This window comes from Sphingobium sp. L-44, assembly GCF_056859495.1.
Genome location: NZ_JBSXOQ010000040.1, coordinates 1 through 56275, shown reverse-complemented (window position 1 = coordinate 56275; position 56275 = coordinate 1). Strand labels below are relative to the sequence as shown.

The window sequence follows — 56275 nt, the reverse complement described above, 5'->3', positions numbered from 1 at the left end:
GGGCCTGGCGGATCTGGCGCTGGCGCTCCTCGGTCTTCTTCTCTTCGGTCAGGCTCGATTGGGCGAGCTGCTTTTCGAGGCGGGCGGCATATTCGCCGACATATTCATCCTCCGACACCCAGCCATCGCCATTGGCATCGGTCGCCTTGAAGCGGGTGACGCGCACGGCGTCGAACTCGGCGCGGTCGACCTTGCCGTCATGGTTGCTGTCATAGTCGTGGACGAAGGCGCCGCCTTCATGCGGGGCGGCGAAGGCGGGCGTGCCGGCGGCGGCAACGACGGCGGCGATCAGGATGGAACGGGTGTTCATGGTGTGTCTCCGGAATATCAGGCGGCGTCGAACGCCAGCGTGTAGGTGTAGCTGCGATAGGGTGTTTCCGACCCGGCCGGCGCGGCGCCGCGATGGCGGACCAGGATCAGGTAGGTGCCGGCATCGTCCGGCTTCAGGCTGAAGCGGCCCTGTGCGTCGCTCTTGGTCTCGGTCGCGACCTTGCGGCCGTCATGCACGCCGGCGCTGCGGAACAGGGTGACCTGCGTGGCGGGCAGGGGCTTGCCGTCGAACAGCAGCACGAAGCTGGCGTCGCTGCCCGACACGATGGCGTTGGGATGGGTGACCGGCTGGATTTCGAGGCCCGTGCCGACCGGCTTGAGCGCGGCCTGCGTCGTCTGGCCGCGGGTGACATAGGCGTCGGCGAGCGTCATGCTCTGCACCTCGACCTCCTGCGTGCCGGGCTTGGGATCGCCGCCTTCGCCGCGCATCTGCCATGTGTCGCCGACGCGGAACATCTTGCCCTTGCGCCCGGCGCGCTGGCCGGTGGTGATGCGATAGGTGCCGTCCGCCTTCAGATCTGCCTCGAACACCGACAGGTCACGCAGATAGGTGACCGGACCGGTCGTCGCCTGGCTGCCGTCCGGCGCGACCAGGTGGAAGGGGGCGTCGCGCATCGCGACTTCGGGGACGAAGGCGTCCTCGGCAAAGGCCGAGGTGACGGTGACATGATCGGCCTTTCCGGCGTCGAACAGGGTCGGCAGCACATAGGGCATATGCGCCTGGGCAGCGGTGGCGCTGGCCAATAGCAGCACAGGCAAGGCGGCGGCGAACAGGGCGTTCACCGGGCGGCGATGGTTGGACAATGGGGTTCCCCTTGGTTTCGTTACGCTCCTCTATAATATATAGTGAGAATCACTTGCAATAGCATTTAATGCGGGTAGAGAGCGGCCAACCCGGCGCGTGATGCGCCGCAACAATGATACGGGGGCATTTTTCATGACCAAGTCCAAGACCCTGCTGCTGGGCACCGCGCTGATCGCACTGCCGCTGCCGGCAATGGCCCAGGAGCAGAGCGACGACATTGCGGTCGCGAGCGATTCGCAGTTCGCGCTCGACCGGATGATCATCTCCGCAGGTGTCGAGAAGGTCGCGCTGGACACGCCGCAGGCGGTGACCGCGCTGGACCAGGAGGATATCGACCAGCTGCAGGCGACGACGATCGGCGACCTGCTGGAAGGCATGCCGGGCGTCAATGTGCAGGGCGGCGTCGGCCAGCTGGGCCAGGGCTTCAACATTCGCGGCATGGGCACGGCGATCGGCGACAGCGACAACCGCATCCTGATGACGGTCGATGGCGTCACCAAATTCTACGAACAATATCGCATGGGCGCCTTCTTCAGCGAGCCCGAACTCTACAAGCGGGTCGAGGTGCTGCGCGGCCCGGCATCCTCCACCCTCTATGGCGCTGGCGCGCTGGCGGGCGTGATCAACTTCACCACCAAGGATGCGTCGGACTTCCTGCGCGACGGCGACAAGCTGGCCGTGCGGTTGAAGGGCGCGACCGAAACCAATGCGCAGGGCCATACCCTGTCGGGCATCGTCGCGACCGAGCCGGTCGACGGCGTCGAACTGCTGGGCAGCTATAATTATCGCCGCACCGACGATTACAAGAGCGGCAATGGCGACACCGTCGCTGCCTCCGCCACCGAATCCGACAGCTGGCTGGTCAAGGGGCGGGTCGCGATCGGCGGCAACAAGAAGCATGCGATCTGGGCGTCCTACCAGGACTGGATCAGCGACGCGCCGCAGGTCTATGACCAGATTTCGGCCGCCACCGGCAGCTCGCTGATGCGCCGCCGGGTCCACGACAAGACCGCCGTGCTGGGCTATGTGAACGACTTCGACGGCAGCAAATTCTTCAATGTCGAGGCGCAGGTCGCCTATTCGCTGTCCAAGGTCCACCAGACCGAGACCACCTTCCTGGGCGCGAACCTGGAATATTCCGATTTCTCCTATGAAAGCTGGCAGGCCAAGGTCCAGAATACCAGCGAGTTCGCCATGGGCGGCGACTGGACGACCTTCCTGATCCTGGGCGGCCAGTGGAGCACGCAGGAACGGCGCAACCCGCGCGTCAATTTCGACGGTACGGTGACGCCGGGCGCGGGCACCCATCCCGAAGGCGACATGGACCGTTATGGCCTGTTCGGTCAGCTGGAGATCGTCTGGTCCGACAAGCTGACCATCATGCCGGGCGTGCGCGTCGACTGGACCCGACTGACGCCGGGCGACACGGTGGTCGGCGGCACTGTCCTGACCGACAAGGTGAAGGATAGCGGCGTGTCGCCCAAGCTCGCCGCGCTCTACAATTTCACGCCCTGGTTCGGTCTGTTCGGGTCGGTCGCGCGCACCGTGCGCATGCCCAATATCGACGAAATCTTCACCCGCAGCGCAACCCGGCCGAACAATCCGGACCTGAAGCCCGAGAAGTCGGACAATTATGAAGCCGGCTTCACTTTGTCCTTCGACGATATGCTGGGCAAGAATGACCGCTTCCGTGCGAAGACCACCCTGTTCCAGAACGACGTCAAGGATCTGATCGTCAACGTCTCGGCAGCGGCGGGCACGCCCTATTTCCAGAATATCAACCGGTCGCGCTTCAAGGGCATCGAGCTGGAAGCTGAATATGGCATTGGCGGCTTCTATGCGCGCGGCAATGCCAGCTTCATCGATGGCAAGAACCGGCTGACCGGCGATTATCTCAACACCATCCCGGCGAACGACTATCGCCTGACGCTGGGCTATAATGATGTGGCGAGCGGCCTGTCGGGCGGCTGGACCGGCGAATTTGCCGAGCGGCAGGACAAGGTGACGCCGGGCAGCTTTGCCTCGGCCGGGTCGGGCCTGGCGACGCCGGGCTACAGCGTCCACAACCTGTTCTTCGCCTTCAAGCCGCAGGGTGGCGTGGCCAAGGGCTTCGAATTCCGCATCGCCATGGATAATATCTTCGACAAGCAATATCGCCGCCATCTGTCGTCGCTCGCCGCCGAGGGACAGAGCTTCCGCTTCACCGTGGCGAATACCTTCTGACGCCATGACGGGCGTGCGGCGTCCCTTTCGCGTCACGGGGCCGGCGGCGGCCTCGCTCGGGATCAACGCGCTGCTGATCGCGGCGCTGCTGAACCTGGGCATGGGCCGCGCGCCGAAGCGCGAGGAGGGGGCTGCACTGACCGTCATGTCGCTGGCGGCGCTGAAAGGCGTAGAGCAGGGGGCGGAGCAGGCCGAGGCGGCGGAGGCGACGGCGCAGCCCGAAGCCCCGGTGCCGACGCAGGCGCCGCCGCCCACGCCGGTCAGCCCGCCGCAGCCGGTGCCACCGCCGATGGTGGCGATCCCTTCCGCATTGTCGCTGTCCGTCGCGGTGGCGCCGGCTGCTGCGTCCACGCCGGGGGCCGCAGCGGCGCCATCGTCGCAGCCTGCGGCCAGGGCGGCGCCGGTCATGGCCGCCAGCGCCGGCGCGCCGCCGGCCCGGCGCGGCATTGCCGACGGGCTGGACGCCAACGCCCCGGCCGGCAACAGCCGCGCCTATGCCGCGCGGGTGCGTTCCTGGCTCTATGCCCATAAAATTTATCCCCGCCGCGCCAAGATGCGGCATGAGGAAGGGGTGGTGAAGGTCCGCTTCGTGATCGACCGTGCCGGCATGCTGATCGAAGGGCGGGTGATCAGCAGTTCCGGCCGCGCCTCGCTCGACGAGGAAGCCGCCGCCATGCTGCACCGCGCCTCGCCCTATCCCAAGGCCCCGTCCGACATATCCGGCGACCGCATCGAATTCACCGCGCCGGTGGAGTTCGTGCTGCCGGTGTAGCGGGGGGATGGTCTGAAAGCGAGCAGAAGCGGGCCTTGCCTTTTCCCATCCTCACTATTCTTGTCTGCGGCTCCGCGCGAAACGATCCCGTGCAGCGATGCGAAGAGGCGGGCGAAAGCAATGGTCGGAGCTGTCTCGGCATCAATCGCCCACTCATCCCGGCAGCCAATATGACTGATCGATAGCGCCATATTGCGCCCCGACGCACATTTTGCATCAGTTCGTTTCCGAATCGTTGCATTTGCAAATCAATCGCATTAAGGCGCCGCCCCAACATCCAGGGCGCCATGTTCAGGGCATGGCGAAATATGGGGGAAGTGCCTTATGTCCTTTGCATCGAAGAAGAATTTCGTCCGCTACGGCGCGGCGTCGATCGCTGCCTGCTTGCTGCTGGCTACCACCAGCGCCCAGGCCCAGGCGCTCGCGGACGAGCCTGATGCAAACGCGCCCGCCCCGGACTCGATCGTCGTTACCGGCCAGAATGAGACCAACGGCCTCAACCTCACCGCCCGCGAAACGCCCCAGTCGGTCACCAGCCTCGACAGCCTGCGCATGCAGGAACAGGGGCTGACCGACATTTCCGAAGTGATGCAGCAGATCGTCGGCATCCACACCAACCGCTCCAGCGCGCTCGGCACCGACGGCACCAACTATACCGCGCGCGGCTTTGCGGTGCAGAATTATCTGGTCGACGGCGTTGCCCGCCCGTCGAATATCTATGGCTTCACCGAAGATACCGCCGACATGATCGCCTATGACCGGATCGAGGTGATCCGCGGTTCGGCCGGCATGATGACCGGCACCGGCGAGCCGTCGGCGGCGATCAACATGATTCGCAAGCGCCCCGGCGCGGATCTCAGCGCCACGGTCGCGGCAACCATCGGCTCCTGGGACAAGTACCGGCTGGAAGGCGATATCGGCGGCGCGCTGACCGCCAGCGGCCATATCCGCGCCCGCGTCGCCGGTGCCTGGCAGGATAATGACACCTTCATCGACCGCGAACATGCCAAGCGCCAGGCGCTTTATGGCGTGATCGAGGCCGATCTTGGCCCCAGCACCCTGCTGACCGCCGGCATTGAATATCAGAATTTCCGCAACGAAGGTGCCTCGCGCGGCGGCGTGCCGCTCTTCTTCACCGACGGCACGAAGACTGATTTTGCCCGCTCCACCAATGGCGGTGCCAACTGGTCCGACTTCCGCCGCAAGAGCGTCAACATCTTCGCCTCGATCGCCCATGATTTCGACGCCAACTGGCATCTGCAGGTCGATGCCGAGCACAAGTCCGGCTCCTATGACGAGACGATCGGCTATTATTTCGGCACCGCGATCGACAAGGAAACCGGCGATGGCGGCACCTTCTACGCCACCCGCTGGGCGTCGGACCTGACGCTCGACGCGGTCTATGCCAATCTGCGCGGCGCGTTCGAGGCACTGGGCCAGGAACAGCATGTCGCCCTGACCCTGAGCCACACCCGTTTCGACGATGACCAGACGCCCTATCCCGGCTGGTGGGGCGGCAGCGACTATATGTATCCGATCAATGCCTATAGCTATTTCCCGACCGGTGACGTCGCCAAGCCCGACCTGACGCCTTCGGGCGGCACCGCCGGCAACCGGATCGAGACCAGTTCGATTGCCGGCGTCGCCCGGCTGAAGCCGATCGCCCCGCTCTCGATCATCGCCGGCGGCCGCCTCACCTGGTGGAAGCAGGACAGCTATGCGCAGGATGTCACCGGCCCCAAGGTCTGGACCCCCGTGGTCGATGAAAAGGCGGTCTTCACCCCCTATGCCGGGCTGGTGCTGGACTTTACCAAGACCCTCTCGGCCTATGTCAGCTATGCCAGCGTGTTCACGCCGCAAACCGCGCGCACGGTCGATGGCGACGTCATCGCCCCGCTCGAAGGCAATACCTATGAAGCGGGCCTCAAGGCCGACTTCCTCGATGGCCGCCTCAGCGCCACCGCCGCCGTGTTCAAGATGCAGCAGGACAATTATGCCCTGGCCGACGGCCCCGGCATCTTCGCGCCCGATGGCAGCACCGCCTATCATGCGGTGTCGGGCATGAAGTCGTCGGGCTTCGAACTGGAGGTGAAGGGCGAAATTCTGCCCGGCTGGCGCATCGCTGGCGGCTTTGCCAACGCCCGAGCGGAGGATCGCGACGGCGTGCGCCAGATGCCGCAGATCGCCAAGAACAGCTTCAAGATGTTCAGTGCCTATACGCTGCCGGGCCAGTTCAGCGCGCTGACGATCGGTGGCAATGTCGAGTGGCAGGGCAAGACCACGGCCGATGGCGAAGGACCGAACGGCGAAACCTACAGCCAGGGCAGCCTGGCGGTGGTCGACCTGCTCGCGAATTATCGCTTCACCGACCATCTCTCGCTGTCAGTCCATGTCGAGAATATTTTCGACAAGACCTATTATTCCGGCCTCTATCTCGGCAGCGCCCGCTACGGCGAACCCCGCGCGGTGAAGTTCACCCTGCGCGGCACGCTGTAAGGGGCAGGGAGCGCCGCCTTCACCCGGCTTGTCCCCCTGCTGGCGGGACAAGCCGGGTGCTTAAGGCTGGTTCAGCCCTTGGCCTTGGTGGCGGCGATATAGGCCTGGACCTGTTCGCCCAGCACGTCGAGCGGCAGGGCGCCATTGGCCAGCACCACTTCATGGAAGTCGCGAATGTCGAACTTGGGGCCCAGCGCCTGCTCGGTTTCCTTGCGCAACTGGGCGATGCGGATCTGGCCGATCATGTAGCTGGTCGCCTGGCCCGGATTGTTGATGTAGCGATCGACTTCCTTGACGATGTCGCGTTCCGACAGGGGCGCATTGTCGCGGAAATACTGGATCGCCTGTTCGCGCGTCCAGCGCTTGGCGTGCATGCCGGTGTCGGTGACCAGGCGGATCGCGCGCCACATCTGCAGCGAGAGCATGCCGAATTCCGAATAGGGATCCTGATAGGCGCCCATTTCCTTGGCCAGGCGCTCGCTATAGAGGCCCCAGCCTTCGGTATAGGCGCCATAATAGCCGAAGCGGCGGAATTTGGGCAGGTCGGGCAGTTCCTGCGCACGCGCGATCTGGAAATGATGGCCCGGCGCGCCTTCATGATGGGCGATCGCCGCGACCTGCGGCTTCTGCACCTGATTCATGTCGGCGAGGTTGACGTAGAAGATGCCGGGGCGCGATCCGTCCGGCGCGGGCTGGTTGTAGAAGGCGACCGAGGCGGTTTCCTGCCGCCAGGCCTCGACCGCGCGCACCTCCAGCTTCGCCTTGGACAGGACGCGGAAGAAGCGCGGCGCGGCGTCCATGGTCTGGGCGATGGCGGCGCGGGCGTCCGCCAGATAGGCTTCGCGACCGGCGGCATCATTGGGATATTTGAACTTGGGATCGGTGCGCAGCGCCTGGAAGAAATCGGTCAGCGATCCGGCAAAGCCGATCCGCGCCTTCACCGCCTCCATCTCCGCCCGGATCGCCTTCACCTGGTCCAGGCCGATCTGATGGATCTGGTCGGCGTTGAGGCTGGTGGTGGTGTAGAAGGCGAGGCGGGCATTATAATAGGCCTCGCCGCCCGGCAGGCTCCAGGCACCGTCATTGCCCTTGGCCTTGGGCTCGATCGCATCGAGCGCGGCGAACAGGGTCTGAAAGCCCTTGGCGAAGGGGCCGGTCAGCGCGACCTGTGCGTCGGCGATCAGCTTTGCCTTCTCCGCGTCCGATGCCTTGAGCGCGCGGACCTTCTTCTTGAAATCGGCGAATAGGGTCGAGTCCGGCCCCTGATCGAAGGGCGCGCCGCTGATCACTTTCTTGGCGTCGGCGCGGGCAGGGGCGAACACCATCTTGGGCGGGACGATGCCCTGTGCGGCCTGGTCGCGCATCTTGGTCGCGACCTCGTTCATCACCCGCTCGCTGTCGCGCAGGCGGGCGATATAGGCCTGGGCATCGGCGACGCTGTCGACGCGATGCTCGTTGATTAGGAAGACCGGGATGTTGCCCGCGGGGCTGCCATTGGTGGACACGGGGAAGGCATATTTGGCGAAGGGCGCCTGCTGCTTGGCTGTCGCCACCTGTGCCTCGAACAGGCGATAGCTGAGGCGCGCGGAGGGGCCGAGCCGTTCGGGCGAGAAGCGGCGATGCAATTCGGCCAACTGCTGTTCCTGCAGCGCCAGGCTGCGGGCGTCGGCCCGTTCGCTATAATCGTCCAGCTTGCCATAGTCGGTCTTGAGGCCAAGGCTGGTCATCGATTCCGGGCTGAGCGCCAGTTGCTGGTCGAACGCTTGGTCGAGGAAGGCGAGCAGCGCCTTGTCTTCCTGTGCGGTCGCCGATGCGGGCGCCGTGGTTGGGGCTTGGGCCAGGATCGGAGCGGAGGCGCCAAGGGCAAGGAGCAGCGCGAGCGAGATACGGACGGTCATGGCAATTCCTGTCGCGAATAGGGATGCGGAGGAGAGACAGGGGCGCGGGCGCCAAGTCAAGCCGGGCCTTGCGAAAGCGATCGCTTTTCCGGGGCTTGGGCGGCCGTCCTTGAAGCCTCTGGACAGGCCGTGCCTTTCTGCCATCTATTTTGCGCGCGACAATCAAAGGTTGAGCGGGGGGGTAGGGCGATGGCGATCAGTCTCAAGGTCAATGGACAGACGCGCACGGTGGAGGCCGATCCGGCCAAGCCGCTGCTGTGGGCGCTGCGCGAGGATCTGGACATGGTCGGCACCAAGTTCGGCTGTGGCGCGGGGCTGTGCGGCGCCTGCACGGTGCATATCGAGGGCAGCCCGGCGCGCGCCTGCCAGACGCCGATCGGCGAGGCGCAGGGCATGGCGATCACCACCATCGAGGCGGTGGTGCAGAGCGAGGCGGGCAAGCGGATATCGGATGCCTGGGTGAAGCTGGACGTGCCGCAATGCGGCTATTGCCAGGCGGGGCAGATCATGAGCGCGACCGCGCTGCTGGCGACCACGCCCGATCCGAATGACGAGGATATTGACGCGGCGATGATGGGCAATCTCTGCCGTTGCTCCACCTATGTCCGGATCCGCGCCGCGATCAAGGACGCGGCCAGGGCGGGAGCGAAGGCATGAACGCGCCGATCCTGTCGCGCCGCCGCTTCCTCAGCGCCTCGCTGGTCGCGGGCGGTGGCTTGCTGTTCGACCTCAACATCCCACTGGCCGGCGCGGCCGAGAGCGCGCCGCAGATATTGACCGCCTTCGTGCGCATCCTGCCCGACAATCGCGTCATCATCGGCGCGAAAAATGCCGAGATCGGGCAGGGGGCCAAGACGATGCTGCCGATGCTGATCGCCGAGGAGCTGGACGTCGACTGGGCGCAGGTGACGATCGAGCAGACCCATGCCGACCAGAAGATATTCGGCGGGCAGACGGCCGGGGGCAGTCGCACGACGCCGCGCGAATGGCTGCCGACGCGCAAGGCTGGTGCGGCAGCGCGCGCGATGCTGGTCGCGGCGGCGGCGCAGATATGGGGCGTGGCGCCCGCGACGCTGAAGACCGGCAGCGGCAAGGTGAGCGATCCGGCGTCGGGCAGGAGCATCAGCTATGCCGCGCTCGCCGCCGTCGCCGCGCAGCAGCCCGCGCCCGATCCGGCGACATTGACGCTGAAGGATCCCAGGGATTTCCGCATCATCGGCCAGTCGATCGGCGGCGTGGATACGCCCGCGATCGTGGCGGGCAAGCCATTGTTCGGGATCGATTTCAAGCTGCCCGGCATGCTTTACGCGGTGCTGGAAACCTGCCCGGCCTTTGGCGGGACGTTCCAATCGGCCAATCTGGACGAAGTGAAGGCACTGCCCGGCGTGGCCCATGTGCTGACGATCAAGGGCGATGGCACGCCGGAATCCTTGTTCGACGGCGTCGCCATCCTGTCGTCAAGCTGGTGGAGCGCCAATCAGGCGCGCGAGGCGCTGAAGATCGAATGGGACATGAGCGCGGTCAGCGGCTTTTCAACCGAGACCTATGCGGCGCAGGCAGCCGAACGGCTGAAGGGCAAGGCGGATGGCGACATCGTCCGCGCCGGTGATGTGGATGCCGCCTTTGCCGGGGCGGCAAGGATGGTCAGCGCGCAATATGATTATCCCTTCCTGGCGCATGGCACGCTGGAGCCGCAGAATTGCACCGCCCTGTTTAAGGATGGCGCGATCGAGATCTGGGCGCCGACGCAGAATCCGGAAAGCGGGCGCGGGCTGGTGGCCAAGGCGCTGAACCTGCCGCCGGACAAGATCCGCATCAACTTCACCCGCATCGGCGGCGGTTTCGGCCGGCGGCTGATGAACGACTATATGGTGCAGGCGGCGGCGATCGCGGCGCAAGTGCCGGGCGTGCCGGTGAAGCTGCTGTTCAACCGGCAGCAGGATATGCAGCGCGATTTCTATCGCCCGGCGGGCTGGCACGGCTTCCGTGCGGCGCTGGACAAGGCGGGCAAGCTGACCGCCTTCCACGATCATTTCGTGACCTTCGGCAAGGACGGCAAGCCGGTGCGCTCGGCCGAGATGCCGGCGAGCGAAATCCCCGCCGGCCTGATTGATACGGTGCTGCTGGAACAGAGTTTCCTCGCCACCAACATGCCGACTGGCTGGCTGCGCGCGCCCGGCTCCAACGCGCTGGCCTTCGTCACCCAGGCCTTCCTGGACGAAGTGGCGCAGGCGGCGGGCAAGGATCTGCCGACGCTGATGCTGGAATTGCTGGGCGAGCCGCGCGAATTGCCGCGCGGCCCCAATGCGCCGCCCTTCGTCACCGGCCGCGCCAGGGGCGTGATCGAGAAGGTGGTGGCGATGAGCGGCTGGGCCGATCGCGGGAAATTGCCCAAGGGGCGGGGAAAGGGCTTTGCCTTTTATTACAGCCATATGGGCTATTTCGCCGAGGTGCTGGAGGTGGCGCTGGTCGATGGCATGCCAAAGGTCGCAACCGTGTGGGTTGCGGGCGATATCGGCAGCCAGATCATCAACCCGATGAATGCGCTGCACCAGGCGCAGGGATCGGTGATCGAGGGGCTGGGGCAGGCGCTGGCCGGGCAGAAGATCACGCAGGTGGCCGGTGCGGTGGAACAGGCCAATTTCGACACCCATCCGCTGCAGCGCATCCCCGATACGCCGCAGATCATCGTCGAGTTCGTGAAGACCGATTATCCGCCGACCGGCATGGGCGAACCGGCGCTGCCGCCGGTGATCCCGGCGCTGGTCAATGCGCTGCACGCCGCGACCGGCAAGCGCATCCGCACCCTGCCGATCGTGCCGGAGATGTTCGCCTGAACCCTGTTTTCCAACCCCTCTTTACTTGGCCTGAAAAATCTTGATGATCGTCAAGAATCTGATGGCGGATCGACATGGCGTCATCCGTCATGCCGGTCAGAGGGGCAAAAAAGTCCCTGCCTGAGATTGGGTCGCGTCCAGGGCAAAAGACCGGACGCCAAAGGGGGACATCAGGGTGAAGCAGCTTCCGGTGAAGTTCGGTCTGTTGGCGTTGCTCTCTGCGTCGGTCGTGCTCGCGCAGGCCGATGGCGGTCCCGACGGCGCGACGATGAAGGAGACGGAGGAGGGCATCCCCGTCACCGATCCGCTGGTCCGGGAAAAATGCGGTAGCTGTCACGCGCCCGATGCCAAGGGCAACCTGTCCCGCATCAGCTGGGTGCGCACCACGCCGGAGGGCTGGGCGCAGGCGATCAAGCGGATGGTGCGGCTGAACGGTCTGGGGATCACCCCCGAGGAATCGCGCGCGGTCATCAAGTCGCTGTCCGCCTCGCACGGGCTGGCGCCGGAGGAGGCGCGGCCGGTCATGTATCTGCCGGAAAAGCGGATCGTCGACGAAGTGCTGCCTAATGAGACGATGCGCGGCGCCTGCGCCAGTTGTCACGCCTTTGCCCAGCCCTTGTCCTGGCGCCGGTCGAAGCTGGAATGGAAGACGCTGCAGGATCTGCATGTCGCGCTCTATTCGCAGGCCGACGCCCAATATCGCCGCCCGGCCGAGGATAGCGAGCAGCCCGCCGGCCGCGACCCCAAGGACAAGATGACGCGCGGCGAATATGCGCTGACCTATCTGCCCAAGGTGGCGGGGCTGCATACGCCCGAATGGGCCGCCTGGAGCTCGCGCCTGCGCGCGCCGCGGCTGGCGGGCGACTGGCTGGTGGTGGCGTCGGTGCCGGGGCAGGGCCGCTTCGTCGGCACGATGACGGTGGCGCCCGGTGCGGCCGCTGACGAGTTCAAGACCAGTGCGTCGCTCACCTCGCTCACCAACGGCGCGACCATCAGCCGCAGCGGCACGGGCCTTGTCTATTCCGGCTATAGCTGGCGCGGCTCCTCCAAGGGCGGCGCGGCGCCGGGGAAACCCGATGATCTGGGCAGTCCGGCGCGCGAGACGATGTGGTTCGCGCCCGACCAGCAGCGCGCCGAAGGACGCTGGTTCTGGGGCGAATATCAGGAATTCGGCTATGACGTGAAACTGGTCCGCGCGACCGCCGCGCCCGCGATCCTGGCGGTGACGCCGGGCGCGGTGAAGGCCGGGGCGAAGGGCGTCGACGTCACCATCTGGGGCCATAATCTGCCGGCCTCGCTGACGGCGGCGGATGTCGATCTGGGCGCGGGCGTTACCGTCAGCAAGATCGTGTCGGCGACGCCGGGCAAGGCGGTGCTGAGCGTCGATGTCGCGGCGAGCGCCCCCGCCGGCCAGCGCGATGTCGGCATTGGCGGCGCGGTGCTGGAAAAGGCGTTCCCGGTCTATCGCAAGGTCGATTATCTCAAGGTCACGCCGGAAACGAGCCTGGCCCGGCTGGGCGGCACCAAGTTTGCCAAGGGATACCAGCAGTTCGAGGCGATCGGTTATGACAATGGCCTGGATGGCAAGCCCAGTACCGGCGACGATGTCGCGATCGGCCCGGTCGATGCGATCTGGTCGATGCAGGAATTCATGTCGGTCTATTATGATGACGACATGAAATATGTGGGCGCTTTGAGCCCGACCGCCTTCTTCACGCCGGGGCTGGAAGGCCCCAATCCCGAACGCCGGTTCAGCCGCAACAATTATGGCGAGGTCTGGGTCGTCGCCACGGCGAAGGGTGAGAAGGACAAGTTCGGCAAGCCCCTGAGCGCCCGGTCCTATCTGGTCGTGACCGTGCCCATGTATCAGCGCTTCGACCAGCCGGAGGTGTCGCGATGACCGTCATGCAGGCCCCCGCCTATCGCCGCGCCGAATATCATGGCTTTGCCGCCGGCGGCAGCGACTTCGTCTATCTGGTGAGCGCCGGCGCCATCTTCGAGATCGACGCGCAGGTGCGCGATGTGCTGGACCGGATCGACGGTCAGGCATTGGGCCATGCCGCGCTGGTCCGCGAACTGGCGGGCGAAGACGGCGACCTGGCCGAAGCTGAGGCCCTGGTGCGGGAATTGCGCGCGGTGCAGCTCATCCATCTGGGCGCGGCGCCGCTATCCGTGCCCGAAGCGCCGCCGGCCGATTTTCCGCTCCAGGCGCTGGTGCTCAACATCACCAACCAGTGCAACCTTGCCTGCACCTATTGCTATGAATTTGGCGCGGACAAGATCGCGACCCCGGCCGGCAAGCCCAAATATATGACGCTGGAAACGGCCAGGGCATCGGTCGACCTGCTGATCGCCGAGGCGGCCCATCGTCCGTCGGTCCACATCACCTTCTTCGGCGGCGAAACCTTGATGAATTTCAAGCTTCTGCGCGATGTGGTGGACTATGCCAATGGCGCGACGGCGGCGGCGGGCAAGGGGATCACCTACAGCCTGACCACCAATGCGACCTTGCTGACGCCAGAGATCGTCACCTTCCTGTCGGACAATCGGGTCGGCGTCACCGTGTCGATGGACGGCCCGCCCGAACTGCAGGACAAGCATCGCGTCTACAAGAATGGCAAGGGCAGCTATGCGGTGATCGAGCCGCGGCTGCGCACGCTGATCGCCCATCACCGCACCCGCGCCGTCACCGCCCGCGTCACCCTGACCGAGGGCGTGACCGATGTCGTGCGCATCTTCCGCCATCTGAAGGATGATCTGGGTTTTCACGAAGTCGGCTTCGCGCCGGTGACCACGGGGGAAACGCGGGCCTATTCGATCGATGCCGACGGCATGGACTACGTACTGGCGCAGTTCAACCTGCTGGCACAGGAATGGCTGGAATATGCGCTGCGCGGGCAGGTCCATGGCTTCACCAATGTCAGCGAGACGATCAGCGAGCTGATTTCGGGCGTCAACAAATCGCATCCCTGCGGCGCGGGCATGGGGCTGATGGGGGTCAGCCCGTCGGGCGACCTGTCGCCCCGCCACCGCTTCACCGACGCCGACACCCATGTGATGGGCCATGTGTCGAGCGGCATCGACCGGGCCAAGCAGGGCGATTTCCTGAGCCGGGGCCATGTCGGCGCCAAATATGATTGCCAGAGCTGCTGGGCGCGGCCGCTCTGCGCCGGGGGCTGCCACCATGAGGCGTTCGTCCGCTATGGCGACACCGGCCACGCCAATCTCCATTATTGCGACTGGATCCGGCAATGGACCGACACCTGCCTGCATATCTATGGCGAGCTGGCGGTGAAGAACCCCGGCTTTCTGGAGCATTTCGCTGAACGAAAGGGGCTGTCATGAAGCATCTTCGTGCCATCAACAAAAAGGCGCGGCGGATCGACGACGCCGTGACGCAGATGGAGGCGGCGATCGAGGCCGCTGCTGCGTCGGGCACCACGCCATCCGACATGGAGGAGGATGTCGTCGCCCTGCAACAGGCGCCGCGTCCGCATGTGCCGATGGGTTGCACCCTGTCCTTCTCGCCCGGCTGGGAAGTGGATGCGGGCGGCGGGACGGCGGGGCTGTGCCAGCCGGTCGAGCGCGACATTTATGACTGCTACGTCACTTGCTTCTGGCCGGTGCAGGTGCCCGACCATGTGAATTATTCGCCCGACTGGGCCAGCAACTGCGCCACCGCGACCAAGGACTGGCGCAATCTCGACCTGGTATTCCCATGAGGCGCGCGATGCAGAAACTCCGTTATGTCCTGGCGGCGGGGCTTGCCGCGCTGGCGACCATCCCCACCCATGCCGCGACCCTGTTCATGGGCGCCTATCCCGACGTCCTGCTGGTCTTTGACGAGGGCAAGGGTACGGTGACGCAGAAGATCAAGCTGGACACCGGTCTGCCGACCGCCATGAGCCTGTCGGACGATGGCGAGCGCATCTATGTGTCGACCATCACCACCAGCGGGATCGAGGTGATCGACGCCGCCAGCCGGCAGGTGGTGAGCAAGTTCAGCCTGAACGACGGCCCCAATCGGGTGCGCTTCTATGGCGGCGTTGCGGACCCGGCGGGCCGCTATTTCTACACGATCATCACCAGGATCGACAAGGAAATGGACCGCTACAAGGTCAGCAAGCCGCTCTATGGCGTGGTGGACCTGAAGCTCGGCAAGCTGGTGCGCACCGCCGAGATCGAGAAGGAGGATGAAAAGGCGATCGGCGGCTTTCGCGTCGCTTTCAAGGTGTCGGGCGACGGCAAATATCTCTACGCCTTTGGCGAGAAGGTGATTGTCATCGACACCGCGACATTGAAGGCGACGGACCGCATCGACCTCGCCCGGCCCGAAGGTACGGGGCTGGAGAATGTCGGCTTTGGCGGATCGCTCGAAACGCTGCGGACGCCCGGCCAATATGTGTCGCTGTTCAACGCGGCCGACCCCTATATTCACAGCAAGATGTTCGGCCTCGCCCGGTTCGACCTCAACAGCCGCCAGTTCGACTTCACCCCGATCGGCCCGGCGCCGGCCGCGATGGCGGGGCTGGAAATCACGCCCGACGGCAAGCAGGCCTATACGGTGGTGACCAACGGCACGCTGGGATCGAAGCGTTGCGAGTTCTGGCACATGGACCTGTCCACCAATGCAGTGGTGGACAAGGCCGAATTCCCCTGCCGCTCGCGCTTCCGCTTCGGCATGTCGATGGATGGGGCGAAGCTCTATATCTACGGCGCCAGCTTCGACATCGAAGTCTATGACGCGAAGACGCTGAAGCTGGAAGCCACCTGGGATCTGGGCAATGACGCGACCGGCGCCGGCATGGTGGCGGTGCCGTGACCCGTTCCGGCCGTCCCGACACTCCGATGGCCGTGGCCATCCGGGGCAGCGGGATGGCCGCCAATGCCTGCGCGCATCTGCTGAAAGGGGCGGGGCTCCGCGTCGGACAGGAGCCCGCCCATCGCCCGTCGGTGCCCAGCCTGTTGTTGAGCGAGGCGGCGCTGGCCTTGATCCGCGACCTGTTTGCGCGGCCGGACCTGTTCGCCGACGCGCCGCGCGTGCGTCGCCGGCTGGTCGCCTGGGGCGGGGCGCCGGTGATGGTGCCGCATGATGCCGTGCTGGCGTCGGAAACAATGGTGCAGGCGGCGCTCGCCGTGCCCGACGAAGCGCCAATGGCCGCGCCCGATTTCACCATCCATGCCGCGCCGCCGCTGCCGATGGGCGAACTGCACGTCTTTGGCGAGCGCCATGCCGTCGCTGCTCGCGTGCGGCTGCGCGATCCGGCCTGCCGCGAGGAAGGCCGGGTCGAGGCGGTCGAGAGCGGCTGGCTGTTCCTGGTCCCGGCGGGCGGGGAGGAGGGGTGGCTGTTGGGCGTCGGCAGCGAGATCGACGCGTTGCTGGCGCAGAGCCGGCTGATCGCACCGGTGGTCGATCCGATCGGTGGGTCGTCGCGCCCTTTCCTGGCCGCGCCGCGGCTGCATCTGCCGCTGGTTGGCGACGACTGGCTGGCCTGTGGCACGGCCGCGATCGGTTTCGATCCGATCTGCGGCGACGGCACGGCCCAGTCGGTGCGCGAGGCGATCTTGGCCAGCGCGGTGCTGATAGGAATCGCGGAGGGGGGCGACCGGGCTGCGCTGCTGGGCCATTATCAGGCTATGCTGATCGCGGCGATGCGCCGGCACCTGCTGCTCTGCGCCCAATTTTATGCTGATGGCGGCCGGGGCGAGTGGTGGCGCACCCAGCATGAGGCGCTGATGCAGGGGCATCATTGGTGTACCGGGCTGCTGGCGAAACTGCCCGAGCCGCAATATGCGCTGCACGGCCTGCGGCTGGTGCCACGGGGGATGGCGGCATGAGCGCGCCTGCGCCTGTCGCTGAATGGCGCAGCTATCGCCGGCTGCTGCCCTATATCCGGCCCTATCGGCGCGGGCTGATGCTGGTGTTGGCGATCAGTGTGCTGTCGACCGCGCTGGGGCTTGCGCAACCCTATCTGTCCAAGCTGATGATCGACCAAGCGCTGCTGCGGCGGGACATGGGCGCACTGTGGCGGATCGCCGGGATCATGATTGCGGTCACGATACTGGGCTTCGGCGTCAACATCCTCGCAAGCTATCGCTATGTCCGGCTGTCGGCGGCGATGCTCTATGACATGCGCGCCGCGCTGCTGCGCCACCTTCAGACGCTGTCGCCGCGCTTCTATGCCAGCTTCCGGCTGGGCGATCTCGTTTCGCGGATGAACAGCGATGTGAGCGACGTGCAGCGGATCGCGTCCGACACCTTGCTCTCGGTGGTCAGCAATCTGCTCTTCTTCATCGGCTGCGTCGCGATGATGCTCTGGCTCGACTGGCGGCTGTTCCTGGTCGGCATACTGCTGGTGCCGGCCAGCCTGGCGGCCTTCACTCATTATCAGCGGCGGCTGACCGCGCTGACCCGCGACATGCGCGAGCGGGGCGCGGATCTCGGCAGTCTGCTGGTCGATACGGTGATGGGGATGCGCGTCGTCACCGCGCTGCGCGCCGGCGAGCATGAGGTCGGGCGGTTCAAGGCGAAGAATGACGCCTTTGTCGGCGCGATGCTGCGGATGCAGGTCGCCTCCTACATGACCGGGGCGCTGCCGGGGACGCTGATGACCGGGGCGACCTCCGCCGTCATCCTCTATGGTGGCTGGCGGATCATCGAGGGCGACATGAGCATCGGTACGCTGGTCGCCTTCATGACCTATCATATGCGGCTGCTGTCGCCGATCCAGACGCTGATGGGGCTGACGTCCGGTCTGGCATCGGCGCGGGTGTCGCTGGGGCGGATCTTCGAGCTGTTCGACACCCGGCCCGATGTCGAGGAGCGCGCCGATGCCACGCCGATCGGCCGGGTGCGCGGCGAAATCCGCTTCGAGCAGGTGGCGATGCGCTATGATCGCGATCCGGTGCTGCGGGACATGGACCTGGCCATCCCCGCCGGCAGCATCTGCGCGATCCTGGGGCCAAGCGGCGTCGGCAAGTCGACCATGGCCGACCTGATGGTGCGCCATGCCGATCCGACCGGCGGGCGCATCCTGCTCGACGGGCATGATCTGCGCGACCTGCGGCTCGACGATCTGCGGCGCGAGGTGATGCTGGTCGACCAATCGCCCTGGCTGTTCAACGACAGTATCGCCGCCAATATCGGCTTTGCCCTGCTGGATGTGCGCATCGAGGATATCGAGGCGGCGGCCCATGCCGCCGGGCTGGACTCATTCCTGGCGCGGCTGCCCGAGGGGCTGGACACCCGCACCGGCGAGCGCGGGCTGGCGCTGTCGGCGGGCGAGCGGCAGCGCATCGTGATCGCCCGCGCGCTGCTGCGCCGGCCATCGGTGCTGATCCTCGACGAGCCGACATCGGCGCCGGATGGCGAGACCGAGGCACTGGTGGCGCAGCGGCTGCGCGGCGCGCTGCCCGATGCGACGATCATCCTCATCACCCACAAGCCGGCCCTGGCGCGGATCGCCGACCGAATCGTGACGATCGCCGATGGGCAGGCGCATGTGGCGCCGCAGTGCGAGCCGGCCCATGCCTGATCTACTGCGCATCGCCGTGATCGACAGCGGCGTCCATCCCGATCATCCCCATATCGATGCTGCCCGGCTATTGCCCGGCCTCGCCATCGCCAGGGATGGGGGTGACAGCGAAGCTGACACAGGCGACCGGCTTGGCCATGGCACCGCCGTCACCGCCGCGATCCAGGATCAGGCGCCCGATGCGCTCTGCCTGCCGATCCGGGTGTTCCATGACGCGCTCAGCACCACCGCGCGGGCGCTGGTCGCGGCGATCGACCGGGCGGTGGCGGCACGGGTGGACCTCATCAACCTCAGCCTCGGCACCGTCAATCCGGCCCATGGCGAGGCGTTTGCGACAGCGGCCAATCGTGCGCTGGCGGCCGGCATCCTGATTGTCGCAGCGCGCGATAATGACGGCACGCCCTGTTATCCCGGCAGTCTGGATATGGTCTTAGGCGTCGGCCTCGACTGGGATTGTCCGCGCGACGATTTTCGGCTGCGGGCGGGGCTGGCCTTCGCGTCGGGCCATCCCCGGCCGATCCCCGGCGTGGCGCAGCGCCGCAACCTCTATGGTGTCAGTTTCGCTGTCGCCAACATGACCGGTCTGATCGCGCGGCAGGGGCGGGCGGGGTTGGCCCGGTGGATGCCGGCCGGCGCCCGCGCAAAGGCAGGTTGATCAGGCGCCCGGTTCGCTGAGCGCAATATCCATGTCGGCAAAGGCCAGGCGCAGCAGTTCGGCCATGGCGTTGCGCGCGGCCGCGGTGTCGCGCGCGGCGATGGCGCGATGCACCGCCTGATGATCGGGCAGGGGATCGCGCGGCAACAGCTTCTTGCGATGCTTGAAGGTGGTGGTCCAGCTTACCGCCGCGCCGACCGAACTGGCCAGTGCCTCCAGCGCGTCATTATGGGTCGCGGCCAGGATGGCATTGTGGAAACGCTGGTCGGCGGCGCGTCCCTCCGGCGTGGACAGGCCATAGCGTTCCATCTCGGCCAGCGCAGCGTCCATGATCGCCAGCTGATCGTCGGTGCGGCGGCGCGCGGCAAATTCGGCGGCGGCCGGCTCGATCACGCCGCGCAGCTCGAACAGGTCGCGGATGAAGGCGCGGTCGGGTTCGCCGGCGAACATCCAGGCGAGCATTTCGGGGTCGAGCACGTTCCAGCGCGCGCGCGGCAAGACGCGGGTGCCCGCCTTCGGGCGGCTCTCCAGCATACCCTTGGCGATCAGGATGCGGATCGCCTCGCGATAGGCGGTGCGCGATACGCCAAGGCGTTCCGACGCCTCGATCTCGCCCTCGAACAGGTCGCCGGGCTTGTGCTTGCCGGTCAGGATGGCGGTGCCCATGTCGCGGGCGATCGCCTGGTGAATGCGGAGCGAGCCTTCGTCCGACGCGAACTTGCGTTCCGGTCCGTCCTTGCGCTCGCTCCCCATTCTACCTCCGTTGAATTTAGTCCTCAAAATCAGCCGTAGGGCAATGCCGGCCACAAAGGAAGGCATCGGCCACCAGGCGCAGCGGCGCGGTGTCGGCGTCGATCGCCTTGTCCGCCACCAGCCCGACGAACCGCCGGTACATGGTCGGATATTCCTCGTCCGGTGCCTTCAACTGGACTTCGCCGTCCAGGGTCAGCGTGTTGCCGCCTTCGGACAGGATCAGCTTGCCATTGCTGGTTTCGACCGCGATGTCCCAGGTCTGGGGACCGGTCTGGCGCCAGTCGAACACGGTGTCGATCGGTGCGCCCGAAGCGGTCGCCATCGCCAGCGTGGCGCCGATCGGCGCCTGCTTGTTGGACGGCACTTCCAGTTCGGCCGACAGCAGGGTGATCGGCTCGGCGACGATTTCGGTCAGGATCGACAGGGCGTTGATGCCCGGATCGAACACGCCGAAACCGCCCGCTTCCCAGATCCAGGGCTGGCCCGGATGCCAGTGACGGACATCCTCGCGCCATTGGATCGAGATGCGCTCGATCGTGCGCGACGCCATCCAGTCCTTGGCCTGGGCGACGGCGGCGGCATAGCGGCTGTGCCAGCTGGCATAGAGGGTGACGCCATTGGCCTTGGCCAGTGCGATCAGGGCGTCCACTTCCGACACGGTCGCGCCGGGCGGCTTTTCCAGGAAGACATGCTTGCCGGCCAGGATCGCCTGACGGGCCGCCTGATAGCGGACCTGCGGCGGCTGGCACAGGATGACGGCATCCATGTCGGGCTCGCCCGCCAGCATTGCGCCGAGATCGGGATAATTATTCACCCCTTCGCCCTGCGCGTTGCGGCTGGCGACGGCGACCAGATCGATGCCGTCGATCTTGGCGATCGCGGGCAGATGCTGGTCGCGGGCGATCTTGCCCAAGCCTACGAGGCCGGCCTTGATGCTCATAGCGCCTTTACCTTGGTCTTGCCCTCGTCCGCTGCGCGCGTGAGTCCATTGCGGACCGGCAGGGTGAAGGGCCTGGCCTCGACCTCGAACACATCGCCTTCCTGGGTGGCGAAGCCATCGGAGAAGGACAGGGTGGCGGTGCCGAAGAAATGGACGTGAATGTCGCCGGGCCGACGGAACAGACCATATTTGAAATGATGATGTTCCAGGTTCGCGATCGTGTGCGACATGTTGGTCTCACCCGACAGGAACGGCTTTTCCCACACCGTCTCGCCATTGCGGACGATGCGACTGGTGCCACGCAGATCCTGCGGCAGGTCGCCCAGCAGCAGTTCCGGGCCGAGCGAGGCCTGGCGCAGCTTGGAGTGGGCGAGCCACAGATAATTGCCGCGTTCGGTGATATGATCGGAAAATTCATTGCCGATCGCAAAGCCCAGACGCACCGGCGTGCCGTCGGCGTCGATCAGGTAGATGCCGGCAACTTCGGGTTCCTCGCCACCATCCTCGGCAAAGGCCGGCATGGCGAAGTCCTGGCCCGGATCGACCAGGATCTGGCCGTCGCCCTTGTAGAACCATTCGGGCTGCGCGCCGATGCCGTCATCGGCGGGCTTGCCGCCCTCGACGCCCATCAGGAACATGCGCATGGAGTCGGTGAGGTCGCCCGAGGTGGCGGCCTTGTGCATCTTGTCGCGGCCTTCGGCCGAGCCAAGATGGGTCAGCCCGGTGCCGGCGACCAGCAGATGCGCCGCATCCTCATGGTCGATCGGCGACAGCAGGGTGACGGTGGACAGGTCCACCGCGTCGCCCAGCTTGCCTTCCGCAAAGGCGGCCAGGCCCTGGCCCGCCGCGATCGCGTCCAGCGCCAGCTGGCGGGTGGAGCTTGCGCCCGTCACCCGCTTCGCCGCGCCGCTTTCGTCAATGGCGGCAACGCCCCGAACGCTATCGGGTGCGTCGCCATCCTTGAACTGAACCAGCGAAATGACGGTCACTGCGCCAGCTCCAGCTTGCCTTCCATGCGGCGGTTGAGCTTCCAGGGGTTGGCCGCCTGCAGCGCCGGCGGCAGCACGGCGTCGACGACGTCCTGATAGCAGACCGGACGCAGGAAGCGCATCATGGCCAGCGTGCCGACCGAGGTGGTGCGGCCGTCCGAGGTCGACGGGAAGGGACCGCCATGGACCATGGCATGGGTCACTTCGACGCCGGTCGGCCAGCCATTGGCGAGCACGCGGCCGACCTTGCGCGACAGCGTCGGCAGCAGCTTGGCGGCATTGTCATTGTCGCTTTCGTCCATCTGCAGCGTGGCAGTCAGCTGACCTTCCATCTGGGCAATGGTGGCGATCACTTCCTCGATCGTGGCGCACTTCACCAGGATCGACGAGGAACCGAACACTTCATGCGACAGCGCCGGGTTGGTGCGGAACTGTTCGCCGCTGGTGGCGAACAGGGCCGACTGGGCCAGGTTCACGCCTTCGGCTTCGGCGCCGCGCGCAACGGTGGTGACGCCTTCCGCGCCGGCCAGCGCCTCGACGCCCTTTTCATAGGCGGCGTGGATGCCCGGCGTTAGCATGACATGGGGCTGATTGGCCGACAGGGCCGTTGCCGCCGAAGCGACGAAACGGTCGAGATCGGGGCTGTCGAGCGCGATCACCATGCCGGGGTTGGTGCAGAACTGGCCAGCGAACAGGCTGAGCGAACCGACGAAGGCGGTGCCCAGCGCTTCGGCGCGGGCCGCGAGGGCGCCCGGCAGCAGCACGACCGGGTTGATCGACGACATTTCCGAATAGACCGGGATCGGCTCTTCGCGGTTGGCGGCGATCTTCATCAGCGCAATGCCGCCGCCGCGCGAACCGGTGAAGCCGACCGCCTTGATGCGGGGATCGGCGACCAGCGCGCCGCCCAGGTCATTGGTGGTGCCGGGCAGGTAGGAGAAGACGCCTTCATGCAGGCCGCTGGCCTTGACCGCGGCGGCGATGGCGCGGGCGACCAGTTCGCCGGTGCCGGGGTGGGCCGGGTGGCCCTTCACGACGACCGGGCAGCCGGCGGCGAAGGCCGATGCGGTGTCACCGCCCGCGACCGAGAAGGCGAGCGGGAAGTTGGACGCGCCGAACACGGCGACCGGGCCGACGGCATGGTTGACGCGGCGCAGGTCGCTGCGGGGCAGCGGGGTGCGTTCCGGCAGCGCCTTGTCGATGGTGACGTCGAGCCAGTCGCCCTGGCGGACATAGGAAGCAAACAGGCGCAGCTGGCCGACGGTGCGGCCACGCTCGCCTTCCAGGCGTCCACGCGGCAGGCCGGTTTCGCTCATGGCGGTGGTGATCAGCAGGTCGCCGATTTCCATGATCTGGTCGGCCACGGCTTCCAGGAAGGCCGCGCGGGTTTCGGGAGACAGGGTCGAGAAGCCTTCGAACGCGGCGTCGGCCAGCGCGCAGGCGTCGGCGACATCGGCGGTCGAGGCGTTGTGGAAGGCGACGTCGCCCTTGGCGCCGGTCGACGGATCGACCGCGAAGAAGGGCTCACCACCGGTGCGCTCGGCAGCACCGACCAGAATGGCTCCGTTGAACATGGATATCTCCCGAAATGTCGTGGAAAGGGGGTAATATTTGCCGGACCGGCGCGCCCATCAGATGGGGACGAGGGGACGCAATTTCGAGCATCGCTGCACGGAAATTACGTCCTGTTGCCTCCTTTGAATGACGCGCCGTTGACGGCTCTGATGATTAATGGTTGTCGCGCGGCAGGCCCATGGTCTGGGCGATGCGCTGATATTTCTCCGCGCCTTCCAGGATCGCGCCGGTGTTCATCTGGCCGACGACAGACCGCTGGATTTCCTGCCAGGGGGTCTGCGAGGCGGGGTACTTATAGCCACCTTCGGCGATCAGCTTGGCGCGGCGCGCTTCCAGTTCCTCGTCGGAAATCAGCACGTTCACCACGCCGGCCTTCAGGTCCATGCGGACGCGGTCGCCGGTTTCCAGCAGCGCGAGGCCACCCATCGCCGCCGCTTCGGGCGAAGCGTTGAGGATCGACGGGCTGCCCGAGGTACCCGACTGACGACCATCGCCGATGCAGGGCAGGGCCGATACGCCTTCGGTGATGAGATAGGCCGGCGGACGCATGTTCACGACCTCGGCCGCGCCCGGATAGCCGATCGGGCCGGCGCCGCGCATGAACAGCAGCGTGTCGGCGGTGATGCCGACCGACGGATCGTCGATGCGGTGATGATAATCTTCCGGACCGTCGAACACGACCGCCGGGCCTTCAAAGGCTTCGGGATCGTCGGGGTTCGACAGATAGCGCATGCGGAATTCTTCGCTGATGACGCTGGTCTTCATGACCGCTTCGTCGAACAGGTTGCCGGTCAGCACCAGGAAGCCAGCTTCCTGCTTGAGCGGCTGGCCGAAGGGACGGATGACCTTCTCATCCTCGATCTCCACACCCTTGCAATTCTCGCCCATGGTCTTGCCATTGACGGTCATCGCGCCTTCCTTGATCAGGCCCTGGTCGATCAGCTGGCTGATGACGGCGGGCAGGCCGCCGGCGCGGTAATAATCCTCGCCCAGATATTCGCCGGCCGGCTGCATGTTGACCAGCAGCGGCACCTTGTGACCGACGGTTTCCCAATCCTTGAGCGGCAGGTCGACGCCCATGTGGCGGGCGATGGCGGCCAGGTGGATCGGCGCGTTGGTCGAACCGCCGATCGCCGAGTTGGCGACGATGGCGTTGTGGAAGGCGTCGAGCGTCATGATGTCGGAGGGCTTGAGATCCTCATGCACCATTTCGACGATGCGCTTGCCGGTGCGGTAGGCGGCTTCCTGACGGTCGCGATAGGGGGCGGGGATCGCCGCGCTGCCCGGCAGCATCATGCCCAGCGCTTCGGCGAGCGCGTTCATGGTGCTGGCGGTGCCCATGGTGTTGCAGAAGCCGGTCGACGGCGCGGAGGAGGCGACCAGCTTGATGAAGCCTTCATCGTCGATCTTGCCGGCGGCCAGCAGCTGGCGGCCATGCCACACGATCGTGCCCGAACCGGTGCGCTCGCCCTTGTGCCAGCCATTGAGCATCGGGCCGACCGACAGGGCGATCGCCGGGATGTTGACGGTGGCGGCGGCCATCAGCAGCGCCGGGGTGGTCTTGTCGCAGCCGCTGGTCAGGATCACGCCGTCGAGCGGATAGCCATACATGGCTTCGACCAGGCCCAGATAGGCAAGGTTGCGGTCAAGGCCGGCGGTCGGGCGCTTGCCGGTTTCCTGGATCGGGTGGACCGGGAATTCGAGGGCAATGCCGCCCATCTCGCGAATGCCTTCGCGCATGCGCTCGGCCAGCACGAGGTGATGGCGGTTGCAGGGCGACAGGTCGCTGCCGGTCTGGGCGATGCCGATGATCGGCTTGCCGCTGCGCAGTTCTTCGAGGCTGAGGCCGAAGTTCAGGTAGCGCTCCAGATAGAGCGAGGTCATGTCGATATTGTCTGGGTTGTCGAACCAGGCGCGGCTACGCAGCTTGGGAGTAGGCTTGGACGAATCGCTCATGTGGGCATCCTGACACTTTGAAAAGGCTTGGCACGTTGACGCGCTTGCCTCTCCGATATACTCAGACAAATAACTTTTCAAGGATACAAAGAGAGGGAAAGTGCGGTTGAACGCGAAAAATCGGGCGGATCATCGATGAGCGAATATGCAGTGATCGGCGACTGGGGCACCAGCAATCTGCGGCTGTTCCGGGTGGAAGCGGGGCGGATCGTGTCGCGCCGCGACGGGCCGGGCATCGGCGTGGTAGGCCGCGAGGCGGAAGCCGCCTTTGCCGAGACGATCGCCCCCTGGCTGGAGGACGGCCTGCCGACATCGATCCGCCTGTGCGGCATGGTCGGCGCGCGCGACGGCTGGGTCGAGGCACCCTATGCCGATTGTCCCGCCGATGCCGATAGCTGGGCAGAGGTTGCCGTGCGCTTCGACTGGCGCGGCGCGCCGCTGGCGATCATGGCGGGCCTGGCCTGCACCGACGCCGACGGCATTGCTGATGTGATGCGCGGCGAGGAGGCCCAGATTTTCGGCGCGATGGCGCTCGATCCCCGGCTCGCCACCGGCCGTCACCTGATCGTGCTGCCCGGCACCCACAGCAAATGGACGCTGGTGGAGGATGGCCGGGTGATCCGCTTCCGCACCGTGCCGACCGGCGAACTCTTTGCGTTGCTGCGGGATCGTTCGACGCTCAGCCCCAATATCGCCGCCGCCGATGCCGATCCGGCAGAGGAAGCGGCCGGTTTTGCCGAGGGGCTGGAGCGGGCCGGCGCGGGCCGGCTGCTCGCCTCGCTGTTCGCGGCGCGGGCGATGCGGCTGCGCGCCGGGCGCTCGGCCGACTGGGCGCTGGGCTATCTGTCGGGCCTCGTCATCGGCTGCGAGATCGCCGAGGCACGGGCCGCGCTGGCGGGCGACACCGGCGTCGTCTTGATTGGTGACGCGCGGCTTTCGGATCGCTATGCCCGTGCCCTCGATGCGCAGGGCATCGCTTCGCAATCGCTGGACGGCGACGCCTGTGCGCGGGCTGGCCTTGGCTTTCTGGAGAACTGACCGATGATCCTCGACGACCTGCTGGCCGACGGCGCGCCGCCGATCGCCGCCATTCTGCGTGGCGTGAAGCCCGAAGAGGCGCTCGACAACGCCGCCGCCCTGGTGGAGGCCGGCATCCGCGTGATCGAGGTGCCGTTCAATTCGCCCGATCCGCTGGTCAGCATCGCGGCAATGCAGCAGGCCTTTGGCGATCGCGCGCTGATCGGCGGCGGCACGGTGCTGACGGTCGAGGCGGTCGAGGCGCTGGCGGCTGCGGGCGGCCGCATCATGGTGACGCCGAACACGGTGCCGGACGTTATCGCGCGCGGCGCGGAACTGGGCCTTGAACTGCTACCCGGCTTCATGACGCCGAGCGAGGCGTTCCGCGCGGTCGAGGCTGGCGCGCGCCGGGTGAAGCTGTTCCCCGCCGCCCAGCTCGGCCCGGCCTATGTCAAGGCGGTCAAGGATGTGCTGCCCAAGCATGTCGGCGTCTGGGCCGTGGGCGGCACCGGCGCGGACACGATCGGCGACTGGCTCGCCGGTGGCTGCGAAGGGATCGGCGTGGGCGGCGCGCTCTATCGTCCGGGCGACGATGCGCTCACCGTGCGCGAACGGGCGGTCGATCTGGTCGCCGCCTGGCAGCGCGCCAAGGGCTGACCTTTTTACTGGACCGGGCTTTCCACCCGGTCCAGCATATCGCGGATCTTCTCGCTCAGTGCCCTGTAGGTGAAGGGCTTGGTCAGCAACTCGACCCCCGGATCGAGCCGGCCATGATGGATGATCGCGTTGCGGGCATAGCCGGTGGTGAACAGCACGCGTAGCCCCGGCTGCTTCGCCTTGGCGGCGCGGGCAATGTCGGCCCCAGTCATGCCACCGGGCAGCACCACGTCGGTGAACAGCAGGTCGATCGGCTCGGCCGCGGCATCCAGCGCCGCGAGGGCGGTCGGGCCATCGCCCGCCTCGATCACGCGATAGCCCAGATCGCGCAGCACCTCGACCGAATAGGCGCGGACATTCTCGTCATCCTCGCACACCAGGATCACCTCCTGCCCGGCCTGCGGGCAGGGCGGGGGCGGGGCCTGCACGATCTCCTCGGCCACCGGCAGCAGGCCATGATAGCGCGGCAGATAGATTTTCACCGTCGTGCCATGGCCGGCCTCCGAATAGACCCGGACATGGCCGCCCGACTGCTTGACGAAGCCATAGACCATCGACAGGCCAAGGCCGGTGCCGCGTCCGACGTCCTTGGTGGTGAAGAAGGGTTCGATCGCGTGGGACAGCGTGTCGGCGTCCATGCCCATGCCGGTGTCCGACACGCAGATCAGAACATATTGGCCGGGCGTGATTTCCTGCTCGGTCGCGGCATAATGGCTGTCGAGATGGGTGTTGGCGACCTCGATCGTCAGCTTGCCCCCTTGCGGCATCGCGTCGCGCGCATTGACCGCCAGGTTGAGCAGCGCATTTTCCATCTGGTTGACGTCGATCTCGACCGGCCAGACCCGCGGGCTCTGCACCGTCTCCACCTCGATCATCTCGCCCAGCGTCCGGTGTAGCAGGTCCGACATGCCGGCGATCAGCCGGTTGGGATCGACCCGGTCGGGGGCCAGGGGCTGGCGACGGGAAAAGGCGAGCAGCCGCTGGGTCAGTATCGCCGCCCGTTCGGCCCCGGCCATGGCATTGTCGGCGGCGCGGCGCAGGCGCGGCTGGTCGTCGGGCAGGGCGCGTTGCAGCAGGTCCAGATTGCCGGTGACGATCTGCAGCAGATTGTTGAAGTCATGCGCGACGCCGCCGGTGAGCTGGCCCAGCGTCTCCATCTTCTGCGCCTGGCGCAGCGCGGCTTCGGTTTCGGCCAGGGCCTGGGCGTCGGCGCGGTGCCGGGTCACGTCGCGGGCGACGCAATAGATGAGGTCGCCCTCGGGCACGGCGGTCCAGCTGAAGATACGATAATCACCCCGCTTGGTGCGGAACCGGTTTTCGAACCTGATGGTCGGATGGCCGTCGGCCAGATCCTGCACCTCGCCGCGCGTCCGCCTCACATCGTCGGGATGCTCCATCCATTCCGATGTGCGGCCGATCAGTTCCTCCTGCGACCAGCCCAATATGTCGGTCCAGGCGGGGCTGGCGGACAGCCAGATGCCCTCGCTGTCGGCGATCAGGAAGGGGTCGCGCGCCAGCGCCCAGAGGCGGTTGCGGTCGGCGCGTGCCTCGCGCTCGGCCAGCACGCGCACCGTGGTTTCGCTGACGATGCACAGCACGCCGCCGATTGACCCATCCAGTTCGAACACCGGCGAATAGGAAATGTCGAAGAAGACCTCCTCGCCCCGGCCGCCGTCGCGCTCGATATAGAAGGGACGGTCCTTGGCATGGAAGGTTTCGCCCGTGTCCCGCACCGATTGCAGCAGCGGGCCAAGATCATCCCACAGCTCGGCCCAGCCTTCGCGGGCCGGGCGGCCAAGCACGCGCGGATGCTTGTCGCCGATCGTGGGGGCATAGGCTTCATTATAGAGGGCGCAATAATCCGGCCCCCAGAACAGCACGATCTCCGCGCGCGACGACAGCATCAGCCGCACCGTCGAGACGAGCGATGGCGACCAGTCCGACGCTGGCCCCAGAGGCGACGACCCGTCGATCGTCGCGGTCAGGGCGCCCATCGGTCCCTGTTCGGCGATCATGTCGGCAATGTCCCTCTGCTGGCTCATCATAACCCTGTCGTTGCAATGCGTTGGTGGGAGACGCCCGTGCGCCGATTTGTATCCCCCGGCGATGGCAGCCCCATGACCTTTTGTCCCAGTCCGTGCCTCTTGAATAGGGGGCGGCATGGGCGCATGGACCGGGCATGACACGTTCTTCCCCGACCGCGTTCAGCGCGGCTCCGCGTCCCGTTGCCATTGCCCGCTGGCTGCTCATCGTGGCGGCGCTGGTCTTCTGCATGGTGGTGGTGGGCGGCATCACGCGCCTCACCGAATCCGGCCTGTCGATCACCCAGTGGAAGCCGATCACCGGCGCGATCCCGCCCTTGACCCATGACCAGTGGATGGAGGCGTTTCGCGACTATCAGCAGATCCCCGAATATAAGGAGATCAACAAGGGCATGAGCCTGGCCGCCTTCCAGTTCATCTTCTTCTGGGAATGGCTGCACCGGCTGCTCGGCCGCCTGATCGGCGTCGCCTTTGCCCTGCCGCTGATCTGGTTCGCGGCGCGCCGGGCGATCCCGGCCGGCTATGGCTGGCGGCTGGTCGCGCTGCTGGCGCTGGGCGGGTTGCAGGGCGCGATCGGTTGGTGGATGGTGAAGTCCGGTCTGTCGGTGCGCACCGATGTCAGCCATTATCGGCTGGCCGTGCATCTGCTGACCGCGCTCTTCATCATCGGCGGGCTGATCTGGACTGCGCTCGACCTGCTGGCGCTGGCGCGCAATCCCTATGCCCGGCCCGCCGCGCTGCAGCCCTTTGCGCTGGCGACCCTGCTGGTGCTGCTGGTCCAGCTGATGTTCGGCGCCTTCACCGCCGGCCTCGACGCCGGCTATGTCTCCAGCACCTGGCCGCTGATGAACGACCATCTGGTGCCCGAAGGCATCCAATGGCTCGGCTCGCTCTGGGCTACCGTCTCCAGCGATCCCTATTTGGTCCATTTCATTCACCGCTGGTGGGCCTGGGTTGCGGCGGCGATGCTGATCATCCTGGCGCGCAAGGCCAAGGCAGCGGGCCATCGCAGCGCGTCGATCGCGATCAATGCGGCGGTCGGCACGCAGGTGCTGCTGGGCATCGCCACCGTCATCAGCGGCATCGCCCTGCCGCTGGCCGTGCTGCACCAGGCGGTCGGCGCGCTGGTGGTGGCCTCGGCCGCCTGGGGCGCCCATGCGGTGGGATCGCGCCGGGCATGAGCGGGGTCGTGCTGGTCTACAGCCTGTTCGGATCGGCCGAGCAGGCGCGTGCCGTCGCCCGCACGCTGGTCGAGGAGAGGCTGGCCGCCTGCGCCAATATCCTTGGTCCCTGCACCTCCATCTATGAATGGCAGGGCAAGGTGGAAGAAGGCGCCGAAGTCCCAGTGCTGTTCAAGACCAGCGCCGACCGGCGCGACGCGCTGATGGCGCGGATCGCGCAGTTGCACGATTATGATGTGCCGCCGATCTTGGCGCTGCCGGTCGATGCTGCCCATCCGCCCTTCGCCGCCTGGGTCGCGGAGCAACTGGCATGAAGCGGGTGATCGCCTTCCTGTCGCTGGTGCTCGCCTCACCAGCGCTGGCCGCCCCGATCGCGATCGGCTTCGCGCCGCCGACCGGGCAGGATCTGCTCTATCGCATCGAACAGCATCGCCCGGTCGACGGCCGTGACAGCCTGTTCCGGGCCGACCGGATATTGCGTTTCGAGAAGGCAGGGGATGGCTATATCCTGCATGTCACGCTGCGCAGCCTGGACAGCGATGCGCCCGGCGCGGGTGCCGATGCCTATCGCGCCGCCCTGTCGCCGCTGATCGGGGTAGAGCATCGCTTCCGCCTTGATACCCATGGCAAGATCGTCGGCCTCGACAATGTCGACGATGTCCGGGCGACGATGGAAAAGGCGCTCAACGCCATGGTGGCAAAGGCGCCGGAGGGCAGTGCGGGGCAACGCACGGCGAAGAATGTCCTGACCCTGCTCGATGGTCTCACGCCCGAGGGGCGGCTGGCGCTGCTGTCGGGCGAGGTGCAGCCGTTGCTGCTGTTCGTTGACAGCGAAGTTGACGATGCCAGGCCGCGTGGCGTGCGCACCATGGCCGGCCCGCCGCTGGGCCGCGCCGTCGCGGTGGAGGGTGATTCCGTCCTTGCCGCCCATGACGGCAACCGCCTGACCTTGCAGGAGGATCTGCAGGGGGAGGGCGCCCATGTCGCGATGCGCTATATCGTGTCGGCACAGACGGGACTGGTCGATGCGCAGGAGCGCAGGCTGACCCTGGGCGCCCAGACGCTGACCGAAAAGCGGAGCCTGACCGTCGCCGGCAAATGAGTGGTATTATTTTACCCGTCGTGAAAGCCGCCGAATCTCTTGACTTGTCGGCCCCCAAACGTCATTAGCGCCCATCTTCCGGCGACCCTAGGGTAGCTGGTTCACTGTTCATTCTTGGAGAATTGGCACCATGAAGGCGCTGATGAAGACCACCAAGCCGGCAACCCCGGCAACGGTCGAAAAGAAGTGGATCCTGATCGACGCCGAAGGGCTGGTCGTGGGTCGTCTCGCTTCGACTGTGGCGAATATCCTGCGCGGCAAGCACAAGCCGAGCTTCACCCCCCATGTCGATTGCGGTGACAATGTCATCATCATCAACGCGGGCAAGGTCAAGTTCACCGGCCGCAAGCTGACCGACAAGGTTTACTACAAGCACACCGGTTATGCCGGCGGCATCAAGGAAACCACCCCCCAGAAGATCCTGGAAGGTCGTTTCCCCGAGCGCGTCCTGGAAAAGGCCGTCGAGCGTATGATCCCCCGTGGTCCGCTGGGCCGCCAGCAGATGCGCAACCTGCGCATCTTCGCCGGCACCGAGCATCCGCATGAAGCCCAGAACCCCGAAGTGCTCGACTTCGCGTCGCGCAACCGCAAGAACAAGGTGGGTGCATAATGTCCGATAACCGTCAGTCCCTGTCCGACCTCGCGTCGCTGGCCACTGCCGCTCCTGCCGCTGCCCCGGCTGCCGTCGAAGGCGAAGCGCCCGTCGCTGCCGCGCCGGCCCAGCCCTCGGCTCCGCTGCGCGCCCAGGAAATCGACGGCCTCGGCCGCGCCTATGCCACCGGCCGCCGCAAGGACGCCGTGGCCCGCGTGTGGGTGAAGCCCGGCACCGGCAAGATCACGGTCAACGGCCGTGACCAGGAAGTCTATTTCGCTCGCCCGACCCTGCGTCTGGTCATCAACCAGCCCTTCGGCGTCACCGACCGTGAAGGTCAGTATGACGTGATCGCCACCGTCAAGGGCGGCGGTCTGTCGGGCCAGGCCGGTGCTGTGAAGCACGGCATTGCCCAGGCTCTGTCGAAGTATGAGCCGGCGCTGCGCAGCGCGGTCAAGGCCGAAGGCTTCCTGACCCGCGACAGCCGCGTCGTCGAGCGTAAGAAGTACGGCAAGGCCAAGGCCCGCCGCAGCTTCCAGTTCTCGAAGCGCTAATCCGCTTCGCGACTGCCGCGAATTTCGAGAAGGGGCCGGTTTTCCGGCCCCTTTTTCTTTGCGCGTGATGCTTCCCCTTGAGCGCTTCGCCGCGATGCCATAGCCTTCGGTCAAACGGGGCTTAGTGCAAAAGGAAGTTCGGGGGGAAATGAGACATTTTGGGTGGTTGGCGGCTTCGGCGGCCATGACGGTTGTGGCGCCTGCCTTTGCCGGAGAGGTGCCGCTGTATCAGCCGGCCCCCGGCTGGATCGACAAGGCGGCGATGCCCAAGCTGGCGGCCGATGGCGATCCGCCCTCGATGATGATCCTCGACAGCCAGCAGCGGGTCGAGAAGGGCCAGCTGTGGAACTATGCCGACATCGCCACCCGCGCCGGTTCGGCCGAGGCGCTGACCCAGCTGTCGTCGCTGACGCTGCCCTGGGCGCCGGACAAGGGCGACCTCATCATCCATGAACTGACGATCCTGCGCGGCGATCAGGTGATCGATGCGCTGGCCAGCGGCAAGAAATTCACAGTGCTGCGCCGCGAGCAGGGGCTGGAAGCGCTGCAGATCAGTGGCATCCTGACCGCGACCATGGCGGTCGAGGGGGTGCAGGTGGGCGATGTGGTGCGGCTGCGCTATTCGACCACCAGCAAGGATGATGCGCTGGGCGGCCATGTCCAGAATGTCTCGGCCCTGCCGGCCGCGCCGCTGCGACTGGGCTATGGCCGGGTCCGCCTGTTGTGGGACGATGCGGATGCGCCGCGCTGGAAGCTGCTGGCGAGCGGCGTCGACGCCAAGCCGGTCAAGAAGGGCGGCCTCACCGAGCTGAGCTTTGCCGTGCCGCTGGCCAAGCAGCCGGAAATGCCGGCCGACGCGCCGACCCGCTTCACCCATCCGCCGCTGTTCGAACTGTCGACCTTCGCCAACTGGGCCGATGTGTCGAAGACGATGGCGCCGCTCTATGCGACCGACGGGCTGATCGCCGATGGATCGCCGCTGGCGGGTGAACTGGCCAAGCTCAAGGCGCTGCCGGGATCGCCGAAGGAAAAGGCGGCGGCTGCGCTGCAACTGGTGCAGGACCATGTCCGCTATCTCATGGTCGGCATGAATGGCGGCAATTATGTCCCGCAGAAGCCGGCCGAGACCTGGACGCTGCGCTATGGCGACTGCAAGGCGAAGACGCTGCTGCTGCTTTCGCTGCTGCGCGGGCTGGGGATCGAGGCGGAGCCGGTGCTGGCCAGTTCGACCCTGGGCGATTCCGTGCCGGAACGGTTGCCCACGGCCGCGGCCTTCGACCATGTGCTGGTGCGTGCGGTGATCGATGGCCAGTCATACTGGCTGGACGGCACGGGCCTGGGATCGCGGCTGGAGGATATCGGCGATACGCCGCGCTTCGGATCGGTGCTGCCGGTGCGCACCGCCGGCGCGGAACTGATGCCGATCCAGACCCATGCCAATGCCCGGCCGACGATCGACGTCAGTGTCGAGGCCGACGAAAGCGGGCATGAGAAGCTGCCGACCGTGTTCGATGCCAAGGCGGTGTTGCGTGGGCAGATCGCGACGATGATCAGCACAGGCCTGGGCCAGATGGATGCAAAGCGGCGCGACGAGATGGTGCAGGGCTTTTTCAGCGAGCAGGTCGGCACCGCTCAATATAGCCAGGTCGGCGTCACCACCGATGCGGCTTTGGCCACCGTCACCTTCACCGCCCATGGCGTCACCAGCTCGCCCTGGAAGCTCAGCGACCGGCGCTATCGCCGCGACGCCAGCAAGCTGATCGACGAGATCAGCTTCGCGCCGGACCGGGCACGCCCCGCCTGGCTGGCGATTCCGGTGGCGACGGGTGCGCCGATCGGCATTCGCTATCATCTGCGCCTGCGCCTGCCCCAGGGCGGCAAGGGCTATGCGATCGAAGGCGAGCAGGGCCTCAGCAAGACGGTGGCGGGTTATGACCTGCGCCGGACCGTGCAGCTGAAGGACGGGGTGCTGGATGTCGAGGAGCGGACCGACGCCACCGGCGTCGAGATTGCGGCCGATCGCCTGCCCGACGAGCGCGATGCGCTGGCGACAGTGCAGGCGATGTCGCCGCATGTGATCGGCCCGGCCAAGCCCACCTATTTGTGGGATTACAGCCCGGCGACCATCGCCGCCTGGCCGCAGTCCAAGGCGGTCGAGGCGACCTTTGCCAAGGCGATCGCCGCCGATGCGGAGGATGCGACCGGCTATTCCAGCCGCAGCAATTTCCGCTGGGGCATTGGCGATTACAAGAATGCGCTGGTCGATCTCGACAAGGCGATCGGGATCAAGCCAGACGTCGACCTCTATCTGCAGCGCGCCTATCGCCGGTTCCAGACCGGCGACGTGACCGGCGCGCTGGCCGACGGCCGGATGGCGCGCCAGCTCGACCCGGCGTCGGGCGCGGCGGTCGGCACGGTCGCGACCTATCTGGCGGAAAGCGGCAAGCTGGACGATGCGCTGGGCATGGTCGACGCCAAGATCGCGATCGGTGGCGAGGCGCGGGACGGCTATCGCAGCTTCAAGGCGACGCTGCTCGGAACCTATGGCGATCCGGCCAAGGCGATCGAGATCATCGATGCGCAACTGGCGGAAAAGCCGGGCATGACCGGGCTGTTCAACGAGCGTTGCTGGGTCAAGGGATCGCGCAATGTCGAGCTGGAGAGTGCGATGCAGGATTGCACCAAGGCGGTGGAGCTGAGTTCGGGCAGCATGGCCGCGCTCGACAGCCGGGCGATGCTGTGGTTCCGCATGGGCCGGTTCGACGATGCGCTGCGCGACCTGGACGTGGTCGTCGCGCAGGAGCCGGGCAAGGAGCCGAGCCGCTACATGCGCGGCATCGTGCTGCACCGGCTGGGCCGGGCGAGCGAGGGTGACGCGGAAATCGCGGTCGCCCGGCGCATCGATCCGCGCATCGACGCCGTCTATGCGCGCTACGGGATCAAGCCCTGATTTTGTCGTGACGCCCGCGTTTCGATGGAAACCTTTCCCCCAGTCCGATGGTTGACAGGGCGAAAGCCACTTCCAAGGAGAAACCATATGGGTGAACTGACCGACAAGGTGAAGGCTGCGGGGAACAAGGCCGCCGGTGCCACGAAGGAAGCGATCGGCAAGGCCACGGATAATGAACGCCTGGAAGCCGAAGGCAAGCTGCAGAAGGCTAAGGGTACGGCCCAGGATGTGGCCGGCTCGGTCAAGGGTGCGCTCGGCGACAAGATCTGACGCCCCACCGTCTGCACCAACGAAGAGGCTCCGCCGACAGGCGGGGCCTTTTTCGTTTCTGTCCTATCTGGTTAAGGCCATGCTATAAGAACGGGGCCGCTTTCCGATAGGATCGCGGCCCCGCAAGATTATGTCAGAATGTGCGGGAAATGTGCGAAGTTAAGCCTGTTCCGCCAGATAGGCCTTCACGTCGCGGCGCAGCTCGCCGGCGCACAGATAGAGGGCGATGACATTGGGGATCGCCATCAGGAAGAAGCTGCTGTCGACGATGCCGACCACCCGGCCGAGGTCGATCGCGGCGGCCGGGGGCAGGGCGACGACATAGAGGATCTTGTAGACCCATTGGGCGCGCGGCCCGTTGCCGAACAGATAGCCCCAGGCCTGGAGACCATAGAAGCCCCAGGCGACCAGCGTCGAATAGGCGAAAAGGAAGACGACGACGGCGAGCAGCCAGGGGAACCAGGGCGACACCTTGGCAAAGGCGGCGGAGGTGATGGCGATGCCCTCAAGGCCATTGTTCCAGGTGCCCGCGACGACCAGCGCCAGCCCACCCAGCGCGCAGACGATCATGGTGCCGAGCAGCGGCTCCAGCAGCGCGACAAGCCCTTCGGACACCGGATGGCGGGCGCGGGCCAGGCTGTGCGCCATGACGGCGGAGCCGACGCCCGCCTCGCTGGCGAAGACCGCGCGGCGCATGCCCGCGACAAAGGCGCCGATCGCCCCGCCGGTGGCCGCATCGCTGGAAAAGGCGCCGTGCCAGATCAGCGCCAGCGCGCCGGGAATGGCGTCGGCATGCAGGATCAGGATCGCCGCGACGCCGCCCAGATAGACGGTGACCTTGAGCGGGGTCAGGCGCTTCGACACTTCGCCCAGCCAGGCCGCGCCGCCCATCGTGACCAGCGCGACGGCCGCCGCGATGAACACGCCATAGGCCCAGCCATTGGTCATGCCGGTGACCACCTTCACCTGGGCGAAGCTCTGGTTGACCTGCACCATCGGGATCGCGCCGAACAGGGCGAAGAAGGCATAGGCGCCGCCCAGAACCAGCCCGATCTTCGGCCAGCCGCGCGCTGCGCCGACGGCCTTGAGCACATACATCGGCCCGCCATGGACATGGCCGCGTTCGTCGAAGACGCGATATTTGAGGCCCAGCGTGACCTCCGCCATCTTCACCGTCATCGCGAACCAGCCGATGATGAACATCCACAATATCGCGCCCGGCCCGCCCATGGTCAGCGCCACCGCGACCCCGGCGATATTGCCCAGGCCAATGGTGCCGGACAGGGCGGTGGACAGCGCGCCCCACTGGCTGACATCGCCCTTCGCCTCGCCCTCATGCGGCTGGCTGCGCAGGATGCGGATCGCCCGGCCCACCTGGGTGACATTGGGGAAGCCGAGCCAGATGGTGAAGAACAGCATGGGGAGCGCCAGATAGAGCACGATCAGCTCGATCTGCGCGCCGAACAGGGGAACCTTGAAGAAGACTGCGCTGGACAGCGCGTCGACGGCGGCATTGAAATTTTCCATGCGGCGGCGATGCCGGGACAGCGGTGGAAAGTCGATCAAAGATTGCTATGGGGGAGGTGAGTTTTACCCATAGCCGCCCTGGGGCAGGATCGCATGAGCAGACAATATTTCGGCACTGACGGTATTCGTGGTCGCACCAACCAGTGGCCGATGACGCCGCAACTGGCGATGAAGGTCGGCATGGCGGCCGGCACCCATTTCCAGCGCGGCAGCCATCGCCACCGGGTGGTGATCGGCAAGGATACCCGTCTGTCGGGCTATATGGTCGAGAATGCGCTGGTCGCGGGCTTTACCGCGGTCGGCATGGACGTGGTCCAGTTCGGCCCGATCCCGACGCCGGCCGTCGCCATGCTGGCCCATTCGATGCGCGCCGACCTGGGCGTCATGATCTCGGCCAGCCATAATCCCTATTATGACAATGGCATCAAGCTGTTCGGCCCGGATGGCTACAAGCTGTCGGACGAGGATGAGCTGAAGATCGAGGCGCTGCTGAACCAGGACGTGCCGCTGGCCGCGTCCAAGGATATCGGCCGCGCCCGCCGGGTCGAGGATGCGCGTGGCCGCTATATCCATGCGGTCAAGTCCAGCTTCCCCGCCGACCTGCGCCTCGACGGACTCAAGATCGTGGTCGATTGCGCCAATGGCGCCGCCTATCAGGTCGCGCCGTCGGCCTTCTGGGAACTGGGCGCGGAAGTGGTCGCGGTCGGCGTCACGCCCAATGGCACCAATATCAATGACGGATGCGGATCGACCTCGCCCTTGCTGTGCCAGGAAACCGTCGTCTCCTCCGGCGCCGACATCGGCATCGCGTTGGACGGCGACGCCGACCGGCTGATCGTGGTCGATGAAAAGGGCCAGATTGTCGACGGCGACCAGATCATGGCGCTGATTGCCTCCAATTTCGCCCGCGCCGGCACGCTGCGCGGTGGCGGGCTGGTGGCGACGATCATGTCGAACCTGGGCCTCGAACGCTTCCTGACCGGGCAGGGCATCGGCCTGGAACGCACCAAGGTAGGCGATCGCTATGTGCTGGAGCGGATGCGCGAGGGCGGCTTCAATGTCGGCGGCGAACAGTCCGGCCACATGATCCTGTCGGACTATGCGACCACCGGGGACGGCACGGTCGCCGCGCTGCAGGTGCTGGCCGCCTTGGTCCGCTCGGGCAAGCCGGCGAGCGAGACGCTGCACCAGTTCGATCCGGTGCCCCAACTGCTCAAGAATGTCCGCTTCGCCGGCGGCAAGCCGCTGGAGGATGAGGCGGTGCAACGCGTGATCGCCCAGGCCGAGGCTGAACTGAACGGGTCGGGCCGGCTGGTCATCCGTCCGTCCGGCACCGAACCGGTGATCCGCGTCATGGCGGAAGGCGACCGCGAGGATCAGGTCAAGGATGTGGTCGAGCGCATCTGCGCGGCTGTCGAGAAGGCGGCGGCGTGATGCTTGACATGCGGCCCGATTGCGAACGCTGCGGCACCGACCTGCCGGCCGATGAGCCCGGCGCGTTCATCTGTTCGTTCGAATGCACTTATTGCGCGCCCTGTGCCGAGGCGCTGGACGATCGCTGCCCCAATTGCGGCGGCGAACTGATGGACCGGCCGACCCGGATGGGGAAGGCGCTGGCGAACAACCCCGCCTCCACGGAGCGCAAGTTCAAGGGATGAGCGTGCCCCGCATTCTCATCATTGCCGGGTCGGACAGTGGCGGCGGCGCCGGTATCCAGGCGGATATCAAGACGGTCACGCTGCTGGGCGGCCATGCCATGACCGCGATCACCGCGATCACCGCGCAGAACACGCTGGGCGTGCAGGGCGTCCACCCGGTGCCGACCGAGATGGTGCTGGCGCAGATGGACAGCGTGATCAGCGACATCGGCGTCGATGCGGTCAAGATCGGCATGATCGGTTCGGCGCAAACGGCGGCAGCGGTGGCCGAGCGGCTGGCATTGCTGGATCATGTGCCGATTGTCTTCGATCCCGTCATGGTCGCGACCAGCGGGTCGCTGCTGGCGGACGATGCAACCATCGCGGCGTTCGAGCGGCTGATGGCCATCGCCACGCTGGTGACGCCCAATATCCCCGAACTGGCGGCGCTGGGCGGCGAGGAAATCGCGATCCGTTTCGCCACCCATGTGCTGGCCAAGGGTGGCCATGGCGAGGGGCCGATGCTGACCGACCGGCTGATCGGACCGCAGGGCGTGCGCAAGGCGTGGAGCAATGCGCGGATCGACACGCGGCACAGCCATGGCACTGGCTGCACCCTGGCGAGCGCGATCGCGACCGGCCTGGGGCTGGGGCTGGACCTGATCGAGGCGGTCGAGCGTGGCCGCAAATATGTGCGCGAGGCGCTGGCGCTGGCGCCGGGGCTTGGCGCGGGCCATGGCCCGATGGGCAACCCCTTCGGCTTCCACGCCTATGCCTGATTTTGCGCATGAACTGATCCATCATCCCGGCCTGGTTGCCGGGGTGGACGAGGCCGGGCGTGGGCCGCTGGCGGGGCCGGTGGTCGCGGCGGCCGTGATCCTGCGACAGGAGGATTGCCCCGAGGGGCTCAATGATTCCAAGAAACTGACCGCCAAAAAGCGAGCTGCGCTGGAGGGGGAGGTCAAGGCTCGTGCGCTGTGCTGGGGGCTGGGCATCGCCAGCGTAGCCGAGATCGACGAACTCAACATATTATGGGCGACGATGCTGGCCATGACCCGCGCGGTCGAGGCGCTGGGGCAGGAGTGCGCCCATATACTGGTCGATGGCAATCGCTGTCCCAACTGGCGCTGGCCCTCGACCGCGGTGGTGGAGGGCGACGCCAAATGCCTGTCGATCGCCGCCGCATCGATCCTGGCCAAGGAAGAGCGCGACCGGATCATGATCGCGGCCGCCGCCGAGCATCCGCATTATGGGTGGGAGAGCAACAAGGGCTATGTCAGCGCCAAGCATATGGCGGCGCTGCGTGAACATGGGCCGACGCCGCTGCACCGGCGCAGTTTTTCGCCGGTGGCGCAACTGTTGCTGATCTGACGATGCTGTCCCGTCGCGGGGCGGGATGGGGATGATTTGAGGGCTGGCGCGGGTGTGGCGCATGCTTAAGAAGGGATTCATGTCCTTCGCCCGTTCCGGCCTTTCCAGCCTGTTCCTGCTTGTTGGCGCGCTGTCGCTGCCGGTGCAGGCGGCCGCGCCGGTCAAGCGCGCGCGGCCGGCGGCGAAGGCTGGTGCGCTGGCGCCGGGTGGCTATCGCTGGCTGGAGGAAGGGCCGCTCGACGGGCCGATCCATCTGGTCATCAGCATCGACCGGCAGATGGCCCATGTCTATAGCGGCGACCGGCTGGTCGGCATGGCGAGCGTGTCGACCGGCATGGCCGGGCACAGCACTCCGACCGGCGACTATCCGATCCTGCAGAAGAACCAGTGGCACCGGTCCAACCTCTACAGCAATGCGCCCATGCCCTTCATGCAGCGGCTGACCTGGGACGGCATTGCGCTGCATGCCGGACATAATCCGGGCTATCCGGCCAGCCATGGCTGCATCCGCCTGCCCTATGCCTTTGCCCAGAAGCTGTTCGGCATGACCAGCCTGGGCGGGCTGGTGACGGTGACCAGGGATCGGCTGCATCCCTCGCTGACGATCGAGCAGATGGCGGCGGCGGATGCCGTGACCAAGGTCGATACGCCGGCGCCGGCAAAGCCGGTGCTTGATATCGATCCGATCATCTTCGTGCCGCGCGTATCGCGCCGCTGACCGATCAGCGCTGGGCCAGTGCCGAGCGCCGCATTGAATAGCCGAAATAGAGCAGGGCGGCAGCACCAACCCAGACCGCGAACAGCGCATAGGTGTCGGCCGGCAGGCCGAAGATCAGATAGGCGCAGAAGAGCGTGCTGGCGATCGGCAGGACCGGATAGAAGGGCACCTTGTAGCCGCGCGGCAGGTCCGGCCGGGTGCGGCGCAGGATGATGACGCCGATCGACACGGTCGCAAAGGCGATCAGCGTGCCCATGCTGGTGAGGTTGACCAGCACGTCCAGTGGCACGAAGGCGGCGAGCAGGGCGACGCCGATCGCGACGATCCACGTATTCTGGCGCGGCACATGGCGCACCGGATCGACCCGGCAGAAGAAGGCGGGCAGCAGCCCGTCGCGGCCCATGGCATAGAGGATGCGGGTCTGGCCGTAGATCACCACCAGGGTGACGCTGAAGATCGAGGCGATGGCGCCCAAGGACAGGATCACCGCCGGCCAGCCCGCACCGGTGAGGTTGTGGAGGATGACGGCCAGGCCCGCTTCCTGCCCGGCAAACTCGGTCCAGGGCTGGGCGCCGATCGCTGCGACCGCGACCAATATATAGGCGGCGGTGACGATCAGCAGCGACAGGATGATGGCGAGCGGCAGGTCGCGGCGCGGATTGCGCACTTCCTCGCCGGCGGTCGAGACCGCATCGATGCCGATATAGGAAAAGAAGATGGAGGAAGCGGCGGCGCCGATGCCGACCATGCCCTTGGGCGCGAAGGGATGGAAATTGGTCGGCTGGAAATGGGCGAGCGCGACCACCACGAACAGCGCCAGCACGGCGAGCTTGGCGATCACCAATATGGCGTTGGCAGTGGTCGATTCCCGCGTGCCGCGCAGCAGCAGGATGAGGCACAGGCCGACCAGCAGCACGGCGGGCAGGTTGACGATACCGCCCGCACCGGGTGGCCGGGCGATGATGTCGGGCAGGCGCCAGCCGGTGCTGATCGAAAGAAGCTCGTTCAGATACTGCCCCCATCCCACGGCAATGGCGGAGGCGGAGACGCCATATTCCAGCAGCAGGCAACTGCCGATCAGGAAGGCGGCGAGTTCGCCCATGGTCGCATAGGCATAGGAATAGGAGGAGCCCGACGCCGGCACGGCCGAGGCCATTTCGGCATAGCAGAGCGCGGTCAGCGCGGCGGTGATGCCGGCGATGACGAAGGACAAGGTTACCGCCGGCCCCGCTTCGGGCACGGCGGTGGTCAGCGCCACGAAGATACCCGTGCCGATGGTTGCACCGACGCCCAGCATGGTCAGCTGGAACAGGCCGATATTGCGGGCGAGCGGTTTCGTATCCGGATCGTCGCCGATGAAGTCGAGCACCGGCTTGCAGCGCAGCAGCGCGATCAGGAGCGGATGGCGGGGCGATCGGTTCGTCATGCTCCGCCGCTGTCATGCCGCGCGCGGGAAGGCAAATGAATATCGTGTGAGAATGGCGCGGTGGGACCAGTGCTAGGGCGCGCGATTGTCGGCAGGCTGCTGCTCGGCTAGGCATGGCGGTGTTGGCCGCCGACCTGTTCGGCTTGGGATGGATGATCGAGCCTTGATGGATCAGAAGCGATTGCCTGGCACGCGGAAATGGGTGCGATCCATGCTGATGGTTGCAGCGGCGCTGCTGCTGCCGGCGATGGCATCGGCGGCGGATGTGCCGAGCGGCGGCACCATATCGGTGTCCATGCGGGAGGATGCGAGCGGGCAGGCGGGTGCGGCGGACGCCTTTGTCGATGCGGCCACCCTGGCCCTGTCGGACAAGGGCTTTACCTTGCTGGACGATGGCCATGCCGCGCTGGTCATGGAACTGGTCATTCGCGCGTCCGAGGTCGGGACCGGGACCGGCAAGGTCGAGAAGAGCAATTCCGACCTGATGCCTGGCGGCGTATCCGGCGCGGTGGGATCGAGCCTCTCGCTGGCGGTGCCGTCCGGCAAGACGCGCCATGTCGCGCTCGAACGCACCGAACTGGAGATGCGCCTGCATCGGCGCGGCGACGCGGCGGTGATCTGGAGCGGCAGCGCGGTGACGGTCCGCCCGGCCGACAAGCGGGCTAGTGCCGCCACGGCACTGTGCAACGCGCTGCTGCGTGCCTATCCCGAGCAGCCCGAAACGGTGATCGGCGTTCCCTAGATTTTCGCGATCACCTCTTCGCCGATGCGGGCGGCATTGTCGCACCATTCGGAACGGGTGCGGCCCTTGACCGTCACGCCGCAGGCGGTGACGCCCAGTTGCGCATAGGTACCGATGCGGTCGACGATCTGCTGGTTGGACAGATCCTCGCCCGGCTTGTTGACGCCGCCCAGGATCACGTCGGGCAAAGCGGTGCGGCCGACCTGTGCCGCATAGTCGCGCATATAGGCGATGCCGGCCTGAAGATCGGCCTCATTCTCCATCGCGGCGGTGCGGGTGGTGGCGCTGTTGACGCCGCCGCCGGCGGTGAAGAAGGGGTTCCAGCCGTCGGCGAGATCGACCACGCGGCGGATCGCGCGCTTGGCATTGCCGCCGACATAGAGGGGCAGGCCGGGCTTTTGCGGCGATCCGGGGATGATGCGGTTGCCGAACGCCTGATAGCCCGTGCCCTCGAAGGCAAATTCCTCGCCCGTCGTGGCGGTGCGTAGCGCGCGCAGATATTCGTCCATCAGTTCGTTGCGTTGGTCGAAATCGACGCCCAGCGCGCGATATTCGCCCTTGAGATAGCCGGCGCCGACGCTGAGCGTCACCCGGCCGCCGGCGTAGGCGTCGAGCGTGGTGATGTCGCGCGCGACGATGAAGGGGGTGCGATAGGGCAGGACGAGGATGCCGGTCTGGAGCCGCAGGGTCGTGGTGTGGGCCGCGAGCAGGGCGAGCATGACGAAGGGCGACTGGGCGTGATGGCCGCCAGCGTCGAGCCAGCGGCCGGTCGGCACCGGATGGTCGGTGACGAGGCCGGCGTGGAAGCCGGCCCGCTCCACCGTGCGGCCGATTTCCGCGACCGCCGCCATCGTGCCGAACTCGTCGGGCAGGTCGGCATGATCGAAGGGCAGGGGGACGTTGATCTTCATGCGTCGGACACTCCATGCGGTTCGACCAGCACCCATTGGCGGGCGGCATTGCGGACCCAGCCGGACGAGGCCCAACTGCCGCCGTCGACCGGCAATATGGTGCCGGTGATGTAGCTGCTCATCGGCGAGGCGAGGAACAGGGCGGCCTGGCCGCATTCGCGGTCGATGCCCGGCCGTTGCAGCGGGATGCGGCGGGCGGTGGCATCGGCCATGGCGGGCGGCACGGGGAACCAGGTCGCTTCGTCCACCGGGCCGGGGGGATTGCCGCGCGTGCCCGGCGTGGTGGTGAAATCGGGCGCGATCGCGTTCACGCGGATGCCATGGTCGGCCAGCTCCAGCGCCATGGTCCGGGTGAAATTGTTCATCCCCGCCTTGCAGGCGGCATAGACGGCATAGCCCGGCGCGGCGCGCGATCCTTCGATGCTCGAGACGTTGATGATGGCGCCGCCGCGTCCGCCGGCGATGATGTGCGGCACGGCGGCCGAGGTGGCGGCGAGCATCGAGACGAGGTTGAGGTCGATATGGCGGCGCCAGCTATTCTGGCTCTGGTCGAGAAAGGCCTTCCGGCTGACGCCGCCGACATTGTTGACGAGGATGTCGATGCGGCCGAAGCGGGCCTGGGCCGCGTCCACCATCGCCGCGACCTGATCGGGCTGGGCCATGTCGGTCGGGATGGCGAGGCAGGTACGGCCCAGTTCCGCAACGCGCGCCGCCACTTCCGCGCCGCGTTCGGGGAGGATGTCGGCGATGACGATGTCGGCGCCGGCCTCCGCCAGGGCGAGCGCGATGGCGCGGCCGATGCCCGCGCCGCCGCCCGTGACGATGGCGACCTGATCGGTGATGCGGCACTGGTCTGGCGCCATGGCGCGATCCTCTTCCCCTTTTGGCCGTCAGTTCGCGGCCAAGGGGGAAGGGGAGTCAATCGCGTGCCCGGTCATATCGACCGGGCGATGGCGCTTATTGGGCGGTCCAGCCGCCGTCGATCGACAGGTTGGCGCCGGTGATCTGGGCGGCGGCGTCGCTGCAGAGATAGAGGGCGGTGGCGGCGACCTGTTCGGCGGTGACGAACTGTTTGGTCGGCTGGCCGGCGAGCAGCACGTCGTTCATCACCTGCTCGCGGGTCATGTTCCGCGCCTTCATCGTGTCGGGAATCTGGTTTTCCACGAGCGGGGTCCAGACATAGCCGGGCGAGATGCAGTTGGCGGTGATGCCGAAGGTGGCGACTTCCAGCGCGACCGTCTTGGTGAAGCCGTTGAGGCCATGCTTGGCGGTCACATAGGCACTCTTGAAGGGCGAAGCGACCAGCGAGTGGGCCGAGGCGGTCTGGATGATCCGGCCCCACTTCTTGTCCTTCATGTAAGGAATGGCGAGGCGCGTGGTGTGGAAGGCGGCGTTGAGGTTGAGCGCGATGATGAGGTCCCATTTGTCGAGCGGGAACTCCTCGACCGGGGCGACATGCTGCATGCCGGCATTGTTGATGAGGATGTCGACGCCGCCGAAGGCATCGGCCGCTTCCTTCATCATCGCCTCGATCTGGTCGACCTTGGTCAGGTCATGGCCGCTGTAGAGCGCCTTGGCGCCCGAGAGGGCTTCAAGGCCGAGCCGTTCCTTCTCAATTCCGTCCGCGTCGCCAAAGCCGTTGATCACGACATTGGCGCCTTCGCCGGCCAGCGCCTTGGCATAGGCAAGCCCGATGCCCGAGGTGGAGCCGGTGATCAGGGCGGTCTTGCCAGCGAGGGACTTGCTCATGCCATTTTCTCCTTGAGATGATCCGGCGCGTCGAGATCGAAGGTCGCGCTCTTTCCGTCGAGGATGTTGCGGGCGATGAGGTCGCCCTTGTGCATCACCTCTTCCACCGCTTCGCGACCCTGGCTCCAATGGTCGAGCATGGTCGCGCGGGAAAATTCGAAATCCTTCGCGCCGCTTTCCCAGGCGCGGGTGCGGTAGATGAGGTGGACGATGTTGACCGATCCGCCATCGAGCATGTCGCGCAGCTTCTGCGCCTCCGGCCCGTCCTGCAGTTCGGGCGGCAGCTTGTCGAGCAGCGCCTTGATCGCGCCATGCTCGCGGCGCAGGCGCAGATACTGGTCGGTCACCTGCCGGGTGCGGCTGCTATACTGGATGTCCTTCATGCGCGAATAGACATCGGTCATCTGCCGCGGCATCGGCCCTTCGGCCGGGAAGAGATCGACCTGGAACACCAGCATGTCGTCGGTCTGATGGTTGAGGACATGGGCGAGCGGGGTGTTGGAGACGATGCCGCCATCCCAATACCAGCGCCCATCGATCTCGACCGGGGGCAGGCCCGGCGGCAGCGCGCCCGAGGCCATGATATGGCGGGCGTCGATGCGGGTGTTGCCGCCAGGACCGCGCGTGTCCCAATAAGCGAAATTGCCGCTTTCGACATCGACCGCACCGACCGACAGGCGGACCGGCCCGTCATTGAGCAGATCCCAGTCGACACAGGCGTCGAGCGTGTCCTTCAAGGGCGCGCTGTCATAGAAGCTGATCGCGCCGGCCGATCCTTCGGGCATCAGCGGCGCTGGCCACAGGCGCGGGCGGAACATGCCGGGCACGCCCAGGGTCGCGACCGTGCCGGCGGCCATCAGATGGGCGGCCTCGCGGATATGGTCGATTTCCGGCAGGATCATGTTGGGCATGCCGCCCGAGACGGTCAGCCAGAATTTCTTGAGCTGGCTCAGGCGCCGGTGGGGCGGGTTGCCGGCGATGATCGCGGCATTGACCGCGCCGATCGAAATGCCCGCGACCCAGCTGACATCGACCCCCAGTTCATCGAGCCGCTGATAGACGCCAGCCTGGAAGGAGCCGAGCGCGCCGCCCCCCTGCAACAGCAATGCGACTTCGCGGGGGAGGGGGAGGGGCGTGGTGGCGCGGCGGCGCGGTCGGGATTCGGTGTCGGCCATGTCGCACTGCAATATAGGTTTTGGTCCGGCCATTCCAACTTAATGTCTCGTAACAAACTCGTTCCCGTCGATGGAACGTGCATCGTCAGCCGATGGTTTGCAGCCAGCCGGTTATGCAGTAGGCACGGGAACAGGATGCGAGGGAGGCCAGGGTGCGGCTCGACGACGAACAGGAAAGCAGCAATTTCGAGGTGCAGGACGGGCGCGGCGGCGGTTTCGGCGGCGGCGGCGGGATGGGCGGCCTGGGATTGCTGCTGCCGCTGATCGGCAGTCGCTTCGGCTGCGGCGGCATCGTCGTGGTGCTGATCATCCTGGCGGTGATGGGCGTCAATCCGCTCAGCCTGCTGGGCGGCGGTGGCGGCGTGCAGCAACAGGCGCCGCAGAGCGCGCCGGCGGGTAGCCAGGATGCGAGCAAGCTGACCGAGATCCAGCATTGGTCATTGAAGGTGCTGGGATCGACCGAGCGGGTCTGGGGCCAGATCTTCAAGGAAGCCGGCCAGACCTATCAGCCGACCATCCTGTCCTTCTATGCGCAGAGCGGCACGTCGGGCTGTGGCGCGGCGCAGAGCGCGATGGGGCCATTTTACTGCCCGAACGACCAGAAGGTCTATCTCGACACCGATTTCTTCACCGAATTGCGCGATCGCTTCGGCGCGCCGGGCGATTTCGCCCAGGCCTATGTCATCGCGCATGAGGTGGGCCATCATGTCCAGGATCTGGAAGGCACGCTGGGCCAGGTGAACCAGCAACAGCGCCGCGTCAGCGAGGCGCAGGGCAATGCGTTGCAGGTGAAGGTGGAGCTGCAGGCCGATTGTTATGCCGGTGTCTGGGCCAAGCGCACGGGCCTGATGGAAGCCGGCGACCTGGAAGAGGGCATGAAGGCGGCGCAGTCGATCGGCGACGATACGCTGCAGAAGTCGGCCGGACGGCGGCCGGTGCCGGAAAGCTTCACCCATGGCACCAGCGAGCAGCGCATGAGCTGGCTGCGCAAGGGGCTGGACAGTGGCGATCCGGCCCAGTGCGATACGTTCAAGGGGGCGCTGTAGGCGCGATCAATGTTCGGCGTTGGGGGAGCCTGGCGGGGGCGAGCCCGCCGACCCCGGACTGACGGACGCGGCCGTGTCCAGCGGCGGCATGATGCTGGGCTGACCGGCATCGGCCATCGGTTCCCCCAAGGACGGGACGGCAAAGTCCTGTGGCGCACTGGGGGCGACGGGCGGAGGCGGCGGCGCAACCGGCGTGGCGACCGGCTGGGCTTCGCTAGGCTGAGCGATTGGCTGGTGATGCGGTGCGAAATTCTGCAGCGCGAGGACGATCATCGGTGCGACCACCAGCGTGCCGCCGGCAAAGACCTTGTACATCATCGTTGACCCGCATTCCCGCCTGAAAATGGAAAGAGATTCGGGCCTTAGCGGCAAGACATGAAAAAATGTCTGCGCTTTATTGGTTAATGCTGATCAAGCTTCGCCAGCAGCGCCAGCATATCGTCCGGCAGAGTGTCGCGCTGCGCGGAGAAGCTGGACCGCAGCGCCTTGCCCACGCCTTCATAGGGCAGGGGCAGGCCGACATTGACGACGCGGGCGCCGCCGCTGTCCCGTCCCGGTGCCGATCGGCCAAGAGGTTTTCGCTGCATTTCCATGAGACACAGAACGGCCATGTAAGCCAAAAGTTTCTGGATTTCGTCGCATTCGGACGCGATATCGCCGTCAACAAGGAGACGGAAGCGTGACGGACTGGATCGACCTGGAGGCGCGGATACGCGCGCATTCGCCTTTTCTGGCGCGACAGATGGACCGTTATCCGGCCGTCGTCGCGCTGCTGGCGACGGGCGATTTCGACGCGGCGATGGCGGCGGCGCAGGCGCAGGGCGTGCCAGAGGATGGCGTGGCCAGATCGCTGCGGCGGCGGCGCGGCGCGATCGCGCTGGTGACGGCGGCGGCAGACCTGGCCGGGGCCTGGGACATGGACCGGGTGACGCGCACCCTGTCCGACTTTGCCGACAAGGCGCTGGAGGAGGCGCTGGCCGCGACCTTTGCCGAACGCTATCCCGATGCCGTGCCACAGGGCTTCGTCGTGCTGGCGCTGGGCAAGCATGGCAGCCGCGAACTCAACTACTCGTCCGATATCGACCCGATCCTGCTCTATGATCCCACCACTCTGCCGCATGGCGAGCGGGAGGATGTGGCCGACGCGGCGGTGCGGATCGGCCGGCGGGTCAGCGAGATACTGAATGCACGAGACGGCGACGGCTATGTCTTCCGCGTCGACCTGCGGCTGCGGCCATCCCCCGAAGCCACGCCGATCGCGCTGCCGGTGGAGGCGGCGATCGGCTATTATGAGTCGACCGCGATGGGCTGGGAACAGGCCGCCTTCATCCGCGCCCGGCCGGCGGCGGGCGACATGGCGCTGGGCGAGTATTTCCTGCGCCAGATCCGCCCCTTCGTGTGGCGACGCAGCCTGGATTTCGGCGCGATCGATGCGATCACCGACATCAGCCGGCGCATCCGCGACCATTATGCGCAGGGGCAGGCGTTCGGGCCGGGCTATGACCTCAAGCGCGGGCGCGGCGGCATTCGCGAGGTGGAGTTTTTCGCCCAGGTCCATCAGTTGATCCATGGTGGGCGCGATCCGTCGTTGCGGTCGGGCCATACGCGCACGGCGCTGCGCGCGCTGGCCGCGGCGGGCGTGATCGAGGCGGAGGCGGCCGCGCGGCTGGACGAAGCCTATATCCTGTTCCGCACGATCGAGCATCGCCTGCAGATGGTCGAGGACCGGCAGACCCATGAATTGCCCAAGAACCCGGACTCGCTGGACAATGTCGCACGCTTGCATGGTCTGGCAGACGGGGCGGCGCTGCTCGACCTGCTGCGGCCGCATGTCGAGTGGGTGGGCGCCAATTATGACCGGCTGACCGCCGCGCCCGACGATGGCAGTCTGTCGCATGACGAGGACAGGCTGAAGGCGCAGCTCAAGGAGATGGGCTTTGCCGATGCCGACTGGGCGGCGGCGCGGGTCGCCCATTGGCGCGATGGCACGATCCGATCGCTGCGCAGCGGCGCGTCGCGCGAGGCGTTGGAGCGGCTGTTGCCGGTGCTGATGCCCGCGATCGCCACCGCGCCCGATCCGGGCCGGGCGCTCAACCGGCTGGACGACATGATCGGCCGGCTGCCGAGCGCGATCAACTTCTTCAAGTTGCTGGGCGCGCGGCCGGGGCTGGTCGAACTGCTGGCCGAGATATTGAGCCATGCGCCGGCGCTGGCCGATGTGCTGAGCCGCCGGGTCGAACTGCTCGAAGGGCTGATCGATGCGTCGGCCTTCGATCCGATGCCGTCGGTCGAGATACTGGCGCAGCAATTTGCCGCGCTGGAGGCCGGCGAGGATTATCAGTCGCTGCTCGACCGGGTGCGGCAGCGGGTGAATGATCGCCGCTTTGCGTTGGGCGTGCAGATCGTGCGCGGCGGCGATCCGCTGGAGGCCGGGCGCGGCTATGGCCGGGTCGCGGAAGCGGCGATCGAGGCGCTGGCGGGTGCCACTGTGGCCGAATTCGAGAGCGCGCATGGCAAGGTGCCGGGGGGCGAGATGGTGATCCTGGCGCTGGGGCGGATGGGCGGCGGGGTGCTGACCCACGCATCGGACCTGGACCTGGTTTACCTTTTTACCGGTGATTTCCTGGCGGAATCGGATGGGGTGCGGCCGCTGGGCGCGACCCAATATTTCAACCGCCTTGGCCAGCGGATCACCAATGCGCTGTCGGTGTCGACGGCGGCGGGGCCACTTTATGAGGTGGACACGCGGCTGCGGCCGTCGGGCGCGCAGGGCCTGCTGGCGGTCAGTCTCGACAGTTTCGCCAAATATCAGCGCGAGGAAGCCTGGACCTGGGAGCATCTGGCGCTGACGCGGGCGCGGCCGGTGTTCGGATCGGCGCAGGCGCGTAGCGCGCTGGAGGCGATCCTGACCGAGACGCTGCAGCGTCCGCGCGACTTCGACGAACTGGCGCGGCAGGCAGTGAAGATGCGCGGCGACATTGCCAGGCACAAGCCGCCGGCAAGCGAGCTGGACGTCAAGCTGGTGCCCGGCGGACTGGTCGACATCGAGTTCCTGATCCACATCAGCCAGTTCCATTATCGCCTGGGGTTCGACCCGGATCTGGGCGAGGCGCTGGCCGAACTGGTGGCGGCCGGCCATCTGCCCGTCGAGCTGATCCCGGCGCAGGAGTTGATCACCCGCTTCCTGATCGTGTCGCGGCTGGTATCGCCCAAGTCGACCGAGCCGCCGGAGGCGACCCGGCCGCTGGTGGCGCGGGCCTGTGGCGCGGCCGATTGGGACGCGCTGCTTGAAAGCTATGCCAAGGCCCGGCAAAGCGTCGGCGATGCATGGCGCGCGCTGGCCGCGCCCTATCAGGAGGATCAAGATGCTTGAACAGGGAGCGAGGCTGCCCGACGTGGCGCTGAAGGATGCGGATGGCGCGGATTTCAGCCTGACGCGCTATCGCGGCAAGCCGGTGGTGGTCTATTTCTATCCCAAGGCGGACACGCCCGGCTGCACCAGCGAGGCGAAGGACTTCACCGAACTGGCGAACGAGTTTGCGGCGCTGGGCGTGGCGGTGGTTGGCGTGTCGAAGGACAAGCCGGCCAAGCTGCAGAAGTTCGGCGACAAATATGGGCTGGCGGTAACGCTGGCGTCGGACGAGCCGGGCACGGCGTGCGAGGCGTTCGGCACCTGGGTCGAAAAGTCGCTTTATGGCCGCCAATATATGGGGATCGCGCGCGCGACCTTCCTGGCGGACGGCGACGGCAAGGTCGTGCGGGTCTGGCCCAAGGTGAAGGTCAAGGGCCATGCCGCCGAGGTGCTGGAGGCGGCGAAGGCGCTTTGACCCTGCCGCTTGATATCGATTCCGTGGGCGCGGGGTGCGCCCATGTGCTCCAAATCGCCGACCCGACCGCCAAGCTGATTGCGGCGCGGGCGGTGGCGCGTAGCTGGCGACTGGGCCGGCTGGCGCATCGGTTCGACATGGCGATGCCCGATCGGCCGGCCCGGCCCGATGCGCCCGAACTGCTGCCGCCGGGGCAAATGCCCAAGCGCAGCAAGATGGGCACGGATCGCGGGCGGATCGCGATGCTGCACGCGCTGGCGCATATCGAGTTCGTGGCGATCGACCTGGCGTTCGACCTGATCGGCCGCTTCGGCGGCGAATTTCCGACAGGTTTCACTGACGAATGGATGCGGGTCGGCGCGGACGAGGCGATGCATTTCGCGTTGCTCGACCGGCGGCTGCGGCAGTTGGGCAGCCATTATGGCGCGCTGCCCGCGCATGACGGGCTGTGGCAGGCGGCGAGCGAGACGGCGGGCGATGCGCTGGCGCGGCTGGCCGTGGTGCCGATGGTGCTGGAAGCCCGCGCGCTGGATATCACGCCGGCCACGATCGCACGGTTCGAGGGGGTGGGCGACCATATATCCGCAAGGATGTTGCAGCGGATCATGACGGATGAGATTCGCCATGTGTCGGCGGGGACGACATGGTTCAGCCAGGCGACGAACCGATTGGGGCTAGACCCCGTCAAACATTACCAAATCCTTGTGAAACGCCATTTTCGGGGGAGCGTTAAGCCACCGTTCAACGACTCGGCGCGTCGGCAGGCCGGTTTGACGCGGGATTTCTACGACGCGCTTGCAAGCTGAGCGGCGATTTGCAGTCTGCATCCGGCGGGGGCGATCTAGGTCGCCATTTTATTGAACATGGGGAACCCACGAGAGGCAAAAGCCTTCGCGGGCATAAGTCGGGGTCGGCATGTTGATTCTTCGTACTGTGAATGCGCTGGGTGCGCGTTGGTTCCAATCGGCCAGCAAGACGGCCAAGATTTTCGGGATGGTCGGCATGGTAGGCGTGATGTGCGCCGCAGCCCCGGCCAACGCCAAGGATGAAGATGATCCCTATGGCGACGCCTCGGAAATCAACACCAGCGCGCTCGGCCCGGCCGATGTCGGCTTCTCCAACATCTTCTCCAGCCTGCAGCGCATGGACGGCAACGCCAAGACCGCGGCCTATATCCCCTCGGGCCGCCCGGTCGAGAAGCTGTCGCTGACCTCCAACTTCGGCGTGCGTTCCGACCCGTTCAACCGCAGCGCCCGCATGCACAAGGGCATCGATATTCCGGGGCCCATCGGCACCCCGATCCACGCGACCGCCGACGGCATCATCAGCCGCGCCGGCTGGGCCAGCGGTTATGGCAACCTGGTCCAGATCTCGCACGGCAATGGTATGGAAACCCGCTACGGCCACATGTCGAAGCTGCTGGTTGCGCCCAACTCCTATGTCCATCGCGGCCAGGTGATCGGCCTGATGGGGTCGACCGGTCGTTCGACCGGCAGCCACCTCCATTATGAAGTCCGCGTCGATGGCGCGGCGATCAACCCGATCCCGTTCGTCGCCGGTCCCGATTATCTGATCGCGATGAACACCAAGCCGCCGGTCGCCATGGGCGGCCCGACCAAGGCGGACGAAAAGGCCGTCGACTGATCGACCGCTTTTGATCCCGACTTTTCTAAAGCCCCGGCGCCCATGGGTTGCCGGGGCTTTTGCTTGATCCTATCTAGGCGCCATGGCCGATATTGACCTCACCCCCTCCGCTGCCGCGCGCGTCGCGGCGATCGCCGCCAAGCAGGGCAAGCCCGCCATATTGCGGCTGGCCGTGGAAGGCGGCGGCTGTTCGGGCTTCCAATATCGCTTTGGCCTGGCCGAGCAGGTGGAGGCCGAGGATCTGGCGGTGGAGCGCGATGGCGTGACGCTGGTGGTCGATGATGTCAGCCTGGACCTGGTGCGCGGCTCCGCGGTCGATTTCGTGTCGGACCTGGGCGGCGCGGCGTTCAAGGTGACCAATCCCAACGCGACCGCCGGTTGCGGCTGCGGCACCAGCTTCTCGGTCTGATCGGCGCATTGGCTTGTAGACGCAGCCCACTTCTCTAAAGGGAAGTGGACAGCGAAAGAGACAGGTCCATTATGCGTATCGCCACCTTCAACATCAACGGCATCAAGGCGCGGCTGCCGCGCCTGCTGGAATGGCTGGACGAGACCCGGCCCGACATTGCCTGCCTGCAGGAAATCAAGACGTCCGACGAGACCTTCCCAGTCAAGGATATCGAAGATGCCGGCTATGGCGTGATCTGGCACGGGCAGAAGGGCTTCAACGGCGTGGCCATCCTGGCGCGCGGCGACCAGCCGGTGGAGGTGCGCCGGGGCCTGGAGGGCGAACCCGAAGACGAGCAGAGCCGCTATTTGGAAGCTGATGTGAAGGGGGTGCGGGTCGCCAGCATCTACCTGCCCAACGGCAATCCCCAGCCGGGGCCGAAATTCGATTACAAGCTGCGCTGGATGAAGCGGCTGCGGGAACGGGCGGCGGAAATCTGGGCGGAGGAAGTGCCCGCCATCCTGGCCGGCGACTATAATGTCATCCCGCGCGACGTGGATATCTATTCGCCCAAGGCGATGGCGGACGATGCGCTGATGCAGCCCGAAAGCCGGGAGGCCTATCGCCGGCTGCTGGGCGACGGCTGGACTGATTCGATCCTGACCCGCCATCCGGCCGGGGGCGTGTGGACCTATTGGGACTATCAGGCCGGTGCCTGGCCGCGCGACGCGGGCTTCCGCATCGACCATTTGCTGCTGAGCCCGGCAGCGGCCGACCGGCTGGTCGATGCCCAGGTCGACAAGGCGTTTCGCGGCCGGGAAAAGGCGAGCGACCATGCGCCGACCTGGGTCGAGCTGCGCGATATCTGAATTTAACCCGGATATTATTGACTCTATTATATCCGGGTAATAAATGCCGAGCCGAAGGAGATTCGGCATGGACCGCACATTGACCGCCTTTTCGGGCGACTATTGGATCGCGACCGGCGACGAGGATGAGGTGCGCGCGGCGCTGCGCGCCATGGGGGATGACGCGCAGAATATCCTGCTGTTCGACGATCGCACCGGACGGCAGGTGGATATCGACCTGCAGGTCGATGCGGCGCCGCGGGGGCGGGGGCGACCCAAGATGGGGGTGCAGGCGCGCGAGATCACCCTGCTGCCGCGCCATTGGGACTGGCTGGCGGCGCAGCCGCGCGGCGCCTCCGCCACGTTGCGGCAACTGGTGGAGGATGCGATGAAGGCGGGCGCGGACAGGCCGTCGCCCCGCGCGGCGATGGACGCGGCCTATCATTTCCTGACCGCGATGGCGGGCGACCGGCCCGGCTATGAAGCGGCGATCCGCGCGCTTTATGCCAGGGACAAGGCGGCGTTCGACGCGGCGGCGGAAGGCTGGCCCGGCGCGATCCGGGCGCATGGTCTGGCGCTGGCGGAGCCGGCCTTTTCCGCCTAGCCTGCGCATCGCAATGATCGGAGAGGCTGGGTGACGGACGATTTCCTTCAGGGCACGGTGCATGAGGCGGCCGATGACATGCAGGCGGCGATCCGGGCCGATGCCGGCATCTTCGCGCTGTGGCAGGGGCTGACGCCGCTTGGCCGCAACGAGTTCATCTGCTGGGTCGAAGATGCCAAGCAGGCCGCGACCCGCGCGCGGCGCATTGCGCGCACTGTCGAGGAGTTGCAGGAGGGCAAGAAGCGGCCCTGCTGCTGGGCCGGCTGCATCCACCGCACCGACAAGGCGCCAAGCCGCTGGCAGCAGGCGGTGCTGATCGAGGGGAAGGGGAGGCGGCGCTAGGCCGGCGTGGACAGATTTAACGCTCGCCGAAGGGCCGGGATGGGTGGGTTGTGTTGAAGACCCGGTCTTTGCAGTGATGGCGCGGTTCTGATTCACTGGCGTTGTCGTTAGGCGACGGGCTGATGATGGGTGATCGGACGGTGATGCAGGAGGTGCTGTTTTACAGGTTCAGCCTGGAAGATCATGTTCCC

53 protein-coding genes (1 of these 53 cut by a window edge) are annotated in these 56275 nt (G+C 66.4%); 36 read left to right on the top strand and 17 right to left on the bottom strand.

From position 1 onward, the window contains the following. Together AC13EK_RS03265 and AC13EK_RS03260 are read right to left on the bottom strand one after the other, a co-directional pair. On the bottom strand, nucleotides 1-310 hold the 5' portion of the coding sequence (locus AC13EK_RS03265; RefSeq protein WP_069337746.1) for an EF-hand domain-containing protein. Its footprint begins 182 nt before the window's first position; the window shows 310 of its 492 coding nt (coding positions 1-310); the start codon lies at nucleotides 308-310; its stop codon lies beyond the left edge, outside the window. Nucleotides 311-327: 17 nt separating this feature from the next. Next, complete coding sequence (locus tag AC13EK_RS03260) at nucleotides 328-1134, bottom strand: DUF4198 domain-containing protein (RefSeq protein ID WP_069337745.1); 807 nt, start codon at nucleotides 1132-1134, stop codon at nucleotides 328-330. A 133-nt stretch (nucleotides 1135-1267) separates the two neighbouring features. Between AC13EK_RS03260 and AC13EK_RS03255 the strand changes: the two genes are divergently transcribed. From AC13EK_RS03255 to AC13EK_RS03245, 3 genes are all read left to right on the top strand, one after another. Further along, a complete protein-coding gene (locus AC13EK_RS03255) occupies nucleotides 1268-3358 on the top strand; it encodes a TonB-dependent receptor domain-containing protein (RefSeq protein WP_234792428.1) in 2091 nt (696 codons plus the stop codon). A 4-nt stretch (nucleotides 3359-3362) separates the two neighbouring features. Continuing rightward, nucleotides 3363-4130 carry an energy transducer TonB gene (locus AC13EK_RS03250; RefSeq protein ID WP_277788441.1) on the top strand — a complete coding sequence of 256 codons (768 nt, stop codon included), beginning with the start codon at nucleotides 3363-3365 and terminating at the stop codon, nucleotides 4128-4130. 324 nt (nucleotides 4131-4454) lie between these two features. Continuing rightward, nucleotides 4455-6626: a TonB-dependent siderophore receptor gene (locus AC13EK_RS03245; RefSeq protein WP_069337739.1), complete on the top strand. Its 2172-nt coding sequence runs from the start codon at nucleotides 4455-4457 to the stop codon at nucleotides 6624-6626. Between the two features lie 71 nt (nucleotides 6627-6697). On the opposite strand, the gene AC13EK_RS03240 is transcribed toward AC13EK_RS03245, so the two are convergent. Next, on the bottom strand, nucleotides 6698-8524 hold the full coding sequence (locus AC13EK_RS03240) for a DUF885 domain-containing protein (protein ID WP_483022020.1): 1827 nt from the start codon (nucleotides 8522-8524) through the stop codon (nucleotides 6698-6700). 189 nt (nucleotides 8525-8713) lie between these two features. On the opposite strand from AC13EK_RS03240, the gene AC13EK_RS03235 reads away from it, so the two are divergent. From AC13EK_RS03235 to qhpE, 9 genes are all read left to right on the top strand, one after another. Then, entirely contained in the window at nucleotides 8714-9181 is a 468-nt protein-coding gene (locus tag AC13EK_RS03235; protein WP_069337737.1) for a (2Fe-2S)-binding protein, read from the top strand. Next, nucleotides 9178-11361 carry a xanthine dehydrogenase family protein molybdopterin-binding subunit gene (locus tag AC13EK_RS03230; protein WP_069337736.1) on the top strand — a complete coding sequence of 728 codons (2184 nt, stop codon included), beginning with the start codon at nucleotides 9178-9180 and terminating at the stop codon, nucleotides 11359-11361. Before AC13EK_RS03235 ends, AC13EK_RS03230 begins: the two co-directional genes overlap by 4 nt. A gap of 175 nt (nucleotides 11362-11536) precedes the next feature. Further along, nucleotides 11537-13261 (top strand): quinohemoprotein amine dehydrogenase subunit alpha, encoded by a 1725-nt coding sequence (gene peaA, locus AC13EK_RS03225; RefSeq protein WP_069337735.1) that lies wholly within the window; start codon nucleotides 11537-11539, stop codon nucleotides 13259-13261. After that, a complete protein-coding gene (gene peaB / locus AC13EK_RS03220) occupies nucleotides 13258-14706 on the top strand; it encodes a quinohemoprotein amine dehydrogenase maturation protein (RefSeq protein ID WP_483022019.1) in 1449 nt (482 codons plus the stop codon). Before peaA ends, peaB begins: the two co-directional genes overlap by 4 nt. Further along, nucleotides 14703-15083 (top strand): quinohemoprotein amine dehydrogenase subunit gamma, encoded by a 381-nt coding sequence (qhpC, locus tag AC13EK_RS03215; protein WP_004210958.1) that lies wholly within the window; start codon nucleotides 14703-14705, stop codon nucleotides 15081-15083. The genes peaB and qhpC overlap by 4 nt, the downstream gene beginning before the upstream one ends. An 8-nt stretch (nucleotides 15084-15091) precedes the next feature. After that, nucleotides 15092-16183, top strand: a complete 1092-nt coding sequence (locus AC13EK_RS03210; RefSeq protein ID WP_069337740.1) for a YncE family protein — start codon at nucleotides 15092-15094, stop codon at nucleotides 16181-16183. Beyond that, a complete protein-coding gene (locus AC13EK_RS03205) occupies nucleotides 16180-17199 on the top strand; it encodes a hypothetical protein (protein ID WP_234792424.1) in 1020 nt (339 codons plus the stop codon). The genes AC13EK_RS03210 and AC13EK_RS03205 overlap by 4 nt, the downstream gene beginning before the upstream one ends. Then, entirely contained in the window at nucleotides 17196-18896 is a 1701-nt protein-coding gene (locus AC13EK_RS03200; protein ID WP_483022018.1) for an ABC transporter ATP-binding protein, read from the top strand. The genes AC13EK_RS03205 and AC13EK_RS03200 overlap by 4 nt, the downstream gene beginning before the upstream one ends. Continuing rightward, nucleotides 18889-19551, top strand: coding sequence for a subtilisin-like serine protease QhpE (qhpE, locus tag AC13EK_RS03195; RefSeq protein ID WP_069337741.1), 663 nt, complete (start codon nucleotides 18889-18891; stop codon nucleotides 19549-19551). The genes AC13EK_RS03200 and qhpE overlap by 8 nt, the downstream gene beginning before the upstream one ends. Here the strand turns inward: qhpE and AC13EK_RS03190 are convergent, their stop codons facing one another. The 5 genes from AC13EK_RS03190 to AC13EK_RS03170 all read right to left on the bottom strand — a co-directional run bounded on the left by AC13EK_RS03190 (nucleotide 19552) and on the right by AC13EK_RS03170 (nucleotide 25764). Then, nucleotides 19552-20304 carry a FadR/GntR family transcriptional regulator gene (locus AC13EK_RS03190; protein WP_069337732.1) on the bottom strand — a complete coding sequence of 251 codons (753 nt, stop codon included), beginning with the start codon at nucleotides 20302-20304 and terminating at the stop codon, nucleotides 19552-19554. It abuts the gene before it with no gap. 16 nt (nucleotides 20305-20320) lie between these two features. Further along, the gene (locus tag AC13EK_RS03185) at nucleotides 20321-21244 is read right to left on the bottom strand and encodes a Gfo/Idh/MocA family protein (protein ID WP_069337731.1); all 924 of its coding nucleotides are present in this window, start codon (nucleotides 21242-21244) and stop codon (nucleotides 20321-20323) included. After that, the gene (gene araD1 / locus AC13EK_RS03180; RefSeq protein WP_069337730.1) at nucleotides 21241-22233 is read right to left on the bottom strand and encodes an AraD1 family protein; all 993 of its coding nucleotides are present in this window, start codon (nucleotides 22231-22233) and stop codon (nucleotides 21241-21243) included. Before araD1 ends, AC13EK_RS03185 begins: the two co-directional genes overlap by 4 nt. Beyond that, complete coding sequence (locus AC13EK_RS03175) at nucleotides 22230-23807, bottom strand: aldehyde dehydrogenase (NADP(+)) (RefSeq protein ID WP_069337729.1); 1578 nt, start codon at nucleotides 23805-23807, stop codon at nucleotides 22230-22232. The genes araD1 and AC13EK_RS03175 overlap by 4 nt, the downstream gene beginning before the upstream one ends. A 154-nt stretch (nucleotides 23808-23961) precedes the next feature. Continuing rightward, nucleotides 23962-25764 carry an IlvD/Edd family dehydratase gene (locus AC13EK_RS03170; RefSeq protein WP_010337622.1) on the bottom strand — a complete coding sequence of 601 codons (1803 nt, stop codon included), beginning with the start codon at nucleotides 25762-25764 and terminating at the stop codon, nucleotides 23962-23964. A 135-nt stretch (nucleotides 25765-25899) separates the two neighbouring features. On the opposite strand from AC13EK_RS03170, the gene AC13EK_RS03165 reads away from it, so the two are divergent. Then, entirely contained in the window at nucleotides 25900-26802 is a 903-nt protein-coding gene (locus AC13EK_RS03165) for a 2-dehydro-3-deoxygalactonokinase (RefSeq protein WP_069337728.1), read from the top strand. Between the two features lie 3 nt (nucleotides 26803-26805). Further along, a complete protein-coding gene (locus AC13EK_RS03160) occupies nucleotides 26806-27438 on the top strand; it encodes a 2-dehydro-3-deoxy-6-phosphogalactonate aldolase (protein ID WP_483022017.1) in 633 nt (210 codons plus the stop codon). A gap of 5 nt (nucleotides 27439-27443) precedes the next feature. On the opposite strand, the gene AC13EK_RS03155 is transcribed toward AC13EK_RS03160, so the two are convergent. After that, nucleotides 27444-29483: a hybrid sensor histidine kinase/response regulator gene (locus tag AC13EK_RS03155; protein ID WP_069337726.1), complete on the bottom strand. Its 2040-nt coding sequence runs from the start codon at nucleotides 29481-29483 to the stop codon at nucleotides 27444-27446. A gap of 134 nt (nucleotides 29484-29617) precedes the next feature. Here AC13EK_RS03155 and AC13EK_RS03150 point away from each other — a divergent pair, with 134 nt between their 5' ends. From AC13EK_RS03150 to AC13EK_RS03120, 7 genes are all read left to right on the top strand, one after another. After that, on the top strand, nucleotides 29618-30661 hold the full coding sequence (locus AC13EK_RS03150; RefSeq protein WP_069337725.1) for a COX15/CtaA family protein: 1044 nt from the start codon (nucleotides 29618-29620) through the stop codon (nucleotides 30659-30661). Further along, complete coding sequence (cutA, locus tag AC13EK_RS03145) at nucleotides 30658-30975, top strand: divalent-cation tolerance protein CutA (RefSeq protein ID WP_069337724.1); 318 nt, start codon at nucleotides 30658-30660, stop codon at nucleotides 30973-30975. Before AC13EK_RS03150 ends, cutA begins: the two co-directional genes overlap by 4 nt. Beyond that, nucleotides 30972-31763, top strand: coding sequence for a hypothetical protein (locus AC13EK_RS03140; protein ID WP_069337723.1), 792 nt, complete (start codon nucleotides 30972-30974; stop codon nucleotides 31761-31763). Before cutA ends, AC13EK_RS03140 begins: the two co-directional genes overlap by 4 nt. A gap of 130 nt (nucleotides 31764-31893) precedes the next feature. After that, nucleotides 31894-32373, top strand: coding sequence for a 50S ribosomal protein L13 (gene rplM / locus AC13EK_RS03135; protein ID WP_004210974.1), 480 nt, complete (start codon nucleotides 31894-31896; stop codon nucleotides 32371-32373). Then, nucleotides 32373-32909, top strand: coding sequence for a 30S ribosomal protein S9 (rpsI, locus tag AC13EK_RS03130; protein ID WP_069337722.1), 537 nt, complete (start codon nucleotides 32373-32375; stop codon nucleotides 32907-32909). The genes rplM and rpsI overlap by 1 nt, the downstream gene beginning before the upstream one ends. Before the next feature lie 184 nt (nucleotides 32910-33093). After that, nucleotides 33094-35859 (top strand): DUF3857 domain-containing protein, encoded by a 2766-nt coding sequence (locus AC13EK_RS03125; RefSeq protein WP_277788439.1) that lies wholly within the window; start codon nucleotides 33094-33096, stop codon nucleotides 35857-35859. A gap of 87 nt (nucleotides 35860-35946) precedes the next feature. Beyond that, nucleotides 35947-36129, top strand: a complete 183-nt coding sequence (locus AC13EK_RS03120; RefSeq protein WP_004210977.1) for a CsbD family protein — start codon at nucleotides 35947-35949, stop codon at nucleotides 36127-36129. 159 nt (nucleotides 36130-36288) lie between these two features. Here AC13EK_RS03120 and AC13EK_RS03115 read toward each other — a convergent pair whose 3' ends face one another. Beyond that, the gene (locus AC13EK_RS03115; RefSeq protein WP_037509730.1) at nucleotides 36289-37656 is read right to left on the bottom strand and encodes an alanine/glycine:cation symporter family protein; all 1368 of its coding nucleotides are present in this window, start codon (nucleotides 37654-37656) and stop codon (nucleotides 36289-36291) included. Between the two features lie 93 nt (nucleotides 37657-37749). Here AC13EK_RS03115 and glmM point away from each other — a divergent pair, with 93 nt between their 5' ends. The 5 genes from glmM (at nucleotide 37750) to AC13EK_RS03090 (ending at nucleotide 41382) form a co-directional block, all read left to right on the top strand. Then, nucleotides 37750-39090, top strand: coding sequence for a phosphoglucosamine mutase (gene glmM, locus AC13EK_RS03110; protein ID WP_069337719.1), 1341 nt, complete (start codon nucleotides 37750-37752; stop codon nucleotides 39088-39090). Further along, nucleotides 39090-39314 carry a DUF1272 domain-containing protein gene (locus AC13EK_RS03105; protein WP_069337718.1) on the top strand — a complete coding sequence of 75 codons (225 nt, stop codon included), beginning with the start codon at nucleotides 39090-39092 and terminating at the stop codon, nucleotides 39312-39314. The genes glmM and AC13EK_RS03105 overlap by 1 nt, the downstream gene beginning before the upstream one ends. Continuing rightward, nucleotides 39311-40072 carry a bifunctional hydroxymethylpyrimidine kinase/phosphomethylpyrimidine kinase gene (gene thiD / locus AC13EK_RS03100; protein ID WP_069337717.1) on the top strand — a complete coding sequence of 254 codons (762 nt, stop codon included), beginning with the start codon at nucleotides 39311-39313 and terminating at the stop codon, nucleotides 40070-40072. The genes AC13EK_RS03105 and thiD overlap by 4 nt, the downstream gene beginning before the upstream one ends. Beyond that, a complete protein-coding gene (locus AC13EK_RS03095) occupies nucleotides 40065-40664 on the top strand; it encodes a ribonuclease HII (protein WP_483022016.1) in 600 nt (199 codons plus the stop codon). Before thiD ends, AC13EK_RS03095 begins: the two co-directional genes overlap by 8 nt. Before the next feature lie 61 nt (nucleotides 40665-40725). Further along, nucleotides 40726-41382, top strand: a complete 657-nt coding sequence (locus AC13EK_RS03090; RefSeq protein ID WP_483022015.1) for a L,D-transpeptidase family protein — start codon at nucleotides 40726-40728, stop codon at nucleotides 41380-41382. Between the two features lie 4 nt (nucleotides 41383-41386). Here AC13EK_RS03090 and AC13EK_RS03085 read toward each other — a convergent pair whose 3' ends face one another. Then, entirely contained in the window at nucleotides 41387-42808 is a 1422-nt protein-coding gene (locus tag AC13EK_RS03085; RefSeq protein ID WP_069337715.1) for an APC family permease, read from the bottom strand. Nucleotides 42809-43025: 217 nt separating this feature from the next. On the opposite strand from AC13EK_RS03085, the gene AC13EK_RS03080 reads away from it, so the two are divergent. After that, nucleotides 43026-43550: a hypothetical protein gene (locus AC13EK_RS03080; RefSeq protein ID WP_483022014.1), complete on the top strand. Its 525-nt coding sequence runs from the start codon at nucleotides 43026-43028 to the stop codon at nucleotides 43548-43550. Here AC13EK_RS03080 and AC13EK_RS03075 read toward each other — a convergent pair. The 4 genes from AC13EK_RS03075 to AC13EK_RS03060 all read right to left on the bottom strand — a co-directional run bounded on the left by AC13EK_RS03075 (nucleotide 43547) and on the right by AC13EK_RS03060 (nucleotide 47385). Then, on the bottom strand, nucleotides 43547-44461 hold the full coding sequence (locus AC13EK_RS03075) for a TIGR03619 family F420-dependent LLM class oxidoreductase (protein WP_069337713.1): 915 nt from the start codon (nucleotides 44459-44461) through the stop codon (nucleotides 43547-43549). The two genes, AC13EK_RS03080 and AC13EK_RS03075, sit on opposite strands and share 4 nt — an antisense overlap. Then, complete coding sequence (locus tag AC13EK_RS03070) at nucleotides 44458-45324, bottom strand: SDR family NAD(P)-dependent oxidoreductase (protein ID WP_069337712.1); 867 nt, start codon at nucleotides 45322-45324, stop codon at nucleotides 44458-44460. Before AC13EK_RS03070 ends, AC13EK_RS03075 begins: the two co-directional genes overlap by 4 nt. Nucleotides 45325-45418: 94 nt before the next feature. Further along, the gene (locus tag AC13EK_RS03065; RefSeq protein ID WP_010337643.1) at nucleotides 45419-46210 is read right to left on the bottom strand and encodes a 3-hydroxybutyrate dehydrogenase; all 792 of its coding nucleotides are present in this window, start codon (nucleotides 46208-46210) and stop codon (nucleotides 45419-45421) included. Then, nucleotides 46207-47385, bottom strand: coding sequence for a patatin-like phospholipase family protein (locus AC13EK_RS03060; protein WP_069337711.1), 1179 nt, complete (start codon nucleotides 47383-47385; stop codon nucleotides 46207-46209). Before AC13EK_RS03060 ends, AC13EK_RS03065 begins: the two co-directional genes overlap by 4 nt. A gap of 152 nt (nucleotides 47386-47537) precedes the next feature. On the opposite strand from AC13EK_RS03060, the gene ypfJ reads away from it, so the two are divergent. Continuing rightward, nucleotides 47538-48431: a KPN_02809 family neutral zinc metallopeptidase gene (gene ypfJ, locus AC13EK_RS03055; RefSeq protein WP_017502757.1), complete on the top strand. Its 894-nt coding sequence runs from the start codon at nucleotides 47538-47540 to the stop codon at nucleotides 48429-48431. Nucleotides 48432-48437: 6 nt separating this feature from the next. On the opposite strand, the gene AC13EK_RS03050 is transcribed toward ypfJ, so the two are convergent. Then, a complete protein-coding gene (locus tag AC13EK_RS03050) occupies nucleotides 48438-48749 on the bottom strand; it encodes a hypothetical protein (protein ID WP_234792422.1) in 312 nt (103 codons plus the stop codon). Between the two features lie 83 nt (nucleotides 48750-48832). Further along, on the bottom strand, nucleotides 48833-49024 hold the full coding sequence (locus AC13EK_RS03045; RefSeq protein ID WP_017502755.1) for a hypothetical protein: 192 nt from the start codon (nucleotides 49022-49024) through the stop codon (nucleotides 48833-48835). 86 nt (nucleotides 49025-49110) lie between these two features. Between AC13EK_RS03045 and AC13EK_RS03040 the strand changes: the two genes are divergently transcribed. From AC13EK_RS03040 to AC13EK_RS03005, 8 genes are all read left to right on the top strand, one after another. Further along, complete coding sequence (locus AC13EK_RS03040) at nucleotides 49111-51804, top strand: bifunctional [glutamine synthetase] adenylyltransferase/[glutamine synthetase]-adenylyl-L-tyrosine phosphorylase (protein ID WP_069337709.1); 2694 nt, start codon at nucleotides 49111-49113, stop codon at nucleotides 51802-51804. Next, complete coding sequence (gene bcp, locus AC13EK_RS03035; RefSeq protein WP_069337708.1) at nucleotides 51797-52258, top strand: thioredoxin-dependent thiol peroxidase; 462 nt, start codon at nucleotides 51797-51799, stop codon at nucleotides 52256-52258. Before AC13EK_RS03040 ends, bcp begins: the two co-directional genes overlap by 8 nt. Further along, a complete protein-coding gene (locus AC13EK_RS03030) occupies nucleotides 52255-53064 on the top strand; it encodes a ferritin-like domain-containing protein (RefSeq protein ID WP_069337707.1) in 810 nt (269 codons plus the stop codon). Before bcp ends, AC13EK_RS03030 begins: the two co-directional genes overlap by 4 nt. Nucleotides 53065-53173: 109 nt before the next feature. After that, nucleotides 53174-53902, top strand: coding sequence for a M23 family metallopeptidase (locus AC13EK_RS03025; RefSeq protein ID WP_004211009.1), 729 nt, complete (start codon nucleotides 53174-53176; stop codon nucleotides 53900-53902). Nucleotides 53903-53984: 82 nt separating this feature from the next. Further along, nucleotides 53985-54311 (top strand): iron-sulfur cluster insertion protein ErpA, encoded by a 327-nt coding sequence (erpA, locus tag AC13EK_RS03020; RefSeq protein WP_004211010.1) that lies wholly within the window; start codon nucleotides 53985-53987, stop codon nucleotides 54309-54311. A gap of 71 nt (nucleotides 54312-54382) precedes the next feature. Next, nucleotides 54383-55159 (top strand): exodeoxyribonuclease III, encoded by a 777-nt coding sequence (xth, locus tag AC13EK_RS03015; protein WP_004211011.1) that lies wholly within the window; start codon nucleotides 54383-54385, stop codon nucleotides 55157-55159. A 67-nt stretch (nucleotides 55160-55226) separates the two neighbouring features. Continuing rightward, on the top strand, nucleotides 55227-55742 hold the full coding sequence (locus AC13EK_RS03010) for a DUF2239 family protein (protein ID WP_069337706.1): 516 nt from the start codon (nucleotides 55227-55229) through the stop codon (nucleotides 55740-55742). A gap of 30 nt (nucleotides 55743-55772) precedes the next feature. After that, nucleotides 55773-56084, top strand: a complete 312-nt coding sequence (locus AC13EK_RS03005) for a YdeI/OmpD-associated family protein (RefSeq protein WP_069337705.1) — start codon at nucleotides 55773-55775, stop codon at nucleotides 56082-56084. Nucleotides 56085-56275: the final 191 nt, after the last annotated feature.

Bases quoted from the DNA above. Each gene is read 5' to 3' on its own strand.
- AC13EK_RS03125 (WP_277788439.1), top strand. From the start codon at position 33,094: ATGACGGTTGTGGCGCCTGCCTTTGCCGGAGAGGTGCCGCTGTATCAG.
- AC13EK_RS03185 (WP_069337731.1), bottom strand. From the start codon at position 21,244: ATGAGCATCAAGGCCGGCCTCGTAGGCTTGGGCAAGATCGCCCGCGAC.
- cutA (WP_069337724.1), top strand. From the start codon at position 30,658: ATGAGCGGGGTCGTGCTGGTCTACAGCCTGTTCGGATCGGCCGAGCAG.
- AC13EK_RS03050 (WP_234792422.1), bottom strand. From the start codon at position 48,749: ATGATGTACAAGGTCTTTGCCGGCGGCACGCTGGTGGTCGCACCGATG.
- AC13EK_RS03190 (WP_069337732.1), bottom strand. From the start codon at position 20,304: ATGGGGAGCGAGCGCAAGGACGGACCGGAACGCAAGTTCGCGTCGGAC.
- AC13EK_RS03115 (WP_037509730.1), bottom strand. From the start codon at position 37,656: ATGGAAAATTTCAATGCCGCCGTCGACGCGCTGTCCAGCGCAGTCTTC.
- AC13EK_RS03120 (WP_004210977.1), top strand. From the start codon at position 35,947: ATGGGTGAACTGACCGACAAGGTGAAGGCTGCGGGGAACAAGGCCGCC.
- rpsI (WP_069337722.1), top strand. From the start codon at position 32,373: ATGTCCGATAACCGTCAGTCCCTGTCCGACCTCGCGTCGCTGGCCACT.
- AC13EK_RS03175 (WP_069337729.1), bottom strand. From the start codon at position 23,807: ATGTTCAACGGAGCCATTCTGGTCGGTGCTGCCGAGCGCACCGGTGGT.
- AC13EK_RS03095 (WP_483022016.1), top strand. From the start codon at position 40,065: ATGCCTGATTTTGCGCATGAACTGATCCATCATCCCGGCCTGGTTGCC.
- AC13EK_RS03065 (WP_010337643.1), bottom strand. From the start codon at position 46,210: ATGAGCAAGTCCCTCGCTGGCAAGACCGCCCTGATCACCGGCTCCACC.
- AC13EK_RS03165 (WP_069337728.1), top strand. From the start codon at position 25,900: ATGAGCGAATATGCAGTGATCGGCGACTGGGGCACCAGCAATCTGCGG.
- AC13EK_RS03250 (WP_277788441.1), top strand. From the start codon at position 3,363: ATGACGGGCGTGCGGCGTCCCTTTCGCGTCACGGGGCCGGCGGCGGCC.
- xth (WP_004211011.1), top strand. From the start codon at position 54,383: ATGCGTATCGCCACCTTCAACATCAACGGCATCAAGGCGCGGCTGCCG.
- AC13EK_RS03010 (WP_069337706.1), top strand. From the start codon at position 55,227: ATGGACCGCACATTGACCGCCTTTTCGGGCGACTATTGGATCGCGACC.
- AC13EK_RS03090 (WP_483022015.1), top strand. From the start codon at position 40,726: ATGCTTAAGAAGGGATTCATGTCCTTCGCCCGTTCCGGCCTTTCCAGC.
- AC13EK_RS03060 (WP_069337711.1), bottom strand. From the start codon at position 47,385: ATGGCCGACACCGAATCCCGACCGCGCCGCCGCGCCACCACGCCCCTC.
- AC13EK_RS03230 (WP_069337736.1), top strand. From the start codon at position 9,178: ATGAACGCGCCGATCCTGTCGCGCCGCCGCTTCCTCAGCGCCTCGCTG.
- AC13EK_RS03240 (WP_483022020.1), bottom strand. From the start codon at position 8,524: ATGACCGTCCGTATCTCGCTCGCGCTGCTCCTTGCCCTTGGCGCCTCC.
- AC13EK_RS03235 (WP_069337737.1), top strand. From the start codon at position 8,714: ATGGCGATCAGTCTCAAGGTCAATGGACAGACGCGCACGGTGGAGGCC.
- peaB (WP_483022019.1), top strand. From the start codon at position 13,258: ATGACCGTCATGCAGGCCCCCGCCTATCGCCGCGCCGAATATCATGGC.
- AC13EK_RS03200 (WP_483022018.1), top strand. From the start codon at position 17,196: ATGAGCGCGCCTGCGCCTGTCGCTGAATGGCGCAGCTATCGCCGGCTG.
- AC13EK_RS03160 (WP_483022017.1), top strand. From the start codon at position 26,806: ATGATCCTCGACGACCTGCTGGCCGACGGCGCGCCGCCGATCGCCGCC.
- AC13EK_RS03080 (WP_483022014.1), top strand. From the start codon at position 43,026: ATGGTTGCAGCGGCGCTGCTGCTGCCGGCGATGGCATCGGCGGCGGAT.
- AC13EK_RS03140 (WP_069337723.1), top strand. From the start codon at position 30,972: ATGAAGCGGGTGATCGCCTTCCTGTCGCTGGTGCTCGCCTCACCAGCG.
- AC13EK_RS03105 (WP_069337718.1), top strand. From the start codon at position 39,090: ATGCTTGACATGCGGCCCGATTGCGAACGCTGCGGCACCGACCTGCCG.
- rplM (WP_004210974.1), top strand. From the start codon at position 31,894: ATGAAGGCGCTGATGAAGACCACCAAGCCGGCAACCCCGGCAACGGTC.
- AC13EK_RS03070 (WP_069337712.1), bottom strand. From the start codon at position 45,324: ATGGCGCCAGACCAGTGCCGCATCACCGATCAGGTCGCCATCGTCACG.
- glmM (WP_069337719.1), top strand. From the start codon at position 37,750: ATGAGCAGACAATATTTCGGCACTGACGGTATTCGTGGTCGCACCAAC.
- bcp (WP_069337708.1), top strand. From the start codon at position 51,797: ATGCTTGAACAGGGAGCGAGGCTGCCCGACGTGGCGCTGAAGGATGCG.
- qhpE (WP_069337741.1), top strand. From the start codon at position 18,889: ATGCCTGATCTACTGCGCATCGCCGTGATCGACAGCGGCGTCCATCCC.
- AC13EK_RS03045 (WP_017502755.1), bottom strand. From the start codon at position 49,024: ATGGAAATGCAGCGAAAACCTCTTGGCCGATCGGCACCGGGACGGGAC.
- AC13EK_RS03170 (WP_010337622.1), bottom strand. From the start codon at position 25,764: ATGAGCGATTCGTCCAAGCCTACTCCCAAGCTGCGTAGCCGCGCCTGG.
- AC13EK_RS03255 (WP_234792428.1), top strand. From the start codon at position 1,268: ATGACCAAGTCCAAGACCCTGCTGCTGGGCACCGCGCTGATCGCACTG.
- AC13EK_RS03150 (WP_069337725.1), top strand. From the start codon at position 29,618: ATGACACGTTCTTCCCCGACCGCGTTCAGCGCGGCTCCGCGTCCCGTT.
- AC13EK_RS03085 (WP_069337715.1), bottom strand. From the start codon at position 42,808: ATGACGAACCGATCGCCCCGCCATCCGCTCCTGATCGCGCTGCTGCGC.
- AC13EK_RS03025 (WP_004211009.1), top strand. From the start codon at position 53,174: ATGTTGATTCTTCGTACTGTGAATGCGCTGGGTGCGCGTTGGTTCCAA.
- erpA (WP_004211010.1), top strand. From the start codon at position 53,985: ATGGCCGATATTGACCTCACCCCCTCCGCTGCCGCGCGCGTCGCGGCG.
- thiD (WP_069337717.1), top strand. From the start codon at position 39,311: ATGAGCGTGCCCCGCATTCTCATCATTGCCGGGTCGGACAGTGGCGGC.
- AC13EK_RS03155 (WP_069337726.1), bottom strand. From the start codon at position 29,483: ATGATGAGCCAGCAGAGGGACATTGCCGACATGATCGCCGAACAGGGA.
- qhpC (WP_004210958.1), top strand. From the start codon at position 14,703: ATGAAGCATCTTCGTGCCATCAACAAAAAGGCGCGGCGGATCGACGAC.
- AC13EK_RS03075 (WP_069337713.1), bottom strand. From the start codon at position 44,461: ATGAAGATCAACGTCCCCCTGCCCTTCGATCATGCCGACCTGCCCGAC.
- AC13EK_RS03210 (WP_069337740.1), top strand. From the start codon at position 15,092: ATGCAGAAACTCCGTTATGTCCTGGCGGCGGGGCTTGCCGCGCTGGCG.
- AC13EK_RS03245 (WP_069337739.1), top strand. From the start codon at position 4,455: ATGTCCTTTGCATCGAAGAAGAATTTCGTCCGCTACGGCGCGGCGTCG.